Here is a 56,284-nt window from a genome sequence, read left to right as displayed (position 1 = left end):
ACGAGGTCGTCGGTGACGAGGCGCGGGGCGCGCGCCCCCGCGACGAGCACGGCCCCGACGACGAGGTCGGCCTCCAGCACCTCCCGCTCGATCGCGTACGCGCTCGACACGACCGTGCGCACGTGGCCGGAGAACTCCTGGTCGACGGCGCGCAGGACGGGCAGCGACAGGTCGACCACGCTCACCTCGGCGCGCATGCCCACCGCGACCTCGGCCGCGTTGCGGCCCGCGGTCCCGCCCCCGAGCACGACGACCCGCCCGGACCGCGTGCCGGGCACGCCGCCGAGCAGGACGCCGCGGCCTCCCGCGGGTCGTTGCAGGAGCCAGGCGCCGACCTGGGTCGCCATGCGCCCGGCCACCTCGCTCATGGGGGCCAGCAGCGGGAGTGTCCCGTCGGGGGCCTGCGCCGTCTCGTACGCGACGGACGTCGTGCCCGCGTCGAGCAGGGCACGCGTGCAGGCCGCGTCCGCGGCGAGGTGCAGGTAGGCGAAGAGCAGGAGGTCGTCGCGCAGCAGCGGGTACTCGCTCGCGACAGGTTCCTTGACCTTGCACACGAGCTCGGCCTCGCCCCAGACCTCCTCGGCGCTCGGCACGATCCGCGCACCGGCGTCGGCGAACTCCGCGTCGGGCAGGTGGGAGCCGACCCCGGCCCCGGACTGGACGAGCACGTCGTGCCCGGCCCGCACGAGGTGGTGCGCGCCGGCGGGGGTGAGCGCGACGCGGTCCTCGTGGTTCTTGACCTCGGTGGGTATGCCGATCCTCATGGTCCAGTGTGGTCGCACCGTCCCGCTCCGCGCAGGGTGGCAGGATCTTGTCGGAGAGTGACCTTCCTGCCGCTCGTTCCGGGACCGGCCCGCTGCCAGGGTGGGCGCGTGGACACGACGACTCCCCTCGCGACGCCGCGCGTCGCACCCCGCCCCGCGCCGACGGCGAGCGAGCACGCGCCGGCGGGCACCCTGGGGCTCGCGCGCGGCAGCGCCCTGTACGTGGCGAGCGTGCTCGGCACGGGAGTGCTCGCCCTGCCCGGGCTCGCCACGCGGGTCGCCGGCCCCGCCTCCGTGCTCGCCGTCGCCCTGGTGCTCGTGGCGAGCGTCCCCCTCGCGGGAACCTTCGCGGCGCTGGCGGCGCGGCACCCGGACCGGGGCGGCGTCGCGAGCGCGGTGCGCGTCGCGCTCGGCCCGACGGCGGCCCGCGCCACGGGCTACTGGTTCTACCTGGGCGTGTGCGTGGGCGTGCCCGTCGTGGCGGTGCTGGGGGCGGAGTACGTGGTCGCGGTGGTGGGCGCCGACCGCGGGGCAGTCCCGGTCGTGGCCGTCGCGCTCGTCGTCGTGCCGGCGGTCGCCGTGGGGCTCGGCGTCCGTGTGGCGGGCGCCGTCCAGCTCGCGCTCACGTCGCTGCTGCTCGCCGCCGTCGTCGTGGTCGTCGCCGTGGCGGCGCCCGAGGCGAGCGCCGAGCGGTTCACCCCGTTCCTCAGCGAGGGGTGGTCCGGCGTCGGCTCCGCGGTGAGCCTGTTCGTGTGGGCGTTCGCGGGCTGGGAGGTCGGCACGCACGTCTCGGCGGACTTCCGCGACCCGCGCCGCACCGTCCCCGCCGCGACCGGGATCGCGCTGGTCGTCGTCGGCGTCGCCTACCTCGCCCTGCAGGTCACCACGGTCGGCGTCCTCGGCGCCGAGGCCGGCTCCGGCACCGTCGCCCTGCTCGACCTCGCGCGCACGGGCGCACCCGCCGCGGGGCCCGTGGTCGTCGGCGTCGTCGCGGCGATCGTCACCTCGGGCGTGCTCACCGCCTATCTCGCGGCGTTCGCCAACCTCGGCCAGGCGCTCGCGCGCGACGGCGACCTGCCGCGCCCGCTCGCCGCTCTCTCCGGTCGCGCCGGGGTACCCCGGCGGGCGCTCGCAGTCACGCTCGTGCTGAGCGCGGCGTACCTCGCCGTGCTCGTCGCCACCGGCCTCGACCTCGAGCCGTTCGTGCGCGTCCACACGAGCTGCATGGTGGCGGTCTACGCGCTCGGCATGGTCGCCGCCCTGCGCCTGCTCCCCCGCGGCACGGTCGGCTGGTGGCTCGCGGCCGTCGCGACCGTCCTCACCGGCGTGCTGCTCGTCCTCGCCGGGGCGTCGCTCGTGGCCCCCACGCTCCTCGCCCTGGCCGCCGTCGCGGTCGCGCTGGCCCGCCGCCGTCGCCCGCCGCGCTGAGCGGCCCGCCGGCCGGAGAGGTTCGCCCTCCTGGCCCGTTCCCCGCAGCGGCGGTGTCCGCTACGGTCGACGGCATGCCCACGTGGACGGACCCGGGCCCCGTCGAGTTCGACGCCGTCGTGATCGCCGCCGGGACGCGCTCGGGAGCGTTCGTCGCTCTCCCGTACGACGCCGTCGACCTCTTCGGCACGCGCGGTCGCGTCCCCGTGGTCGCGGAGGTCGACGACGTGCGGTACCACGCCTCCCTCGTCGCCTACGGCGGTCCGCACCTCCTCGCCGTCCTGCGCTCCGTGCGCGCCGCGACCGGCAAGGGCGTCGGGGACACCGTGCACGTCGCGGTCCGGCTCGCCGCGGAGGTCTCGGCCGTCCCGCGGTGAGGCGCCGGCCGCCCGCGCCCCGGCGGTCGCGCGTCAGCCGGCCGCGTCGGCCGCCGTGCGGTCCGACGACCCGGGCACGGCGTCGCCGAGCGCGATCTCCTTCGCCGTCGGCAGGTCCTCCTCCATGGGTGGGTCCTTGTGCCGCAGGTGCGAGAACACCGACCACGCGACGGCGACGAGCGGCACGGACACGACCGCGCCGAGGATCCCCGCGAGCAGCGTCCCCGCCGTCACCGCGATCGCCACGACGACCGGGTGCAGCGAGACCTGCTTGCCCATGACGAGCGGCTGCAGGATGTGACCCTCGAACTGCCCGATGAGCGCGATGCCGATCGTCACGACGAGCGCGATGACGATGCCCTTGGCCGCGAGCGCGACGATGGCCGCGATGATCATCGCGAGGGGCGCGCCGATGATGGGGATGAACGCCCCGATGAAGACGAGCACCGCGAGCGGCGCCGCGAGCGGCACGCCCAGGGCTCCCAGGAAGATGCCCGCGAGGATGCCGTCGACGAGAGCGATGATCACGGTGCCCCGGGCGTAGCCGGAGAACGTGTACCAGCCCGCGCCGCCCGCGACCTTCCAGCTGTCGCGCGAGCGGGCCGGGAGCTGGTTGAGGAACCACGTCCACATGTCCTTGCCGCGGGCGAGGAAGAACACCGTGCAGAAGATCGCGAGGGCGATCGCCGCGAACGCCTCGAACACCGAGCCGGCGCTCGCGGCGGCCTGGCTCGCGATGTCGCCGCCGTGCTCCGTGAGCCACTGCCGGCCGTTGTCGATCCACCCGTTGACGTCGTCCGCCGTGATCGTGACCGGCAGCGGGCCGTTCTCGAGGAAGTCGAAGATCTGCTCGATGCCCTGGTCGAACTGCTCCGCGAGGCTCTGCCACTGCCCCGCGACCGAGGTGATGACGTACGTCAGCAGACCGGCGATGAACAGCAGGGCGGAGAGGATCGCGAGCCCCGTGGCCAGACCCCGCGGCATGATCCGCGCGTAGAAGTCCGTGACGGGCCGCAGGACCGACGTGATGACGAGCGCCAGGAAGACGGCCACGAACACGAGCTGCACCTGCGCCGTCGCGAAGAAGATGAGCGCGACGGCCGCGACGATCATGAGCAGGCGCCACGACCAGCCCGCGGTCGTGCGCAGCCACGCGGGCACCGACTCGTCGTACCCGACCACCGACGGGTTGCGTCGCGCCCCGGCCACCTTGCGTGCCGCGCTCGACGCCCCCGCGAGGTGCTTCACCGACGCCGCCGCGCGGTCCGAGCCGGAGCCGGGCCTCGGGGTCGGCGCTGCTGCCACCGGCCGCTGCTCGTCCGTCACACGTGCCTCCGCCCGGTCGTGGCCACCATCCGCCCAGTCTGCCCCAGGTCGTCCCCCCACGCCGGGTACCGCGGTCGGCCCGTCGTCCCACGTCGGCCCGGCACCGACCGGCGACCGCGATGTGAGGACCACGCCCGAACCGTGCTATGTTTTTCCCCGCACCGGAACGGCGGAAACGCCGGGAAGGTCCACTCGTCCGGGTGGCGGAATGGCAGACGCGCTAGCTTGAGGTGCTAGTGCCCTTTATCGGGCGTGGGGGTTCAAGTCCCCCTCCGGACACCGCGTGGCACACCTCGTGCCACGGAGGCCGGGTCAGGAGATTCTTCCTGACCCGGCCTTCTGCGTATCCCGCCGCCTCGGTCCGGCAGGCCTCGCCTCAGCCGCCCGTGTCGGTCCAGGACGCGACGTCGACGCCGCGGTCGTCGGGCGACGCGAGCGACCACCACGTCGAGGCGCGTCAGTCGTCGGACAACGCGAGCGCTCGTCGAACTGGCAGAACACTCCCCCTCGACGCCGCCGGGGCTGACTCCGGCGCGCCCGGCCCGCTGAATCTCCTCGTCGCGAATCGCCGTCCGCGCGCCACGAGATGCGGGGTCGGACGTCCCGCTTTACGGTGACGTGTCCTTTCTGATGCTTTTGAGGCGGTATGCAATGCTCGACGTCCATCACGTCACCTACGGTGCCGTGACCCCGCTCATCTCCTACGTGGCCGCGGTCTCCGGGTCTGCCTGCGGCCTGTCCGCGGTCTCCCGCTCCCGTGTCGACGCGCCGTGGCCCGTGCGCTCGGCGTGGCTGTGGCTGGGGGCCGCGGCCATCGGGGGCACGGGCATCTGGGTGATGCACTTCGTGGCGATGCTCGGGTTCACGGTCACCGGCATGCCGATCCACTACGACGTGCCGCTCACGATCGTCTCCGCGCTGGTCGCCGTGGTGGTCGTGTCGGTCGGCCTGCACCTGGTCATGATGTTCGGCTACCGGCCCCTGCTGCTGGCCGTGGGAGGCGCCGTGGCCGGGCTCGGCGTCGCCGGGATGCACTACCTGGGCATGGCGGCGATGCGCATGCACGGGACGATGCACTACAGCGCGGTCTCCGTCGTCCTGGCGGTGCTCGTCGCGGTCGCCGCCGCGACGGCGGCGCTCTGGCTCTGCGTGCACGCGCGGGGCGGGCTGTCCATGACCGTGTCGGCCCTCGTCATGGGGGTCGCTGTCGCGGGGATGCACTACACCGGCATGTGGGGCGTCTCGGTGACGGGTCAGCCGGGCGCACCGGACGGCGGCGTCCCGATGCTGGACCTGCTCGGTGCCCTCCTCGTCGGGGGCGGCGGCTCCGTCCTACTGCTGGTGTTCGTCGTCGTCGGCTCCCGGACGGAGAGCGAGCGGCAGCGGCACGAGGCATTCCGGGACCGCATGGCGCAGGAGACCGTCTCGGTCGGCAAGTAGCGGCACGCGGGTGCGCCGTCTCTCACGGCCGGCGCGCGCGTGCCCGGTCCTCCGTCTCGAGCACCCGGCGCAGGCCCGTGAAGTCACGCAGGAGGATCCGCGCCAGGACCGCGGTCGGGAGCAGCGCCACCAGCCGGAGCGCCGACGCCACGTCGCCGTGGTAGTCGGCGCGCACGCGCGTCCCGCTGCCGTCGGGCGACGTGACGTACTCGACGCGAGAGTTCCAGGGCGCGGTGGAGTGCCACACGACCCGCAGGTCGGGCTCGACGACCTCGAGCACGTCGGTGAACCGCACCCGGAACGGACCGACGCGGTCGACGGCGGCCCAGCGGCTCCCCACCCGCAGCGGCCCGTCGTCGACCGGGCGGCGGGAGACGACCGCGGGCGCGAACTCCGGCCACCGGCCCGGGTCGGCGAGGTACGGGAAGACGCGCGCCGGCGGGTGGTCGAGGTGGACGTCGAGCGTCACGCGTCGCCACACGGTCCGGTCTCCTTCCGCCGCCCGGCGTCAGACCATCGCCGGCACGGGACGGTCCGGGTAGAGCTCGCGCATCGCGTGGTCGTACCGACGCTTCAGGAGCAGGAGGTACAGCACCCGGACGGGCGCGGGCACGTTCGCGCGGAACCACTCCTCCCGCTCGGCCTCGGGGACGCTCGCGAGCAGCAGGCCGAGCTGCAGCGCCACGAGGTCCTTGCCGAGCTCCTTGCGGTGCTTCACGAGGGTGGCGCGCGTGTGCTCCTCCATGGAGTCCCACTCCTGCTGCGACATCACGTCCCCGGCCACGGGGAGGATCTCCACCTCCTCCTGCCCGAGGTGCGCCGACAGGAGGTCCCGCAGCCCCTCGACGTCGGTCGCGAAGGCGTCGCGGAGCCGCGGGTCGGCCGTGGCCACCCACGGCTCGAGCTGCGGCTCGACCCGCGCGAGGCGCACCGCGACCTCGGCGTGCTGCGCCCGCATCTGGCCGACGTGCAGCGCGCACGCGGGCTCGCGCGCCTCGAGGCGGTCCCAGAGCACCCGGTCCTCGGTCTCGTGGTGCAGGTGCAGCGCGAAGAAGTCGAGGTGGGCGTAGCGGCCCACGACGGCCGAGCGCCCGGTGTCCCCGGGCCGGACCTCGCGGACCAGCACGGGGAGCTCGCGGTAGAGCCAGCGGAAGATCCGGTGGACGAGGAACATGCCCGACGTGTCGCACCCGGGGTGCTGCCCCGCGGGCAGCGGCCCGGGGAGAGGGAGCCTGTCGGTCATCTCGTCCTCCGCCCGTCGGACGACGTCGGTGTCGTCGTGGCGCTCTCCGACGCTACGCCCGCCCGCGGCGTGGCCACAATGCCCGGTCCGCAGGTTCACCCGGGCAGCGAGAAGCCCCGCCGTGTGGAGCGGCGGGGCTTCTCGATCCGCTGTCTCATTCGGATCCCGCCGGCGCTCTCACGCCGGAAGCATGCGTCCAGTCTAGGGCGTCGCGACGGCCGCCTCCGACCCCGGCACGACCGCCTCCTCCCCGAGGAGGAGGTCGCGCCCCCGACGATCTCGGCCGACGGCGGGAGCCGGCGTCCCCGCGCCCGTCCGTAGCGTCGACGACGGCGGTGCCCGAGGACCGGGCGCCCGCGACGACGGGAGGACGCATGATCCAGGTGGAGGCGCTCACCAAGCGCTACGGGCCGACGACGGCGGTGGACGGGCTGACGTTCACGGCACGCCCGGGCACCGTGACGGGATTCCTCGGCCCGAACGGGGCGGGGAAGTCGACGACGATGCGGGTCGTGGTCGGGCTGGAGCGGCCCACGTCCGGCACGGCGACCGTCGACGGACGCCGGTACGCCGACCTCCCGGCGCCGCTCCACGCCGTCGGCTGCATGCTCGACGCGCGGTCCGTGCACCCGGGGCGCACGGCGTTCCGGCACCTGCGGGCCCTCGCGCGGACCCACGGGATCGGCCGCGCCCGCGTGGACGAGGTCATCGGGATGACCGGGCTCGAGAGCGTCGCCGGACGGCGCGCCGGGACCTTCTCCCTGGGGATGGGCCAGCGGCTCGGCATCGCGGGAGCGCTGCTCGGCGACCCCGGGACGCTCCTCCTCGACGAGCCCGTCAACGGCCTCGACCCCGACGGCGTCCTGTGGGTGCGGGGGCTCGTCCGCGGCCTCGCGGCCGAGGGACGGACCGTGCTCCTCTCGTCGCACCTCATGCACGAGCTCGCGCTCTGCGCCGAGCGGGTCGTCGTCATCGGCCGGGGCCGGCTCCTCGCGGACGCACCGGTCCAGGAGCTCGCCGCCGACGCGGGATCCCTCGAGGAGGCGTACCTGCGGCTCACCGCGGGGGCGGTCCAGTACCAGGGCCGCGCCTCCGGCGGGTCCGACCGCGCCGCGGCGGGCGGTGCCCGATGACCGCCGCGACCCCCGCCCCGGTGCGCACTCCCCCGGCCCTGGCGCCGGCCACGCCCCCGGGCCCGACGCTCGCGCGCGTCGTCGGCTCCGAGTGGACCAAGCTCACGAGCCTCCGGTCCTCCTGGTGGGCGGCCGCGCTCACGGTCGCGGTCTCGGCCGCGCTGACCCACCTCTCTGCCCAGGCGTCCTCCGTGGACCCCGGGTTCGACCCGCTGGGATCCCTCACGTCGGGCGTGCTGCTCGCCCAGGTGCCCCCGCTCGTCCTGGGCGTGCTCGTCGGGACGGGCGAGCACAGCACGGGCACGTTCCGCACGACGTTCCTCGCCGTCCCGAGGCGCTGGCCCGTGCTCGCCGCGCAGACCGTCGTCACCGCCGCGTTCGCGCTGCTCACGGCCGTGCTCGCGGTCGGCGCCGCCGTGCTCGCCCTGCTCCCCTCGGCCCGGGCACGCGGCATCGCCCTCGATCTCGCGAGCGACGGCACGCCCCGGATGCTCGGCGGGATGGTGCTCCTGCTCGTCGCGACGGCCCTGCTCGGCCTCGCGCTCGGCGCGCTGCTCCGGCGGCCGGTGCCCGCCCTGACGGTCGCGGTCCTCGTCGTCCTCGTCCTGCCCGTCGCGCTCGTGCTCGCGGCCGACCTGGCGGGCGACCCGCTCGCCGCGTCCGCGGGCGTGCCGCCCGCCCAGGCCGCCGTCAACACCGCCGTGACGTTCCTCCCCGCCGGCGCGGGGTCCCTGCTGACCACCGAGGGCGCCGTCGAGGGTGCGCCCGACCTCGGCGCGTGGGGCGGCGGGCTCGTCCTGGCGGCGTGGGTCGCCGTCCCCCTGACCCTGGCCGGTATCCGCCTCCGCGCGCGGGACGTGGTGTGACGTGGCCGCGACGACGCAGACGCCCGCCGCCCCGCCCGCGAGCCGCTCACCGGTGACCCTCCGCCGGGTGCTCGCGGCCGAGTGGGACAAGCTCACGAGCCTGCGCGCGACGGGCTGGCTCGCCCTCGCGACGGTCGCGGCGTCGGCCGCGAGCGCCTGGGCGCTCGGCCTGTTCGCCCGGCCCGACGACGGCGCGTCCGGCGCGCCCGTGGCCGTCGCCGGGTACGTGCTCACCCAGCTCGGGTTCCTCGTGCTGGGCGCGACGACCGGCGCGGGCGAGTTCCGCACCGGCACGGCGCGCGTCACCTTCGTCGCGGTGCCCCGGCGGGTCCCGGTGCTCGTGGCCCAGGCGCTCGTCACGACGACGGTCGCGGCCCTCACGGCCGCGGTCGCGCTCGGCGCGGCGCTCGCGGCGACCGCCGGGCAGCGCGCGGCGACCGGGCTGGTGCTGGACGTCGCGGACCCGGAGACGGCGAGGCTCCTGGTCGGGTTCGTGCTCTACCAGACCGGGGTCGCGCTCGTCGGGCTCGGGCTGGGGGCGCTGCTGCGCCGACCCGACGCCGCGCTCGTCGCCGGGGTCGTCCTGGTCGTCGTGCTCGACCACCTCCTCGCCACGAACCCCGGCCGGGTCGCCGACACGGCGCGCGCCCTCCTCCCGGGCGCCGGGGCGCGGCTCCTCCAGGCCGACGAGCGGCTCGCCGCGCTCGACGCGACGACTCTGGGCCCGCACGTCGGCCCGTGGGCGGCCGGCCTCGTGCTCGCCGCGTGGGCCGCCGCGCTCCTCGTCGCGGCGGGGTACCGCCTGCGGCGCCATGACGTCACCTGACGTGGACCGGCAGGGATGGGAGAGTGGGCCCATGCCCCTGCCGTCCCCCGCCACGTCCGCGCGCGGGACGACCGACGGCGGCGCGCTCACCGAGACCGACGTCCAGCGGCGCGGGCCGCTCGGCCGGCTGGTCGAGGAGCACCCCCGGGCCGCGGACGCCGCGCTCGTCGCCGGCGTCGTGGCGCTCGGGCTCGTCACCGCGGTCCTCGGGCTCGCGACGGTCGAGGGGTCGACCGGGCTCGGCCTCTTCCGGCCCGACGAGCCCGTCGCCCAGGTGGTCGTCACGGCGTGGCTCGCCGGGGCCGTCCTCGGGGCGACGCTCCTGCTCGCCCGCCGCGCGCGACCGCTCGTCGTCGCGGCCGCGCTCACGGCGCTGGCCGTCGCCTCGCTCGCGACCGCGGGCGTGCTGGGGGTGCTCGGGGTGTGCCTCGCGTGCGCGGTCCACGCCGTGGCGGCCTCCCGCCCGCCGCGCACCGCGTGGCTGACGTGCGCGGCGGTGCTCGCCGTCGTCACGGTGGCGATCTGGTGGTGGCAGGACATCGGCCTCGCCGAGATCCTGCTCTGGAGCGACCCGGTCGTGTCACCGGACGGCGATCCCGTGCGGGGCCTCGCCGAGCCACCCTTCTCCCCCGGCCGCCGGTCCGCGTCCGTCTCCCTCCTGCTCGCGCTCCTGCTCCTCGGCATGGCCACGGGTTCCGGCGCGCGCGCCCGTCGGCTCCACGCCGAGGACCTCACGGAGCGCTACCGGGCCATGGCGCGGGACCGCGACCAGAGCGCCGCGCTCGCCCGCGCGGCCGAGCGCACCCGCATCGCCCGCGAGATGCACGACGTCGTCGCCCACAGCGTCTCGGTGATGGTCGCGCTGTCCGACGGCGCGGGCGCAGCGCTCGACCGTGCACCCGACCGCTCGCGCGAGGCCCTGCGGGAGCTCTCCCGGACGGGGCGCGAGGCGCTGACCGACATGCAGCGCGTGCTCGGTGCGCTCGACCCCGGCGACGAGGAGCCCGTGGCGCCGGACGGGCGGCCCGAGCCGACCGGGACGGACCTCGCGGCCGTCGTCGCACGGTTCCGCGCCGCGGGCGTCCCGGTGACCGCGACCGGCCTCGACGTCCCGCTCCCGGACGACACCTCGCTCCGGCTCGCGGTCGTGCGGGTCGTGCAGGAAGGGCTGACGAACGTCCTGCGGCACGCGCCCGGTGCTCCGACGGCCGAGGTCGAGGTCCGGCGCGGCGCGGACGTCGTCGAGGTCGAGGTCCGCGATTCCGGCGGCACGCGGCCCGGCACGGGCGGCGGGACCGGTCGCGGCATCGTCGGGATGCGCGAGCGCGCGGCCCTGCTCGGCGGCAGCGTCGAGGCCGGCCCGCGACCCGAGGGTGGGTGGGTCGTGCGGGTCGTCCTCCCGTGGTCCGGGCGGGACGCGCCGTGGGACCGGCCGCACGACCGGCCGTACGACGAGGACGACGGAGGGCTCCCGTGACGACCGTGCTGCTCGTGGACGACCAGGCGCTCCTGCGGATGGGCTTCCGGCTCGTGATCGAGTCGGAGCCCGACCTCGAGGTGGTCGGCGAGGCGTCCGACGGCCGGGTGGCGCTCGACCAGGTCGCGGCGCTCGCCCCGGACGTCGTCGTCATGGACGTCCGGATGCCCGGCATGGACGGCATCGAGGCGACGCGACGCGTCGTCGCGGAGCACCCCGCGACGCGCGTGCTCGTGCTGACGACGTTCGACGTCGACGAGTACGCGTTCGCCGCGCTGCGCGCGGGCGCGAGCGGGTTCCTGCTGAAGAACGCCCGCCCGGACGACCTCGTCGAGGCGATCCGTACCGTCGCGGCAGGGAGCTCGGTCGTCGCGCCCCGGGTGCTGCGCCGCATGCTCGACCTCTTCGCCCCGCACCTGCCCGTCGGGGACCGGCCGGCGGACGACGGCGTCGACCCGCGTCTGCGGTCGCTCACGCCCCGCGAGCTCGACGTGCTGCGGTGCGTGGCCGACGGCCTGTCCAACGCCGAGATCGCCGAGCGCCTCGTGCTGTCGTCGACGACGGTCAAGACGCACGTGGGCAACCTCCTCGCCAAGCTCGGGGTCCGGGACCGCGTCCAGGCCGTGATCGTCGCCTACGAGAGCGGCCTGGTCGGCTCCCGCCGCTGAGCGGCACCGCTCTGCGTCGCTGCCGCGTTCACCCCCGACGGGTGAGGCTCCGCCCCGGGTCCGCTGCGACCGTGGTGCCGAGCGCCGGAGAGGAGCCCACGATGACGGCTGCGCAGATCCCCCGACAGCAGGTCCCTGCCGCCACGGGCCCGTGGCACACCGCGTCGACGCAGGCCGTGTGCGCGGCGCTGGACGTCGACCCGGCGGTCGGGCTGACGACGGCGCAGGTCGCCGAGCGGCGCGCCCGGTACGGGCCGAACGCGCTCGCGGAGGAGCGCAGGGAGAAGCCGTGGCAGGCGTTCCTGCGCCAGTACCGGGACCTCATGCAGCTCGTCCTCGTCGGGGCGGCGGTCGTGAGCATCATCGCGCTCGGCGACGTCACGACGGGCGTCGTCGTGCTGGGCCTCACCGTGCTCAACGCCCTCATGGGCCTGCACCAGGAGGGCAAGGCCGCCGAGAGCGTCGCGGCGCTGCAGCAGATGCTCGTCATGACGGCCACGGTGCGCCGCGACGGACGCCAGGAGCAGGTGCCCGCGGAGGAGCTCGTGCCGGGCGACGTCGTCGGCTTCGAGGCCGGGAGCAAGATCCCCGCGGACGGGCGGCTGCTCGTCGCGGCGTCGCTGGAGATCGAGGAGGCGGGGCTGACCGGCGAGAGCACCCCGGTCGCCAAGGGCGTCGAGACGGTCGTCGCCGAGGACGCGCCGCTCGGCGACCGCACCGACATGGCGTACATGAACTCGCAGGTGACGCGCGGGCGCGGCGAGATGGTCGTCACGGCGACGGGCATGACGACCGAGGTGGGCCGCATCTCCGGGATGCTCAGCGGCGTCGAGCAGGACAAGACGCCGCTCACGCGCCAGCTCGACCGCATCACCGTGATCATCACGGTCATGGCGGCGATCGCCCTCGTCGTCGTCGTGGTCCTGGGCCTCGTGCGCGGCGAGGACTTCGACAGCCTGTTCGTGGTCGGGATCAGCCTGGCCATCGCCGCGATCCCGACGGGTCTCCCGGCCGTGGTGACGATGCTGCTGTCGCTCGGCACGCGGCGGCTCGCCGAGGAGGGCGCGATCGTCAAGCGCCTCAAGTCGGTCGAGACGCTCGGGTCGACCTCCGCGATCTGCTCGGACAAGACCGGGACCCTCACGCTCAACCAGATGACCGCGCGCCGCCTCGTGCTCGCGGGACGCCGGTTCTCCGTCGACGGCGAGGGCTACTCCACGACCGGCCGCATCCTCGCGGCCGCCGGCTCGACAGACGTGCCGCTCGAGCCCGTCGCGCTGCCCCTCGCGCTCGCGAGCGACGCCGTCGTGCGCGACGGCGAGTGCATCGGCGACCCCACCGAGGGCGCCGTCGTCGTCCTGGCGGCGAAGGCGGGCCTCGACGTCGAGGAGACGCGCGCCGAGCACCCGCGCGTCGCGGAGGTCCCGTTCGACGCGGCGTACAAGTTCATGGCGACGTTCCACGAGATCGACGGCGCGTTGACGTGCTTCGTCAAGGGCGCCCCGGACGTGCTGCTCGCCCGGTCGAGCCGGTACCTCACCGCCGACGGCGGGTCGGCACCGCTCGACGACGACGCGCGGTCGCGCGTGGTGGCGGAGAACGACGCCCTCGCGGGCGAGGGCATGCGCGTGCTCGCGGTGGCGCGGCGTGCCGTGGGCCGCGACGAGCTCGCGGGCGAGCTCCTCGACGCGGTGCGCGACCTCGAGCTGGTCGCGCTCGTCGGGATCGTCGACCCGCCGCGCCGGGAGGCGCGCGACGCCATCGCGGAGTGCCGCGACGCCGGCATCCGCGTGCGGATGATCACGGGCGACCACGTCACCACCGCGGCGGCGATCGCCGGGCAGCTCGGCATCGAGGGCCGCGCGCTGACCGGGGCCGAGTTCGCCGCGATGTCCGACGCGCAGCTCGAGGCGGAGGTCGGCGAGATCGGGGTGGTCGCGCGGGTCGCGCCGGAGGACAAGGTGCGCCTCGTCGACGTGCTCAAGCGCACCGGCGACGTGGTCGCGATGACGGGCGACGGCGTCAACGACGCGCCCGCGCTCACCCGCGCGGACATCGGCGTGGCGATGGGCATCACCGGAACCGAGGTGACCAAGGACGCCGCGGAGATGATCCTCACCGACGACAACTTCGCGACCATCGTGGCCGCCGTGGAGGGTGGCCGCGGGCTCTACGACAACCTCATGAAGTACATCCGCTTCCAGATGGTCGTGCTCGTCGGCTTCATCCTCACGTTCGTGGGCGCGGGCGTCTTCACGGTCGCGGGCGGCACGCCGCTCACGCCGCTCCAGATCCTCTGGGTGAACTTCGCGATCGACGTGCTCCTCGCGATCGGCCTCGGCTTCGACGCCGCGACGCCCGGCCTCATGCGCCGCCGGCCACGGTCTCCCGCCGAGCCCGTCATCGGGCGTGGGCTCGGGGTCCGGCTCGCCGTCGGCGGCGTCCTCATCGCCGTCGGCTCGCTCGTCGCCGTCGCCTGGGGCGAGGCCGACGCCGACCTGGCGGTCGCGACGACGATGGGCCTCACCGCGATGTCGCTCCTGCACGTCGTGGCCGCGCTCGAGTGGCGCGACCCGCGGGCGAGCATCCTCTCGTTCGAGACCCTCGCGAACGGGCGGTTCGTCGTGCTGCTGCTCGCGTCGCTGGGGCTGACGTTCCTCGTCACGACCCTCGACGGCCTGCAGCGGATCTTCGGCACCGTCGACCTCGACGGGGGCCAGTGGGGCGTGTGCGGCCTCGTCGCGCTCGGGTTCCTCGTCCTGGCCGAGCTCGGCAAGCTCGTGCTCCGGCAGGTGGACCGGCACCGGGGCGCGCCCGCCGACTCCGGCGCCTCCGCCCAGGTCTCGCGCGCCCGGGTCTGAGGGCTCCGGGTCAGGGCACGACGCCGAGCTCGCGGCCCCTGCGGACCGCGTCGCGACGCGAGCTCACGCCGAGCTTGCGGTAGACCGACTTGAGGTGCGCCTTGACGGTGTTCACCGAGACGAAGAAGTCCTCGGCGATCTCGACGTTGCTGGCCATCGAGGGCAGCACGGCGAGGATCGCCAGCTCGCGCTCCGTGAGGGGCTCGACGAGCGGGGCGGGCTCCGGCGCCCGGTCCGCCGGGTCGAGGTGGGCGCGCAGCCGCCCGGCGAGCGCGTCGTCGCGTGCCGTGACCGCGCGGGCGAGCGCCGGACGCAGCTCGCGCACGACGAGGGTGAGGAACGGGCGCGCGACCTGCTCGACGGCGGCGAGGTCCAGGGCGCGGGCCAACGGGACCTCGACGCGGCGGGTGCCCGCCCGCGCCAGGGCGGACGCCTCGACGAGCGCCGCCTCGACCCGCACGACGTCGTCCACCTCGTCCTCCCCCGCGTCCACGAGCCCGGCGACCGCGCGCAGCGCGGCCCCGGTCCGCCCCGTGGCGAGCAGCTCGCGCGCGCCGCACACGGCCACGACGGCGGCCGTGCCCAGCCCCTCCCGCCGGACGCGCACCGGCAGCGCGGGCTGCGTCCCGTCGTCGAGCAGGCGGACCGCGGCGGTCGCCCGGACCCACAGGTCGGCGAGCACCGGCGGCGTCGCGACGGGCCCGAGCGCGTGGTCGGCCGCGACCAGCGCGTGCCGCGCGGCCCCGGCGTGCCCGCGGTCCGCCGCCGCGAGGGCCTGGAGGAGCCGGACGGCCGCCTCGGACGCCGGCTCGCGGCCCCCGGCGTCGGCCGCCAGCGCGTGCGCGAGCTCGCGGTCGAGAGCGGAGTCCGACGCACGCAGGTACCGCACCCACGCCCGGGCCGCATGCGCCGGGCGCGCGTGGGCGTACCCGTCCCAGCCCCGGGGCTCGGCCTCCGCGACCACCGAGCGCGCGGCCGCCTCCCCCTCGTCGAGCCGGCCCTCCGCGACCGCGAGGAGCGACGCCGCTGCCCGCGCCCCGAGGACGAAGAGCTGGGGTGCCCGCCAGTCGCGACCGGGAGGCGGTGCGAGCGGGAACGAGGCCGTCGCCGGCTCGGTGCCCACCGAGCACCACGCGAGGCCCGCGGCGCGGTGGGCCTGCGCGAGGCTGCGGTAGGTGTCGAGCGCCGGGAACGGATACGGCGCCGCGTCCGCGGTCGCGAGGGCGGCGCCGGCCGCCGTCGCGAGGGCGCGCACGTCGCCCGTCGCGCGCGCGATCGAGGCGTCGAGCAGCTCCAGGAGCACGGCCGCGGCCGGCTGCTCGACAGGGTCGAGGAGGTCACGCGCCGTCGCGACGTGCCGACGGGCGGCGTCGTACCGCTCGTCGACGTACGCCAGCGCGCCCGCGCACAGGTGCAGCCGCGCGTCGACGCCGATCGTCGCGTAGGGCACGCGCCGCAGGACGTCCGCGACGGTATCGCGGTGGGGGCCCGCGAGCTGGGCGGCCGTGCCCTCCACGAAGACCTCGCCCACGAGGGTCCAGTCCTCGGCGGCGGCCGCGTGCTCGAGGGCCTGCACCGCCTCGCCGTCGCGCGCGAACCAGCGGGCCGCCGCCCGGTGGGCGTCGCGGAGGCAGGCAGGGTCCTCGGCCCGGAGCTGGCTCAGGAGCATCTCGCGCAGGAGCGGGTGGTACCGGTACCAGGTGCGGCGCTCGCCCGCCGCCGTGACGAAGCCGTCGGCCGCGGCCAGGCCCGGGAGCAGCCGCTCTGCCGGCGCCCCCGGGTCGAGGGCCGACGCGAGGTCGGCGCACACGGCCGAGGCGACGCTCGTGCGGAGGAGGAAGCGCCGGACCGTCGGCTCCTGGCGGTCGAGGACCTCGGCCAGGAGGAACTCCGCCGCCGAGCGGTCGGCGCGCGCGCGGCTCGCGGCGTCGTCCGCCTCGACCCGTAGGCGGACGCCGACCGCCCAGCCGCCGGTCTCGTCGAGGACGCGGCCCACCGCGGCCGGGGACAGCGGTCGGCGGTGGGACGCCGCGAGCGTCGTGACGGACGTGGCGTCGAACGCGAGGTCCGCGGCACCGACCTCGGCGACCTCGCCCTGCGCGCGCAACCGCTGCAGCCGCACCAGCGGGTCGACGCGCGTGAGCACGACGAGATGCAGGGGCAGCGGGTAGCGCAGGAGGTCGTCGACGGTCGCCGCGACGTCGGGGCGCGCCGCGTGGTGGAAGTCGTCGAGCACGAGGACGACCGGCTCGGGCAGCTGCTCGACCGCGGAGAGGACGCGCCGCAGGAGCGCCGACGAGAGCCGGGGCGGGACGACGAGCGTCTCGAGCGGGTGCCCCGGGGGGACCGCGCCCGCGGCGCGGAGCGCGGAGAGGACGTCCGCCCAGAACGCCGCGGGCTTGTCGTCGAACGGCTCCAGGGTGAGCCACGCGACCCGCTGCCCGGTGCCGCCGCGCGCCCACCGCGCCACGGCGGTGGTCTTGCCCCAGCCCGGGCCGGCGGACACGAGCGTCAGGCGCCGCGCCACCGCGGCGCCGACGAGCGCCTCGACCCCGGGGCGAGGAAGCGTCGAGGCGGGGAGCGCCGGGACCGCGGTCCGGGCACGCAGCACCTCGAAGGCGTCGGACCGCGCGACGTCCTCGTGCTCGGCGCGTGGCTCGACCGAGGTCATGAGGGCAGGATATTCCCGGGTCCCGGGAGGCGCAGGGCGAGCGCGGGGCGGACGGCCGTCAGGCCGGCCCGGCCCCGGTCCCCGGGTCGACGGCTCCGCTCACGGACGAGCCCGTCGGCGCGGCGACCGCGGGTGGTCGGGCGAGGATCTCGACCACGACGAGCACGAGACCCGCGACGAGCGCGACACCGACCACGAGGCCCGGCGTGAGCGAGCCGGCGAGCAGGAGGACGAGCGCCGCGACGCCGATGACGACGACGCGCACGAACGTCTTGTGCCGCCCGAGCCAGTCGCCCACCGGACCCGCCGAGACCCCGCGACCCTCGCCCCAGCCGCGCACGGTGGCGCCCAGGCGCCCGAGCCCCGCACGCAGGCTGCGCGCGGACTCGCTCGGTCCGCCGAGGTACGCGGCGAGCGCGACGACGAGGCCGAGCACCCCCACGGTCCGCAGCGTGAGGCGCAGGTACCCGACCGCCTGGTCGAACACCACCTCGGCCGCGTCGAGCCGCAGCACCTGCCCGGAGAGCGCCCCGAGGTACAGGCCGCGCGCGACCGCGAGGCCGACGCCCAGGGCGACCATGGCCCCCGTCAGCACGAGCCCGGCGACGACGAGCGCACGCGACCGCCGGTTCGCCACGAGGACCCCGGCGGCGAGCAGCCCGAGCACGACCCACGGCAGCCACGTCGTGAGGGTGACGATCTGCGCGTACCGGTTCTGGAGCATGACGAGCTCGGCGGACTGGGCGATGGTGAACGTCGCGTCGACCGACGGGATGCGTGCGGCCACGTCCAGCCCGCGGTCGACGAGCCGCTCCTTGAGCAGGTCGATCAGGCCGGAGAGCTGGATGCTGAGGCGGCCGTCGTCGACCTGGAGGATGTCTCCGTCCTCGCCGCGCATGACCGAGACGAGCTGCTGGTGCGCCACGCGGTTCGCCTGGAGCCAGGCGCCCTCGAACGCGTCGCTCTCCACGAGCCGCGTCGCGGTCTCGTGCACGAGCGACTCGACGCCGCTCTGGAGCGGCGCCTCGAGCGCGGCGAGCGCCTGGGTCGCGCGCGGCGGGACGTCCCGCTCCTCCAGCCCTCCGACGAGGTCGTCGACGAGCGCCCCGACGTCGATGCGGGACATGACCTCCTCGGTGAGGCGTCCCGCGACGGCGGACTGCACGACCGGGTCCGCGGCGAGCGGACCGACGGTCGCGACGTACCGGTCGGTGTCGGTCAGCTCGCGCTGCGCCCACGCCGAGACCGCGCCCAGCGGCGCGAGGAGCGCCCCCAGGGTGATGAGCACGGCGCACGCCACGGCCCGCAGGCGGCGCCGGGGGTGGCGCGCGGCCGTCGGTGCCTCGGCGCCCGCGCCCTGGCCGGCCCCGCCACCCGGCGACGGCCGTTCCCCGAGCCGGCGCCGCAGCTCCGCGTTCTCGCGCTCCAGCGCGGCGAGGCGCGCCGCCACGTCGTCGGTCGCGGTCCCCGACCCGGTCCCCGGCGCGGGCTCGCTCTGGTCGGTCATCCCCGGCCCCTCAGGCGAGCGCCCGCGCCTTGAGGCGCGCGAACTCGTCCGCGTCGATCGTCCCGGCGTCGTAGAGCGCCTTCGCGTCCGCGATCTCGCTCGCGGGCGAGCGGCCCGTGCCCGCGGTCGCCCGGACGTAGTCGTCCATCACCTGACGTCGCGCGCGGTCCTCCTCGGCGTGCCGCTCGGCCATGCCACGCCCCCGGGCGATGACGTACACCAGCGCCGACACGTACGGGACGACGATCAGGGCGACGACCCACAGCGCCTTCCACCAGCCGCTGAGCGCCCTGTCGCGGAAAAGGTCGGCCACGATCTGGAACAGCACGACGAGGTAGGCGATGAAGAAGAACCACCACACCATGAGCCAGAACCAGTCCCAGAAGCCGTCCATCGGGCACCTCTCGTCTCAGGTCGCGAACGTTCGCGATGCTCCCACTGTGGGTCGCGGGGCGCCACCGGTGCTCACCCGCCGGGGGTAGTCGCCCGGCGCACCCACCCGGGTGCCACCCGCACCGGGTGATCCGCGTCGCCCGGTCCACGCGCATCCTGGGGCGACGTGGGCGAGCCGGGAGAGGCACATGGACGGCACGACGATGGTCGAGGTGACGGTGCTGGGCCCGGTGGCGCTCCCTGCTGCCGACCTGGCCGAGCTGGGGGTGCGGCGGACCGCGGAGTGCACGCTGCTCGAGGCGACCGTGCGCGACCAGGCCGCGCTCTACGGACTGCTCCAGCGTCTCGCCGCGCTCGGTCTCGAGCTCCTCGAGCTGCGCACCGCGGCGCCCGGGCAGCGGGCCGACGTGGAGGTCGTCGTCCGTGGCCCCGTGGGCGCGCTGGTCCAGGAGATGCTGCGCGACGTCGGCCGGGCCCTGCCGGGGTCCCTCACCTCCTACCGGCTCCGGGACACCGACCTGGCGGGCCTCCTCGCGGTCGTGGCGGACCTGGGTCCGCAGGCGGTCGACGACGAGTCGCCGGTCTCGGCGATGGACGCGAAGATCGCCCAGCTCCGCGAGCTCGCGGCGCTGCGCGACCAGGGCGTGCTCACGGACACCGAGCTCGCGGAGCAGAAGGCGCGCATCCTCGGGCGCTGACCCGTCGGCCGTCCGCGCCGCGGCCCTGCGACGTTGCGCGAGCGCGTATCCCTTGACACTCGGAAAGCGCCTTCCCTACGCTGCGAGGGTCGCGCGCACGGACGTGCAGCTCGAGCCGGACGGAGAGCAGGACGCGGCGGTCGAGGGGCCGCCACCGACCGCGCGCGCGACCCGTGCGGACCTCCGCCGCGACGATGCGGCCGCGGGACCCGACGGCGTGCAGGAAGCGACCCGGCGACGGACGGCCGGCGGGTCGGGAGACATGACAGCGCTCACCGGTGTGTCGTGCCAGCACCATCCGACGAAGTGGAGCAGACGATGACGTCTACGCATTCGAGCCGACGAGGGAGGACGGCGCTCGCCGTCGCCCTCGCGGCGGTCCTGGGAGGGACCCTCCTCGTGCCACCCGCGGCCGCAGAGGTCGCCGAGGACGAGTTCACCGAGATCCTCAGCTTCGAGGGCTACCAGCGCACCGCCCTCAACGGCCAGGACGGCTGGTCGGCCTCGGCCGCGGCCCGGGTCGTCGCGGACCCGCTCAACGGCAACAACCAGGTCCTCGAGATGGTCGGCGGCACCCAGCGCGCCCACCGCGCGGTCCCCGGGATCGCCGACGGCACGACCGGGACCGTGTTCTTCCGCTTCATGCGGACCGGCAGCGTCGACACGTCGTTCGGCATCACGGACAACGACGCGCCGTCCGACTACGCGCACAGCCGCGCGTACGTGAACAACCAGAACAACGACGTGATGCTCGTGCGGGACGGCGGCGCCTTCAAGCCCGCCGGCGTCTGGTCTCGGGACACGTGGCAGTGCGTGTGGATCGTCGCCGACAACGCGACGGACAAGGTCAGCGTCTACAGCCAGGGCGGCCCGTACGAGGAGATCACCCGGCTGCCCGAGGGCACGGAGCAGCAGTTCGGCTTCCGCCAGGGCGTCACCTCGGCGCTCGACCGGTTCTTCTGGATCAACGGCGCCAGCAGCGCGGGCCGCCTCATGCTCGACGACGTCGCGGTCGACACGGCGGGGCAGAACCTCGCGATCCCGACGGGCAACCCCGCCGACTGCGCCGCGGGCGGCACCACGCCGAACGAGCCGCTGCTCAACCCGCTGCCCGACCCGACGCCGTCGACCCTCGGCATCGAGGTGACGGAGCTGGCCCAGCTCCCGGCGTCGCAGACGACCCCGGCGACGCAGGACCCGCGCCTCGTGCGCCACAACCGCATCACGCACCTCGACGAGATCCCGGACGGCTCGGGCCGCCTCATGGTGCCGGACAACAACGCGGTCCTCTACACCGTGGACAAGGACACGGGCGCCTACGTGCCCTACCTCGACGTGCGCCAGCAGTTCCTCGACAACTTCCACAACAGCGCAGGCCTGGGCACCGGCCTCGGCTCCGCCGAGTTCCACCCCGACTTCGCCGAGAACGGGCTGTTCTACACGGTGCACACCGAGGGCGGCACGGCGCTGACGGAGGACACCCCGGACTACCCCGCGTACGGCAACACCCAGTTCCACAGCGTCGTCACCGAGTGGAAGGCGACCGACCCGTCCGCCCCGGTCTTCGCGGGCACGAGCCGCGAGGTCCTGCGCGTGCCGTTCGCCGGCCGCGTGCACACGGTGCAGCAGATCGCGTTCAACCCCACGGTCACCGAGGGGGACGCCGACTACGGCAACCTCTACGTCCTCGTGGGCGACGGCGGCAACGGCGTCGGCAACGGCAACCCGCAGAACCTCGCGACGCCGCAGGGCAAGGTCTTCCGCATCGACCCGCTCGGCACGAACGCCGCGAACGGCCGGTACGGCATCCCGGCGGACAACCCGTTCGTCGGCACGCCGGGCGCGCTGCCGGAGATCTACGCCGTCGGCCTGCGCGACCCGCACCGCATCAGCTGGGACCCCGAGGGCGACCACACGATGTACCTCGGGCACATCGGCGAGTGGCAGGTCGAGTCGGTGTACGCCGTCGAGCCGGGCGACAACTTCGGCTGGTCCGTGCGCGAGGGGTCGTTCCTCGCCGACAACCGGCAGATCTACCCGCTGCCCGCGAACGACGCCGAGAACGGCTTCACCTACCCCGTGGCCGCCTACGACCACAACCGCGACCCCGGTCAGACCGGCGACGCGGGCGTCGCGCTCAACGGCGGGTTCGTCTACCGCGGCGACATCCCCGAGCTGCGCGGACGCTACCTCTTCACGGACCTCGTGCGCGGCTGGGTGCTGGCCACCGAGGCGGACGAGATGGTCCGCAACGACGGCGACCTCGAGGACTTGGCCGAGATCGAGCACCTGCGCGTGTTCGCCGACGGCGCGGAGACGACCTTCCAGGAGCTCGTCGGCGACCAGCGCGTCGACCTGCGCTTCGGGTCCGACGCCGACGGCGAGCTCTACCTGATCTCGAAGGCCAACGGGAAGATCTGGCAGGTCACCGGCGCGCGGCGCGTCGGGGCGTCCTCGCCCGTCGTGCTCCCCGAGCTCGCCGGGAACGTCGCGGCGCACTACGACTTCGACCACCCGGTCGCGGGCTCGACGACGTGGGAGGCGGACCAGGGCTGGTCCGGCACGAACATCCAGCTCGTCAACGGCGGGGTGGAGATGCGCGTGGCCGACCGGGCCTACCCGGGCGCGGGCGAGGCGCTGCAGACGCAGCAGATGAGCCCGCTCACGGCGTCGAACGACGACTGGAAGGCCGGCGTCTACGACCCCGCGGGCGTGGACTCGCTCGGGGCGTTCGCGGACGCCGACGAGATCTCCGTCATGGGCTGGTTCAAGCCGACCGGCGAGCACCCCGCCCTCAACTCCGGCACGGCGAACCCCGACGACCGCTACAACGCGATCGGCCTCGCCGGGGTGCTGACCGGGGACTCCGACGGCCACGCCGTGCGCGCGCTGCTCGAGGTCATCACCGTCGGTGACGAGCTCAAGCTCGTGGCCCTGGGGCGTCGCGTCGACGGCGGCGGCTCGTGGACGTTCGCGGCCGACCTCCCGTGGGACCAGATCCTCGAGCGCAACCGCTGGGTCCACCTCGCGGCGACGTTCGACTTCGCGGGCGGCGAGATGAAGCTCTACATGAACGGCGAGGAGCTCGAGGGCCGGTACACGGCCTCGAACCCCTGGGGTGCCGGCTCCACCTCCCCGACCGACCCGCGGGGGATCAAGATCGGCGGCAGCTTCCCGCAGGACACGCGGGAAGCCAACCCGTTCCACGGCCGCATGGACGACCTCATGTTCCTCGACACCGTCCCGACGCCGGAGCAGGTCGCGGCGCAGTACGCCCGGTTCGGCGCGCAGCCGGTCGAGCCGCCGGCGCCGCCGTCGTGCGCACCGGCGGGCGAGCCGGTCACGGACGTCATGGCCGCCGAGAACTGGGCGCCCCGCACGCCGTCGAAGTGGCAGTTCCCCGGCGACGCGATCGTCCTCGCCCAGGCGGGCGACAACCCGAACGACGGCATCCGCCGGCCGTTCGAGTACGCCGTCCTCACCGAGGGCCCCGAGCTCGGCTCGTTCGCGCTCGACGCCGAGGTGAAGCTCGACGCCCCGGCGTCGGTGAACAACCGGGACGTGATCGTGGTGTTCGGCTGGCAGTCGGACACGCAGTACTACTACGCCCACCTGTCGCAGGACAACACGATCTACGCCCACAACGGCATCTTCAAGGTCGACGGCAAGGACCGGGAGCGGATCGACGACCAGTGGGACGGCGCGGTCGGGGCTCCCCCGGCGGTCACGGACGAGGAGTGGCACGACGTGCGCGTCGTGCGCTGCGCGGACAGCGGCGACATCGCCGTGTACCTCGACGGCCTCGACACCCCGCTCCTCACCGCGAACGACACGACGTTCACCGAGGGACGTGCCGGCTTCGGGTCGTTCGACAACACCGGCAGCCTGCGCGACCTCGTGGTCACGCCGGCCGCGGAACCGGCCGAGGTCGAGCTCGACGTGGCGGTCTCGCCGCGCTGCCTCGCCGGCAAGGCGTACCTCGCCGTCGCGGCGACGAACGCGTCCGACGTGCCGGCCGACGTGACCCTGACGACCGCCTTCGGGTCCCGCACGGTGGCTGACGTCCAGCCCGGCCAGGCCGCCTACCAGTCGTTCGCGTCGCGGGCGACCGCCCTCGACGCGGGGTCGGTCACGGTCTCCGCGACGGCCACGGTCGACGGCGAGGAGGTGTCGAGCGAGGTGGTCGTCGAGCACGCGGCGCACACCTGCGGGTGACGCCCGGCTCGTGGCCCGGGGGTCCTGACCCCCGGGCCTGACCGCACGAACCGCCCCGGCTCCGTCCAGGCTGCGTCCGACCAGCCCGCGGGACCGGGGCGGTCCGTGCGTGCGGACCGCGGCCGCCGGCGGTCACCCGGCCGCGAGCGCCGCCCCACCGCGCCGGAGCGCGAGGACGAGCGAGCCGGCGACGAAGTAGTCCTCGTCGACCTCGTGCCGCGCCTCCCGGACCGCCCGGCGCAGGTCCTCCGCGCGGGCCGCGAGGGTGCGCAGCGCCGCCTCGTCCGCGGGCACCGCGGAGACGGAGCGCAGCGCGGCGGCGTAGGCGTCGAGCGCACGGGCCGCGAGCGGCCGCAGCCGAGCCCCGAGGGCCAGGTCGTCGCGTCCCTCGCGCTCCCACTCGACCAGGAGCCGGACGAGCGACCCCACGACGTCGGCCGACACCTCCAGCTCCTGCGAGCGCCGCACCTGCGAGACCGCCCAGTCCCGGTGCCGGCGCAGGCGGAGGTTCGCCCGCGCGGCCTCGCGCGTGCGTGCGACGGCGTCGCGCGCACGGACGAGCGTCGGGTCCACCTCGCGGCGGCGTTCCTCCCACTCCTCCGCGGACGGCGGCCGGTCGCCGTCGAGCCCGTCCGCGAGCGCCTCGACCTGGTCCGCGAGCGTGTCGCGCAGCCCGTCGAGCGCGTCCTCCGTGGGGGTGAGCGGCAACGGGGGGACGAGGAGGTTGATCCCCACGCCGATGGCGGCGCCGACGACGACGAGACCGGCATAGGCACCGACGAACTCGACCTTGGCCGCGTTGCCGATGATGAGGACGAACAGCGCCGACGTCACCGCCCACGTGCCCATCTCGCCGAAGCGGCGCCACCCCGCGCACAGGAGCGCGAGCCCCACGACGAGCGCGACGGACAGCGCGCTCGGGGAGAGGACGAGGTCGACGCCACGCGCGATGGCCGCGCCGACGAGGATCGCGAGGATCGCCTGGGCGGACTCGCGGACCGAGCGGGCGAGGGTGCTCGTCGTCGCGACGACGGCGCCCAGCGGCGCGTAGTACGGGTAGTCGGAGAAGGGCTCGGGCGCGAGCACGCCGACGAACCAGGCGAGCGCGGCCGCGACGGCCCCCTTGACCGCGAGCGACCACCGGGGGTGCCGCACCCAGCGCCGGGCCGCGGCGGCGACCGCACGGCGCGCCCAGGTGGGCCCCTCCCCGTCGGGCCCGTGCGGGGCCGCCCGGTCGTCCGTCGTCACGAGCACGAGGATCGCCCCTCGTGCCGGCACCCGCACGTCGCCTCCCCACGGCGGCCCGGGGTGTGAGCGGGAGGGGCCGGTGCTTCACTGGCGGCGTCGGTGCAGAGTCCCGCCGACGCCGTCGGGCACGGTGGCGTCTCGGGCGTGCTGACGCCGCCGCGGTCGGCACGACGACCACGGAAGGACGACGACCCATGCGAGCACTGACCTGGCAGGGACGCGAGAGGGTGAGCGTCGAGGACGTGCCGGACCCGCGCATCGAGGAGCCGACGGACGCGGTCGTGCGCGTGACGTCGACCGCGATCTGCGGCTCCGACCTGCACCTGTACGGGGTGCTCGGGATGTTCCTCGACGCGGGCGACGTCCTCGGTCACGAGGCGATGGGCGTCGTCGAGGAGGTCGGCCCGGAGGCCGGGGGCCTGCAGGTCGGCGACCGCGTCGTGGTCCCGTTCACCATCGCGTGCGGGCGCTGCTGGATGTGCGAGCGCGGCCTGCAGACCCAGTGCGAGACGACGCAGGTGCGCTCCCAGGACAAGGGCGCCGCGCTCTTCGGGTACACCAAGCTCTACGGCCAGGTTCCCGGCGGGCAGGCGCAGTACCTGCGCGTGCCGCAGGCGCAGTACGGACCGATGGTCGTGCCCGACGACGGCTCCCCGGACGAGCGCTACCTCTACCTGTCGGACGTCCTGCCCACCGCGTGGCAGGCGGTCGAGTACGCCGACGTCCCGCCCGGCGGCACGGTCGTGGTCCTCGGCCTCGGCCCTATCGGGCAGATGTCGGCCCGGATCGCGCTCCTCCGCGGAGCGTCCCGCGTCGTGGGCGTCGACCTCGTCCCCGAGCGGCGCGCGATGGCCGAGCGGCACGGCGTCGAGACCCTCGACCCGTCCGCCGTCGACGACCTCGCCGTGGCGGTGCGCGACCTCACCTCGGGCCGCGGCGCCGACTCCGTCATCGACGCGGTCGGCATGGAGGCCCACGGCTCCCCTCTCGCCGAGGCCACGCAGAAGGTGGTGGGCCTGCTGCCGGACCTGCTGTCGGCGCCCCTCACCGAGCGCGCCGGGGGCGACCGCCTCGCCGCCCTCTACACGGCGTTCGACCTCGTCCGCCGCGGCGGCACGGTCTCGATCTCGGGCGTCTACGGCGGTGCCAAGGACCCGTTGCCGATGATGCAGCTCTTCGACAAGCAGCTGACGCTGCGCATGGGCCAGGCGAACGTGCGCCGGTGGACCGACGACGTCCTCCCCCTCGCGGCCGACGTCTCCGACCCGCTCGGCGTCCTGGACCTGCGCACGCACCGGCTCCCGCTCGAGTCCGCGCCCGAGGCGTACCGCACGTTCCAGCGCAAGGAAGACGGCTGCATCAAGGTCGTGCTCGACCCGTGGGCCTGACCACCGTCGAAGCCGTCGTCGTCGGCGCGGGGCCCAACGGTCTCGTCGCCGCGAACGCGCTCGCGGACGCGGGCTGGGACGTCCTCGTCCTGGAGGCGCAGGAGACGTACGGCGGCGCGGTCCGCTCCGCCCAGGTCGCCGCGCCGGGGTTCGAGACGGACCTCTTCAGCGCGTTCTACCCGCTCGCGGCCGGGTCGCCCGTCGTCCGGGGGCTCCACCTGGAGGACCACGGGCTGTCGTGGTCGCGCGCACCGGACGCCCTGGCCCACGTACTGGACGACGGTCGGGCCGCCGTCCTGCGCGAGCGGGCGGTGGACACCGCCGCAGGGCTGGAGGAGTTCGCGACCGGGGACGGCGACGCGTGGCTCGAGCTCGTCGCGGGCTGGGACCGCGTGCGCGACCCGCTCCTGGACGCGCTCTTCAGCCCCCTGCCCGCGGCGGGGCCGGTGCTGCGCGTGCTGCGCCGCCTCGGGGCTGCGGGGACGCTCGACCTCGCGCGCCTGGCCGTGCTGCCCGTGCGCCGCCTCGCCGACGAGACGTTCCGCGGCGAGGGCGGCGGCCTGCTCCTCACCGGCAACGCCATGCACGCCGACGTCCCGCCCGACGCCGCCGGCAGCGGCGTGTTCGGCTGGCTGCTCGCGATGCTGGGTCAGGACGTGGGCTTCCCCGTCCCGACGGGCGGCGCCGGGCGCCTCCCGGACGCGCTCGTCGCCCGGCTGCGCGCCCGCGGCGGGGACGTCGTCACCGGCGCGCGGGTCGACCGGGTGCACGTGGTGCGGGGCCGCGCGGTCGGCGTGAGCACGGCCGACGGTCGGCACGTGCGGGCGCGCCACGCGGTCCTCGCCGACGTCAGCGCGCCCGCGCTCTACCTCGACCTCGTGGGTGCCGACCGGCTGCCGCCGCGGCTCGTGCGCGACCTCGGCCGGTTCCAGTGGGACCACCCGACCCTCAAGGTGAGCTGGGCGCTCGACCGGCCCGTGCCCTGGACCGCGCCCGGCGCCCGGTCGGCCGGGACGGTGCACCTCGGGGTCGACCGGGCCGGGTTCGTGGACGTCTCGGCCGCGCTGTCCCGGGGCCGCGTCCCCGACCGGCCGTTCCTCGTGCTCGGGCAGATGACGACCTCCGACCCGTCGCGCTCCCCCGCCGGGACGGAGTCCGCCTGGGCCTACACGCACCTGCCCCACGGCCTGCGCTGGACGCGCGAGGCCGTCGCGGACGAGGTGCAGCGCGTCGAGGACACGGTCGAGGCCGCGGCGCCCGGGTTCGCCGACGCGGTCGTCGGACGCTTCGTGCAGTCTCCGGCCGACCTCGAGGCCGCCGACGCCAACCTGGCGGGCGGGGCCGTCAACGGCGGCACGTCCGCCGTGCACCAGGAGCTGTTCCTGCGGCCGACGCCCGGCCTGGGCCGGCCGGAGACGCCGGTCGCGTCGCTCTACCTCGCGAGCGCGTCCGCCCACCCCGGCGGCGGGGTGCACGGCGCGTGCGGGTGGAACGCGGCGCGCGCCGCGCTCGCCGCCGCGGGCGCCCGCGGGGCGCTCCGGCGCGCGCTCGTGCGGACCGCGTGGGCGCGGCTCCTGCGCGAGCCCTGACCGCACGCGGACCATCCGCCGGCCACCGGGCCGAGGACGTGCCGGGACGGATCGAGGGCACGTCGTCGGCAGGTCGGGTGCTACGGGTTCCGGCGCTCGGCGAGGAACGCGAGCCGACGCAGCGTCTCGACGTTCCGCGGGCCGATCACCGCGCTGCGCAGGGGCCGCGGGACGAGCGTCCCCGGCCCCTTCTCGGCGTCCTCGGCGATGCGCACGACGCACCCGTCGGCGGTGGGCGCCACCTCGATCCGCACCCGTGCCTCCCCCGCGGGCCAGCCCCGTGCCTGCAGGTCGATCCCGCGGCCCGGCTCCCAGGCACGTACGACGGTCTCGTCGTCGAGCAGCGCGGGCCAGAGCCCGACCGAGTGGAGGATCCGCGACCCCGGCGCGGGCCACGCGTCGTCGACGGCGCGCACGCGCGCCGTCCCGACCACCCACGTCGCGTACGACCAGCCGTCCGCGAGCACGCCGAGGACCGCGTCCGGGCGGCACCGTACGGCCCGTGCGACGGTCACCATGAGGCGACGCTAGTCCCGCGCCCGGCACTGGCAACCGCTCGCGGTCGGGGCGCTCGTGCGCGCGTGCGCGCGCCGCCGGACGTAGCGTGGGAGGCCCCCCGCGACGACGCGGGGACCACCCTCAGGAAGGGGCACGCGCCATGGGTATCGCCCGCTTTCCGCAGGAGTTCGCGGTGCGCGCCGCGACGATCCTCGACCACGGCCTCGAGGTCAGCGTGACGATGCGCCAGGCGGGGGTGAGCGTGCGGGCCGGGAGCAGCAGCGACGCGGCCGCCCGCTGCGACCAGGCCGAGGCGCTCGACGACGCCGGGCCGTGCGTGGACGCCATGGACGTCGGCTCCCGGCTCGTCGTCGCGGTCGCGGACGCGGCGCGGTGGGAGCGCTGGTCGCGCCAGGCGCGCCTGGAGGGCTTCGTCTCGACCGCGGCGGTCCCGGCGACGGTCGCGGACGACGTCGCCGTCGCCCTCAACCTCTACTCCCGCACCCCCGATCCCTGGACCCCGGAGCTGCTCGCCGCGGCCGACTCGTACGCTCAGCTCGTCGCCTCGGCGGTACGCCTGCGCCTCGAGCTCGCCGAGCTCGAGGACGCGACCGCCGGGTTCTACCGCGACATGTCGGACGCCGTCGCCACGGAGCGCGCCGTCGGCGCGATCATGCAGACGAACCAGTGCTCCGCCGAGGAGGCGCGGCGCATCATCGACTCGGCCTCGCGGCACCGGAACGTGAGCCCGCGCGAGGTCGCCGAGCAGCTCCTGCGGGCGCTCGTCGTGTCGGAGCCGTTCGAGCCGCCCGAGCCGTCCGAGCCGTCCGAGCCGTCCGAGGACGAGCCGGGCGCGTGAGCGCGCGCCTCACGTCCCGTCGTCGCCCGCGTCGAACACCTCGCGGTAGAGACGCCCCGCCTCGTCGACGACCTGCGGGTCGACCGACGCCGCGGGCACGACGCCCACGAGCAGGGGCTCGCAGTCGGGCCCGCGCCCCGCGACCTCGCCGGTGAGCAGCCAGGGGAAGCGCTCGGGCGTCAGGAGGTGCGCGTACTGGCAGAGCTGGCGCGCGACCCAGTGCTCGACGGGCCGGTCCCACCACGGCTCGGGGTTCATCGGGTTGACGCTGAGGCCCGGCAGCAGGCAGCCGCTCTCGTGGTCGCGGCTCACGGTCGCGCGGTCCTGCGCGGGCCCACCGCTGAACCGGACGTAGAGGGGGTCCACGACCGCGACGAGCTCGGCGACCTCCGCCAGGCTCCGCAGGCGCGGCAGGGCGTCGAGCGCGCTCGTCTCCTCGGGCACCGTGTCCTCCTGACGGACGTGGCTGCGTGCCGGTCGGCCCCTTCTCGACCGCGTCCTGACGACGTCCCCGCCCGGGTCCGCCGCCGACACGGCCAGGCTACGAGGGCCTCGCGTCGCAGGCACCCCGGGACCTGCGAGCGCCGCGGCGCCGTGCGACGGTGGCAGGACCGCGCCTTCCCGGCGCGGCACCGACCAGCCGGCACCCCACCAACCGGCACGCAGCAGCCAGCAACCAGCACCCAGCAGCCAGCCAGCACCCAGCAGCCAGCCAGCACCGACCGAGGAGGCCGACATGAGCGAGAACGACGAGCGCGGCTACGACCCCGCCGAGGACCCCGACGCCGACCCCCGGTCGCTCAACCCTCGCGAGGGGCGCCACGCGAGCGGCTCCGGCGCGGACGACGAGACGGACACCGACGCCGACCCCGGGAACGTCAACCCGCGCACCGGCGGCGCGGCGTCCGGCGACGGCTGAGGCGCGCGCGAGCGCTACCGCGACCCGCCTACGCGACCGCCGGGGCGGGCGTCGGCGTGGGCGCCACCGCCTCGCCCGGGGCCGTCTCCCCGCGGAGCCCGAACCGCAGGCCCAGGTGGTCCATCGTCGGCGGGAGCGGGTCCCGCGCGAGGTAGCGCCCCCGGCCGACGACGAGGTCGAGGCGGGCGACGCGCACGAGCGTGTGCGACGCCAGGAGGAGCACCACGTTGCGGCCCGGGCAGGACACCGGGCCGCCGCTGAACGGGACGAGCCCCCAGTCGGCGTCGGCCCGGCCGTCGAGCCACGCCTCCGGCGTGAACGCGTCGGCGAACGACAGGCGCCCGGGGTCCCGGTGGAAGTACGCGCTGAGCACGACGAACCCCGTCCCCGCCGGGAAGGTGCGCGCGCCCCAGCGCACCGGGGCCGTCGCGTCGCGCAGGATCGCGAGCGTCGTGGGCCACAGCCGGACCGACTCCAGCACGCACCCCCGCGCGTACGGCAGCACGGCGGGCCCGCGTCCGGTCGTGACCGGCTCCGCGAGGAGGCGCTCGCGGACGACCGGGCGAGCGGACGCCACGGCCAGCGCGCGGAACGTGGCGGCGCCCGCGGCGTCGAACGCGAAGAGCCAGTGGGGGATCTGGCGGCGCACGGCGTCCGCCCCGTCCCTGTCACGCCCGCGCGCGGCGAGGGTGCCCGGCTCGGCCACGGCGACGTGCTCGGCGATCCGGCGTTCCAGGGCCGCCCGCAGCCACGGGCGGCGCGGCCGGAACCAGGACCAGTTCCCGTCACGGCGCAGTGCGTCGAGGACGGCGACGAGCCGCTCGTCGTCCCGGGCCGCGCGCCCGAGGACGACGGTGCGGACCACACGCCACCACGAGGCCGCGAACGTGTCCCAGTCGAGCCGGCCCGACGCCTCGACCGTCGCGACGAGATCTCGCGCCTCCCGCTCGACCGCCGCGACCAGGGCGTCGCCGTCGTGGTGCACGGGCTCGGACGTGTCGAGCACCGCCTCGTTCTCGGGACGGCGCTCGCGTCGTGCCTCGGGCGGGGAGATCAGGACGCCGTCGGGCTGGAAGTGCCCGAGCGCCCCCCGCTTCTCCCACGACGCCGGGGTGAACGGCGCGGGCGACCCGACGAGGATCCGCTCGACGTGCTCGGGCCGGGTGGCCAGGACGAGCCGGCGCGCACCGAGCCGGACCACGAGCGGAGCCCCGTGGTACCGGGAGCGCAGGCGGTCCAGCAGCCGGCGGGCCGTGCGGTCCACCTGGCGACGCTCCGCCCACGCGGTCGCGCGGGGACGGCGCACGATCGCGCCCTGGGCGACGAGCGGACCGAGCACGTCCCGCAGGACGAGCCCGGTCTCGCGCGTCGTGAGGTCGACCGGCGTGTCGGTCATGCGCTCGTCCCGAGGACGGCGGCGGTCAGGGGCACCCCGCTCAGTCCTTGTGCAGGGCGTCCTTGACGGCGCCCTTGGCCTTGTCGAGCGTCGACGGCGTGCGCGTCGTGCCGTGGAACCGCTCGTCGGGGGTCGTGGGCGGCGGCATCGGCACGCCCGCCGGCGGCTCCGCGACGTAGGTGAACTCGCCCTTGCCGTCCGGGGTCGGGCCGCTCGCCCAGCGTCCCTCGGACGCGTGCTCGCCGTCGGAGAAGTTGATGTACTGGTACGCGACGTCGCGGTCCTCCTTCGAGAGCGGGAACGTGCTGGGGACGGGCAGCTCCTCGACGCCCTCGTCGCGCAGCTCCTGCGCCGCGGCGAGCCACTGGTTCTGGTGCATCGTGTCGCGCGCGAGCAGGAAGGCCAGGAGGTCCTTGACCCCCGCGTCGTCGGTCATGTGGTAGAGCCGGGCGACCTGCAGGCGGCCCTGCATCTCGGCGTTCGCGTTCGCCGTGAAGTCGGCGAGCAGGTTGCCGCTCGCGGTCACGTAGCCCGCCGACCACGGGTTCCCGTTCGAGTCGACCGGCCGGGCGCCCGCGCCCGCGACGATCGCCTGCTGCGGGTCGGTCCCGCCGACGATCGCGGCGACGGTCGGGTCGTCCTGCACCGCGCCCTCGACCAGGCCGACGGGCGCCTTCTCCAGGAGCTGCGCGATCATCGTCGCCAGCATCTCGACGTGACCGAACTCCTCGGCGCCGATGCCGTAGAGCAGGTCGCGGTACTTGCCCGGGAGGTGGGAGTTCCAGGACTGGAAGCCGTACTGCATCGCGACGGTGATCTCGCCGTACTGCCCGCCGAGCACCTCCTGGAGCTTGCGGGCGTAGACGGCGTCCGGCCGGTCGGGCGTGGCCTGGTGCTGGAGCTCTTGACGGTGGAAGAACATGGTCTCTCCCTCGAGGAGGTCGGCCCTCACCACGCGGCGTGCGCGGAGGACCACGGCACGCGCCCCGTTCTCGACGCGTCGAGCGTCCCACCAGCGTGGAGCCCTCCGGTCCCGGTCGCATCTGGGCGGGGCACGCCCGACGCGGCGTCGCCGGGCTCCTCGGCGACGTGCGTCCGAGGTCGCGCGCGCGAGCACGGCCGGACGTGCCTACGGTCGACCCAGGGCTTCGAGAACGGGAGCGCGACGACACGAGGAGCGCCCATGTCCGAGCCGCGCAGCAGCACCACCATCCCGGACGACGCCGGCACCCCCGTCCTCCTGCGCCTCGCGCGGCGGCTCGAGGACTCGACCGCGCTCGACGACCTCTCCAGCGCCGTCCGCGGCGTGGCGCTCGCCGTCGTCCCCTCCCACGGTCGGCTGCGCGAGGAGCTGCACGGCCGCTCGCTGGGCCACGCGCTCCACGCGACCCTCACCGACGTCCCCGTCGGCCTGTGGACCAGCGCCGCCGTGCTCGACCTCGTCGGGGGCGAGCGGAGCGCCCCGGCGGCGCAGCGGCTGGTCGGGCTGGGCGTGCTGGCCGTCGCGCCGACGGCACTGACCGGTCTCGCCGACTACCTCGACGTCGACCGGCGTGCCCGACGCGTCGGCGCGGTGCACGCGGCGCTCAACACCGGCGTCTCGCTGCTCTACGGGACGTCGTGGCTGCTGCGCCGCGGCGGGCGGCACCGGGCCGGGGTCGCGGTCTCGACGCTCGGCTACGCCGTCGCCGGGGCGAGCGCGTTCCTCGGCGGGCACCTCGCCCAGGCGCTGCGGGAGCCGCCCGCGGAGGTCGCGCTCGGCGACGACGACGCCCCGGACCTGCCGTGACCGCGGCACGACCCGCCCGGCGTGCGCTGCCGCCGGCGGACCGCGGCGCCGCCCTCGTGACCGGCGCGACGAGCGGGATCGGGCGCGCGCTCGCGGTCGAGCTCGCCCGCCGCGGGGACGACGTGCTCGTGGTCGCGGACCGCGACGTCGAGCCCGCCGTGCGCGACCTCGCCGCGCACGGCGGCGCGCACGAGGGACTGACGGTCGACCTGGCGACGCCCCGCGGGGTCGAGGCCACCGCCCGGCGCGCTCGCGACCTCGGCGTCTCGACCGTCGCCCTCAACGCGGGGGTCGGCGTGCACGGCGCGTTCGCGCGCACCCCGCTCGAGGACCAGCTGCGCCTCCTGGACCTCAACGTGCGCTCGGTGGCGCACCTGACGCACCTGCTCCTGCCGGACCTCCTGGCGGAGGGCCGCGGCCGGATCCTCGTCACGTCGTCCGTCGCCGGGGAGATGCCCGCCCCGCACTTCGCCGGGTACGCCGCCTCGAAGGCGTTCCTGCGCTCCTTCGCGTGGTCGCTGCGCGGCGAGCTCGCCGGGACGGGCGTCACGGTCACCGCGCTCCTGCCGGGCCCGACGCGCACGCCGTTCTTCCGGGAGGCGGGGATGGAGCGCACCCACGTGGGCCGCCTGCCCAAGCCGCGAGCGGCGACCGTGGCGCGGCGGGCGGTGGACGCGCTCCTCCGCGGGAACCCCGAGGTGGTCACGGGCGTCCAGGGCGGCGTGATGCTCGCCGCCGCGCGGGTGCTGCCCCAGCCGGCCCGCGCCGCGTTCCACGGCTGGTTCTACGCGCCCGTCCCGGCCTCGCTCGCCGTGGCGGGGCCGTCGTCGTCACCGCTGCGGTAGCCGTTGACCTTGTGCGTGCCGTCGCACCACGGCGGGATGGCCGTGCCGCCGCAGCGGCACAGCGCGACGGTCGCGCGGTGCCGCTCGATCTCGTGCCCCTCCTGGTCGACGAGGCGGGCGGGGCCGCGCACGAGCAGCGGGCCGTCGGGACAGGCCGTCACGACGACCTCCTCCGCGCGCCCGCGCGGTTCGCCCGTCACCGCGACCCCGCCCCGGTCGCGCGCCGCAGCGCGGCCACCGAGTGCGCGGCGCAGCGGATCCGCGTCCCGCGGTAGGGCACGCCTCCGCGGAGGCGCCACGCGAGCGCGACCCACACGCACACCGCGCGCTCCAGCAGCCACGCGGGCGCCCAGAGGGCCGCCGTCGGGGGCCACGCGGCGGCTCCCCCGGCGGTGCGCCGCCCGACCTCCGCGACGAGGACCGCGCTCCCGAGCACGACCAGGACCGCGGCCGTCCCCGCCGCGCGTCGTGCGCCGTCCGAGCGCGCCGCCCCGACGACGCACGCGGCCAGGAGCGGCGCCAGCGCGAGCTCGGCGACCAGGCGCGCGGGCTGGGCGAACGAGTCGTACGCCTGCCGCACGCGCTGCTCGAGGAACGCGCCGGCGCCAGGCGGCCGGCGGACGACGACGAGGTCCGGACGGTGCGCGACGCGCCCGCCCCGGGCCAGCACGGTGCGCTCGAGCTCGAGGTTCTCGAACAGCACCCGGGCGTCGTACCCCTGCGGCCCGAGCGCGTCACGGCGCAGCACGAGCGTCCCCGCCCAGTCGTGGCCGAGCGCACGGTTCACGAGCGAGCGCGCGGTGTCCCACCGCGCGTGCCACGGCGCCGGGTCGAACACGTTCTGCGGCACGACGACGTCCGCCTCGTCGAGGGCCGCGAGCGCCCGGTCGAGCGTCGCGACGTCCCACCGCACGTCGTCGTCGGCGACGACGACCGCCGGGCTGGTCACCGCGGCGAGGCCGGCGAGGACGCCGACGACCTTGCCGTTGCACCCCGGCGGCGGCGCGGCGACCGCTACCGTCCGGACGGCGTCGCCCCACGACGCCGCGTGGAGCGCGCGCACGGGGGCCGGCGACCCGTCGGCCACGACGACCTGCACGTGGCGCACGAGGTCCCCGAGGTACCGGGACAGCTCGGTCGTCGCACGCGCGTCGAACCGGTCGCGGCGCAGCGGGAGCACGTAGGTCGCGTCACGCACCGGGCGCGTCACCGCCCTCGGCGGCCCTGCTCGACGACCGGCTCGACGACGGGCTCGACGCCTGGTCCGGCAGGGGCGGGTCGAGCGGCGCGCGCAGCGCGGACTCGCCCGCCTGCCAGCGCTCGAGCACGTGCGCGGCGACGTCGCCCTCGACGGCGAGGCACGCGGCCGCGCCGAGCAGGACGTCGTCGCGCAGCGCGGGCTCCTGCTCCGCGAGGCCGCCGGCCAGGTCGCGCGCGGCGATCTGCTCGTGGACCGCGTCCGCCTCCACGTGCTCGTCGAAGTACCAGGTCGTGTTCGCGTCGTGGCCCAGGCGCCGGAACCCGTTGCCGTAGAGGCGGCTGGGCACCGACGACGTCATCTCGAACGCCGCGAGGTGCCCGACGACCGCGCCTCGCAGCCGGCGGTGCAGGCCGAACAGGGACATCGTGTTGACCGCCGCGAGGACCACCGCGGGCACGGCGTCGACGTAGCGCCCGTAGGTGTCGTCGAGCCCGACGCCGCGCATCGCCCGCGCGAAGAGCTCCGCGTGCATCCGGCCGGGTCGACCGCCGCCGTACTCGTCGGCCTGGATCTCCACGAGCGCGGCCTTGGGCGTCCCGGCGAGCCGCGGCACCGCCCACGTGTGCGGGTCGGCCTCCTTGAGCTGGTACAGCGACTTGAGCGCCAGGAGCTCGCGCACCTGCTCCGCGTCCGCGCGCTTGGCGACGTAGCGCGACAGGCTCGGGCCGCCGTCGGCGGCGGCGAGCTCGAAGAGCCGGCGCGCCACCCCCGCGGCGTCCGTCTCCGTGCACGCCGGCCGGCCCGCGCGCTCGCGCACGGCGGCCTCGAAAGGGACCTCCAGGCGCGCACGGACGGCCAGCAGCGCCGGAGCCCACTCCCACGCGTCGTCGACGCCGTCCACCCCGCGGTAGTGCAGCTCGTAGAGGACCGTGAGGGCGAGCTGCACGTCGTCGTCGCGCAGGACCCGCCCGGCGCCGGCGTCCAGGGCGACCGGGAGGGCGTCCCGGACGGGACGCAGCCGCTCGGCCGCGTCGTCCCCGGGCGGGCCGTCGACGAGAGCCCTCACGAGCGCCGCGGTCAGCGGACCGCGCGGTCGCGGCAGCGGCAGCCGACCCGTGCCCGGCGCCGCGAGGGCGTCGGGCACGGGCTCGGTCGCCGCACGTGCGGTCGCGGACGCCGGTGCGGCGGGCGCGGTCTGGGCGGGGACGGCGGTGGAGGTCATGCTGGGGGCTCCTCGCGCTCGCGCGGACGGCGCCCCTGCTCGACGCCACCGCCATGCTCCCCAGGGTCGGCCGCGCTCGCGAGCCGGGACGCGGCTCGTGCCTGCCCCGTCGCCGCCTCAGCCCTGCTGGGACCCCTGCGGTGACGTGGCGGACGTCCCGTGCCGCGTGAGCTCGGCGAGGAAGCGGTGGCACTGCTGGGCACGCTCGGAGTCCTCCGCCATGACCTTCTCGAAGAAGGCGGCGATCTCCTCCTTGCCCGCGTTGCGGGCGTCCCGCACGTACTGGCCGTAGTCGTGCCCGGCCTTGAGCGAGTGGTACTGCACCGAGATGAGGTCGAACGTGACGTCGTCGAACCCGGTCTCTCCTGTGGCCATGATCGTGGACCTCCTGCGCCCGAGGGCGCCGTACGGCCGGGCGGCGCCCGGCACTGTGGCGGCCGGCTGCTCGACCGCTCCCACCGTCGCAAGGCCGCGGGCGCTCGCAACCGGGGACCCGGGGGTGCGCCCCGGTTGTGTGCGGACGGCCCCGGCCTACCGTGAGAGGTGGTCCAGGAGGTGGCCGTACCGGCGGAGCGAGAGCCCGGCACGGCCTCTCTGCTCCGTCGCCAGTCACGCCGCACCAGCGCGGCGACGACGACGGGAGTCCGACCATGAGCGAGACGAACGTGCCGTACGGCTCGGGGCCCGGTTCGCCGGGTGCCGGGACGACGCAGGGAACCGGCGAGAGCGGCAGCGCCGCGACCGGGGTGAAGGAGCGCGCGAGCGAGGCCGCGTCCCACGTGGGCAGCGCGGGCCGCGACGTCGCGCAGGACGCGAAGGAGAAGGCGCGCGACGTCGCGCACGAGGCGACGGACCGCGCGCGCGGTCTGGTCGACCAGACGAGGACCGAGCTCAGCGCGCAGGCGCGCACGCAGCAGGAGCGCCTCGCGGGCGGGCTGCGGTCCCTCGGCGACGAGCTCCGCCAGATGGCGGACGGCACCGAGGACCCGGGCTACGCCACCGACCTGGTGCGGCGCGCCGGGGACGTCACCGGGCAGGTGGCGCAGTGGTTCGAGGACCGCGAGCCCTCGTCCGTGCTGCACGAGGTCGAGAGCTTCGCCCGGCGTCGTCCGGGCACGTTCCTCCTCCTCGCCGCCGGCGCGGGCCTCCTGGTCGGGCGGCTCGTGCGCGGCATGAAGGACGCGCCGGGCGCCGGCTCGGACCGCGGCGACGACGCGTCCGGCGCGGGCACGTCGGGGACGCGCGGCGCGCACGCCGCGCCGGTCGGCACGTCGACCGGCAGCACGGGGACGACCGGGACCGCGGGACTCGCCGGGACCACGGGATCGACCGGTACCACGGGCCTCGGTGGTACGGCCGGCACGAGCGAGACCGGCACCGCCGGGACGACGGGAGCGCGGGGCGAGCCCGACATCGGGACCGCCGGGGCGTACCCGGGCCTCGCGAACGACCGGCTCGACCAGGACCCGGACGTCGCGACCTCGGCGGAGGGGGACCCGACGCCGCCGACGTTCCCGCCGACGACGTCCGGCACGGGCGCCGGCCGACCGGGAGGTGGCCCCGATGTCGTCCGTCCCTGACCCGTTCGCCGCGGCGCACACCGCCCGGCACACGGCGGGCAGCGGGCCCGACCCGGGCGCCCCGCCCGCCCCGGCGACCGCCGCGGGCGCGGCCGGCCCGACGGGGACCGGCGAGCAGCAGAGCCTCGGCGAGCTCGTCGCCGAGGTGAGCCGTGACCTGTCGACCCTCATGCGCCAGGAGGTCGAGCTCGCCAAGGCCGAGGCCAAGCAGTCCGCGCAGCGCGCCGGGAAGGGCGCCGGCATGCTCGCCGGCGCCGGGGTGGCGGGCCACATGGTCCTGCTGTTCCTCTCCGTGGCGCTGTGGTGGGCGCTCGGCGCCGTCATGGGCCGCGGCTGGTCGGCCGTCGTCGTCGCGGTGCTGTGGGCGATCGTCGCCGCGGTCCTCGCGGCGCGCGGACGCACGGAGCTGCGCACGGTCGAGGGCATGCCCGAGACCACGGACACCCTCAAGAAGATCCCGAACGCCGTCCGAGGACACGAGGAGAAGAACTCATGAGCACCAGCGATCCGGAGGAGATCCGGGCCGACATCGAGCGCACGCGGACCGAGCTGAGCCGGGACGTCGACGCCCTCGGGGAGAAGGTCAAGCCCGGCAACGTGGCGCGACGCCAGGTGGACCGGGTGCGGTCCGGCGTGACGAGCGTCAAGGACCGGGTCATGGGCACGGCGCACGACACGGCGGACTCCGCCCGCGACGCGTCGCACGGCGTCGCCGAGCGTGGCCGCGAGGCGGCGTCGTCGGTCGCCGACTCGGCGCGCAGCACCGCGTCCTCGGTCGCCGAGACCGTGGGCTCCGCGCCGCGCGCGGTGCGCGAGCAGACGCAGGGCAACCCGCTCGCCGTCGGGCTCGTCGCGTTCGGCGTCGGCCTCGTCGTCGCGTCGCTCCTCCCGTCCAGCCGCGCCGAGCAGCGTGCCGCCGTCGGCGTCAAGGAGAAGGCGGCCCCGCTCGTCGAGGACGTGAAGTCCACCGCGCAGGAGGTCGTGCAGGACCTCAAGGAGCCCGCGAAGGAGGGTGCCGAGGCCGTCCGCGACGCCGCGAAGGACGCCGCGCAGTCCGTGGGCCAGCACGGCAAGGAGGCCGCGGCCGACGTCCGCGACCAGGTCCGGGAGGGCTGAGCCCGACGCACCGACGGCCCGGGAGACGAGACCTCGTCACCCCGGGCCGTCGTCGATCTTCCTCCACACCACGTCGTGAGCCGATGCACGGGGGCACGAGGTGCGGCGACCGGTCCGGCGGAGGCGCTCAGTCGACGCGGAGGCTGACGGTCGCACCGCGGACGACGGGGCGCAGCACGACCCCCGGGAGCTCCGGCGATCGCGCGAGGAAGTCGCGCAGCGGGCTGCGGAAGACCCCGTAGTCGTCGTAGTGGACCGGCACCACGAGCGGCACCCCGACCCGCCGCACCAGGTCGGCGCCCTGGACGTCGTCCATCGTCACCGTCCGGCCGAGGATCCGCGTCCCGCCGAGGTGCGCGACGACCGAGTCGAGGTGCGGGAAGGCGTGCGCGACGACGTCGACGTGGTCGCCGGTGAGCGTGTCGCCCGTGACGTAGACCTGGGTCTGTCGGTCGCCGTCCACGCGGTGGGTGTAGACGGTGCCCATGACCTCCGGCAGGAGCGAGCGCAGGACGCCGCGCGCGTGGATCGCCGGGACCGACTCCACGTCGAGCGTCTCCTTGCCCGAGCGGAACGTCTCGATCGTGCCGGTCGGCATGCCGACCGTCGCGAAGTGGTGCCGCGCCAGGCGCCGCGCCGCGGACGGCGTGGTGAGGAGCGGCACCTGCCTCGTCAGGCCGCGCCGCGCGACGCGGTCGAAGTGGTCGCCGTGCAGGTGGGACAGGACGATCGCGTCGAGCGGCGGGAGGCCCGCCGGGCCGATCGCGGGCTCGGTGCGCCGCCGCGACGCGAGGCCCTTGCCGAGGTAGGCCCACTGGCCGCGGTGCAGGAAGTTGGGGTCGGTGAGCACGGTGAAGCGTCCGAACCGCAGGAGCGCGGTCGCCGTCCCGCCGAACGTGAGCGTCGCGTTCGCGCGGCTCACGGCTCCCCCAGCGCTTCGAGGTGGACGGCCTTGCGGACGGTCATCTCGTCGAGCAGGTCCGGCCCGTATCCCGCCCCCCCGCCGCTGCCGCGGCGCGGGTCGGCCGACCCGCCCGGCGCGCCGCCGAACACCGCGTTGACCTTGACCGTGCCGACGTCGAGCACGTCGGCCGCGCGCAGCGCGTGCGCGAGCGACGGCGTGAGCACCGTCGCCGCGAGCCCGTAGGCCGACGCCGACGCCCGGCGCAGCGCCTCGTCGAAGTCCGCCACGCGCACGACCGGCGCGACGGGCCCGAACGTCTCGACGGTGAGCAGGTCGACGTCGTCCGGACACCGGTCGAGCACGGTCGGCGCGTAGTACGAACCGGGACGGTCGAGCCGGCGCGCACCGGTCACGGCGCGGGCGCCGGCCGCGAGCGCTCCCTGGACGTGCGCGTCGACGACCGCGAGCTGGTCCTCGTCCACGAGCGGGCCCATCGTCGTCGCGTCGTCGCCCGGGTCGCCCACCACGACCTCGTGCGCGAGGCGCGCGAGCTCGGCGACGACGGCGTCCGCGACCTCCTCGACGACGTAGGCGCGCTCGACCGCGGTGCAGAGCTGCCCGCCGTTGGTGAACGCGCCCGTCGCGATCTGGCGCGCGGCGACGACGGGGTCCACGCCCGCGTCGACGACGAGCGGGTCCTTGCCGCCGTTCTCGAGCAGCGCCTTCGCCCCGCGCGCCCCGGCGACCGCCGCGATCCGGCGCCCCGCGGCCGTCGAGCCGACGTGCGCGACGAGCGCGACGCCGTCGTGCCCGACGAGCGCCTCCCCGGTCGCCCCGTCCCCGCTGACGACGCGCAGCACGTCCGCGGGCAGGGCCGCGGCCACGAGCTCGGCCAGGCGGACCCCGGGGGCGTCGCTGCGCTCGGACGGCTTGTGCACGACCACGTTGCCCGTGACGAGCGCCGCGGCGATCAGCCCGGCGGCGGCCGGGTAGGGGTCGTTCCACGGCGTGATCACCGCGACGACGCCGCGCGGCTCGCGGCGCACGACGTCGAGCGCCGCGAGGTCGCCCGCGAGCACGCGGCCCGCCCGTCCGAGCCCCGCCACCGCGGCCTCGTCGAGCAGGTCCGCCGCGACCAGGGCCGACGCGCGCGCCTCGGCCTCGAGCCGACCCGTCGTCGCCCGCAGCAGCGCGCCCAGCTCGTCGGCGGCGTCGCGCACGGACCGCGCCGCGGCGCGCAGGGCGGCGGCACGGTCGGCCGGGGCCGTCGCGCGCCACGCGGGCCAGGCGTCCGCGGCGGCGCGCACGGCGGCGTCGACCTCGTCGGCCGTCGCGCACCGGACGGTGGCGGCGGGTCGCCCGGTCGCGGGGTCGGTCCGCTCGATACGGCGGTCCTCCGGGGCGCGTGCGGCGAGGTCGTCGCGCGAGGTAGTGGGGGCGGTGGACGTGGTCATGCGGGCCTCCCGGCGAGTGACACGAAGAGAACTACCCATAGGTGCGCCGTGGGCGTGCGAGAAGCGCTTCTCCGGGTGAGGGTGAAGTTCGGGGTTGCAGCAGAGCCGACCCGCACGCGTCAGGCGGTGCCCCACGTTCTCGAGGCGCACCACGAGCCTGACCCGATCCAGGGAGGCTCGCAGCCCCATGCGCGTCCTCGGTGTCAACGCCCTGTTCCACGACCCGTCCGCCGCCCTCGTCGTCGACGGGCGCGTCGTCGCCGCCGCGGAGGAGGAGCGCTTCTCGCGGCGCAAGCACGGCAAGCGACCGCTGCCGTTCGCGGCCTGGGAGCTGCCCGAGAAGGCGATGGCGTGGTGCCTCGAGGAGGGCGGGCTGCGCCCCCAGGACCTCGACGCCGTCGCGTACTCGTTCGACCCGGCGCTGGCCAAGCCCGCCGAGGAGATGGGCCTGCCGGACCCGTGGGACTGGCTGCGCGTGCAGTACGCCGAGCGCGCGCCGCAGTTCCTCGCCACCGCGCTGCCAGGCCTGTCGCCCTCGACGGTGCGGTTCGTGCCGCACGAGGTCGCGCACGCCGCGTCGGCCGCGCTCGCCTCCCCGTTCCCCGTCGCGAGCGTCCTGTCGCTCGACGGCCGCGGCGAGCGCGCGTCGCACCTCGCGGGCCGCTACGACCACGGCCGCCTGGAGGTGCTCGCGAGCCAGGAGCTGCCGCACTCCCTCGGGCTGGTCTACGAGTCGCTCACGGAGCACCTGGGCTTCCTGCGGTCGAGCGACGAGTACAAGGTGATGGCGCTCGCGTCCTACGGCGAGCCGCGGTTCCTCGACGACCTGCGCGAGGTCCTCTACGCGACCGGCGACGGCGGGTTCGTCGCCGAGGTGCCCGACTGGGAGCGATGGGCTCCCCCGCGCACCGACGACGGCACGTGGGGCACCGACCACGGCGGGTTGGCGGAGCACGCCGACCTGGCGGCCTCCGTGCAGGCACGGCTCGAGGAGGTCCTCGTCGACCTCGCCACGTGGCTCCACGGGCAGACGGGCGACCGCGTGCTGACCATGGCGGGCGGCACGGCGCTGAACTGCGTCGCGAACTCGCGGGTCTGGCGCGAGTCGCCGTTCGAGGAGGTCTGGGTCCAGCCCGCGGCGGGCGACTCCGGCACGGCGCTCGGCGCCGCGCTCCAGCTCGCCGCGGAGGCGGGCGACACCGTGGAGCCCATGGGCTCGGCCGCGCTCGGCCGGGCGTGGGGCGACGAGGCGCTCGCCCGGTGGCTCCGCACGGCGCACGTGCCGTTCACGACGCCCGACGACCTGCCCGCCGAGGTCGGACGGATCCTCGCCGACGACGGGATCGTCGCGTGGTTCGACGGCCGTGCCGAGCTCGGGCCGCGCGCGCTCGGGCACCGCTCGCTGCTCGCGCACCCCGGCCCGGTGGCGAACCTGGAACGGCTCAACGACGTGAAGGGCCGCGAGCAGTTCCGCCCGGTCGCCCCCATGGTCCTGCTGGAGGACGCCCCGGAGATCTTCTCCGGCGGCCCGGTCCCCAGCCCCTACATGCTCTTCGTGCACGACGTCGCGCCCGCGTGGCGCGAGCGCATCGCGGCCGTCGTGCACGTGGACGGCACCGCGCGCATCCAGACCGTCGACGACTCCACGCCCCGCCTCCAGGCGACGATCCGCGCGTTCAAGGACCTCACCGGGCTGCCGGTCGTCGTCAACACGAGCCTCAACACCGCGGGCCGGCCCATGGTCGACGATCCCCGCGACGCGCTCGAGCTCTTCGGCTCGGCGCCCGTGGACGCGCTCGTGCTGGGCCCGCACCTCGTGCGACGGCCGGGCGTGTTCGCCGCGCCGACGGAGGTGGAGGCATGAGCACGCCCGTCGCGCGCCCCGCCGGCGCGGTGCCGTACGCCGTCGTCGTGCCCTCGATCGGCCGCCCGTCGCTCGACCGGCTCCTGGAGACCCTCGTCGCCCAGGCCGACGGCCCGGACTCCCCGGGGCCGGCCGAGGTCGTCGTCGCGGACGACCGCCGGTTGCCGCCGCCCGGCGCGACCGCTCCGGTGCCCGACCCGCTCGACCTCGGGGGCGCCGGCCGTGCGCTCGGCGCGCGCGTCGTGCGCACCGGGGGCCGGGGCCCGGCCGCCGCGCGCAACGCCGGGTGGCGCTCGACGACCGCGCCGTGGGTCGTGCTCCTCGACGACGACGTCGAGCTCCCCGCCGGGTGGGCGCGCCACCTCGCGCACGACCTCGCGGCGGCGACGCCCCGCACCGGCGGCGTGCAGGGGCGCCTGCACGTGCCGCTGCCGACCGACCGCCGGCCGACCGACTGGGAGCGCGGGACCGCCGGCCTGGAGCGCGCGGCGTGGGCGACCGCCGACATGGCGTACCGGCGCGCGGCCCTCGAGCAGGTCGGCGGGTTCGACGAGCGCTTCCCCCGCGCCTACCGCGAGGACGCCGACCTCGCGCTGCGCGTCCGCGAGGCGGGCTGGGAGCTCGCGCGCGGCACGCGCACGACGACCCACCCCGTGCGCCCCGCGGACGACGCGGTGAGCCTGCGCGTGCAGGCCGGGACGCGCGACGACGCGACGTTCCGCGCCCTGCACGGACCCCGCTGGCGCGAGCGTGCCGAGACGGGCCGCGGCCGCCTCGCGTGGCACGTCGCGACCGTCGCCGCCGCCGCCGTCGGCGTCGGCGGGCTCCTGGCACGCCGCCCGCGCGTCGCCGCGCTCGGCGCCCTCGCCTGGGCCGGTCTCACCGCGCAGTTCCTGGGCCGCCGCCTCACGCCGGGGCCGCGTCCGGGCGACGACGCGTTCAGGCCCGAGCTGCGGCGCATGGCGTGGACGAGCGCCGCCATCCCGTTCGCCGCGGTGCGGCACCGCGTCGTCGGCACGCTCGCCGCCCGGCGCGGGCTCGAGCCCTGGCCGCCGCCGCTCGCCGCCGTGCTGCTCGACCGCGACGGCACGCTCGTGCACGACGTCCCGTACACCGGCGACCCCGCGGCGGTGCGTCCCGTGGACGGCGCCCGCGCGGTGCTCGACGACCTGCGGGCCCGCGGGGTCCGGCTCGGCGTGGTGTCCAACCAGTCGGGCATCGGGCGCGGGCTCCTCACGCGCGCGCAGGTCGCCGCCGTGAACGCGCGGGTCGAGGAGCTGCTCGGCCCGTTCGACACGTGGCAGGTGTGCCCGCACGCGCCCGACGACGGGTGCGCGTGCCGCAAGCCCGGCCCGGGCCTGGTGCTCGCCGCGGCGGCCGACCTCGGCGTCGAGCCGTGGCGGTGCGCGGTCGTCGGCGACATCGGCGCCGACGTGGGCGCGGCGCTCGCCGCGGGCGCGACGCCGGTCCTCGTGCCGACGCCTCTGGCCCGCCCCGAGGAGGTCGCCGCCGCGCCGGTCGTCGCGGCCGACCTCGCCGGGGCGGTCCGCGCGCTCGACGGCCGCCTGCCCGGCGCCGCCACCCCCACCGACGCTGACCCGGACGCGGCCGACACGCCGGACGCGTCCCGGACCGGGGAGCGTGCCGCATGAGCGCCGACGTCCTCGCCGTGCGCCTCGACAGCGACGGCGACGTCCTCCTCACCGGCCCGGCGGTCCGGGCCATGGCGCGCACGGTCGCGCCGCGCGGCGGGCGGGTCGACGTGCTGGCCTCCCCCGCCGGGCGCGCCGCGGCGGGGCTGCTCCCGGACGTGCGCGAGGTGCTCGTGTTCGACGCCCCGTGGTCCGGCTACCGACCTCCGCCCGTCGACCGCGCGCGCGTGCTCGACCTCGTCGCGACGCTCGCCGCGCGGCGCTACGCGTCGGCCGTGGTCTTCACGTCGTTCCACCAGAGCCCGCTGCCCGCGGCGATGCTCCTGCGGCTCGCCGGGGTCGAGCACGTCGCCGCGGTGAGCGAGGACTACCCCGGCTCGCTCCTCGACGTGCGCCACGCACGACCCGACGGCCTGCACGAGGTGGAGGCCGCGCTCGACCTCGTCCGCGCGGCGGGGTTCGGCGCGCCGCCCGACGGTGACCGGCTGCGCGTGCGTCGCCCCCTCCCGGACGTGAGCGACCTCGTCCCGGCCGGGCCGTACGTCGTCGTCCACCCCGGCGCGTCCGTGCCCGCGCGTGCCCCCGCGCCCGACCACGCGCGGGACGTCGTCGCGGCGCTCGCGGCGTCGGGCCGGGAGGTCGTGGTCAGCGGCGGGCCGGGCGAGACCGACCTCGCGGCGCACGTCGCCGCGGGGCGCGCGCGGGACCTGTCGGGGCGCACGGACCTCGCGCGTCTCGCGGCGGTGCTCGCCGGCGCCCGCTGCGTCGTCGTCGGCAACACGGGGCCCGCGCACCTGGCCGCCGCGGTCGGCACGCCCGTCGTGTCGCTCTTCGCCCCCGTGGTCCCCGCGGAGCGCTGGGCGCCGTGGGGCGTGCCGACCGTCCTGCTCGGCGACCAGGAGGCCGCGTGCCGCGGCACCCGCGCCCGGCTGTGCCCGGTGCCCGGGCACCCGTGCCTCGGCGTCGACCCCGCCGACGTCGTGGCGGCGGTCGACCGCCTCGCCGCACCGTACGACGTCGGGACGCCCGCGCCCCGCACGTCCCTGCCCCGGACCGTGGGGGTGACCCGATGAGGATCCTCGTGTGGCACGTGCACGGGTCGTGGGCGACGTCCTTCGTCGCCGGCGGCCACGAGTACCTGGTCCCGGTCGTCCCCGACCGCGGGCCGGACGGCCGCGGTCGCGCGCGCACCTGGGACTGGCCGCCGGGCGCGCGCGAGGTGGCGCCGGCGGAGCTCGCCGACCTCGCGGCGGACGGGTCGATCGACGTCGTGGTGCTCCAGCGCCCCGAGGAGGTCGAGCTGCTGCGCCGCTGGACCGGGCTCGTGCCCGGCCGCGACGTGCCCGCCGTCTACGTCGAGCACAACGCCCCGACCGGCCACGCGGCCGCGACCCGGCACCCCCTCGCCGAGCTCGACGTGGTCGAGGAGGGCCTCGTGCCGATCGTGCACGTCACGGCGTTCAACGCGCTCATGTGGGACACGGGCGACGCGCGCACGCTCGTCGTCGATCACGGCGTCCCCGACCCCGGCCCGCTGTACACCGGGGAGCGGGCGAGCGTCGGGGCCGTCGTCAACGAGCCCGTGCGGCGCTGGCGCGTCGCCGGGACCGACGTGCTCGTCGGGCTGGGCCGCCACGTGCCGGTCGACGTCTACGGCATGGGCGTCGGCAAGCTCGCCGAGCACCTCGCCGCGCCGCCCGGGGACCTCCCCCACCGGCTGCACGACGACGTCCCCCAGGCCGCGATGCACGCGCGCCTCGCGACGTCGCGCGTCTACCTGCACCCGTACCGCTGGACGAGCCTCGGGCTCTCCCTGCTGGAGGCGATGGCGCTCGGGATGCCGGTCCTCGCGCTGCCGACCACCGAGGCGCCCGTCGCGGTGCCCCCGGCCGCGGGGCTCCTCAGCGCCCGTCCCGACGAGCTCGCCGCGACCGCGCGGCGCTGGCTCGCCGACCCCGACGACGCCCGCGAGCACGGCCGGGCGGCACGCGCCCATGTGCTCCAGCACTACTCCCACGCCGCGTTCCTGCGGCGCTGGGACACGGTCCTGACGGAGGTGACCTCATGAAGATCGCGATGATCTCCGAGCACGCCAGCCCCCTCGCCGCGCTCGGCGGCGTCGACGCGGGCGGGCAGAACGTCCACGTCGCGTCGCTCGCCACCCGGCTCGGCGCCCAGGGCCACCGCGTCGAGGTGTTCACGCGCCGCGACGACGCGTCCCTCCCCGAGCGCGTGCCCCTCGCGCGCGGCGTGGACGTCGTCCACGTGGACGCAGGCCCGCCGGTGGCCGTGCCCAAGGACGACCTGCTCCCCCACATGGACGCGTTCGGCGCGGACCTGCTGCGGCGCTGGGTCGAGCCCGGGCCGCGCCCCGACGTCGTGCACGCCCACTTCTGGATGTCCGGGATCGCGGGCCTGCTGTCCGCGCCCGCGCTCGGGGTCCCCCTCGTGCAGACGTTCCACGCGCTCGGGTCCGTCAAACGCCGCCACCAGGGCGCGCACGACACGAGCCCGGCCGAGCGCGTGGCCCGCGAGCGCCTGCTGTGCCGCGCGGTCGACCGGATCGTCGCGACGTGCGCCGACGAGGTCGCCGAGCTCGTCGCGCTCGGCGCGGACCCCGACCGCATCGACGTGGTCCCCTGCGGGGTCGACCTCGGCCGCTTCCTGCCCGACGCCGACCGCTCGGACCACCTGCACCGCGAGCCCGGACGCCTGCGCCTGCTCTCGGTCGGCCGCCTCGTCGAGCGCAAGGGCGTGGACACCGTGATCGAGGCGCTCGCGGAGCTGCCGGGCGCCGAGCTTGTCGTGGCGGGCGGACCGGCCGCGGACGCCCTCGACCACGACCCCGAGGTGCTCCGGCTGCGCGCGGTCGCGGACGCGTCGGGGGTGCCGGACCGGGTGCGGTTCGTCGGCAGCGTGACCCAGGACGACGTACGTGACCTCATGCACGCCGCCGACGCCGTGGTGTGCGACCCCTGGTACGAGCCGTTCGGCATCGTCCCGCTCGAGGCCGCCGCGTGCGGACGCCCCGTCGTCGGTGCGGCCGTCGGCGGCCTGCTCGACTCGGTCGTCGACGGGCGCACCGGCCTGCTCGTCCCGCCGCGGGACCCCGGGGCGCTCGCGGCGGCCCTCCGGCGGCTCGCCGACGACCCGGCGTTCGCGGAGCGCCTGGGCTCGGCGGCGCGCGTCCGGGCCGAGCACCTGTACGGGTGGTCGACGGTCGCGGCCCGCACCGCCGAGTCGTACGAGCTCGTCGTGGCCGCGCGCCGCGCCGAGCCGGGGCGCGCACGGCCCGTCGTCGGTGCCCTCGCCGCGCTGCGGGCGGTGAGCGCACCGTGACGGCGCACCGGCCCGGGGGCAGCGCCGGCCCGCAGGACGCGGCGCGACGCTGGCTGCGCGAGCACGCCGCGGACCTGCACGACGGCCTCGACCTGCTCACGGCCGAGGCCGGGCGCCTCGACGCGTGGGGCGCGCGGCTCGCCGACACCGTGCTCGCGGGCGGGCGGCTGCTCGTCGCGGGCAACGGCGGCAGCGCCGCCGAGGCGCAGCACCTCACGGCCGAGCTCGTGGGGCGCTTCGACGGCGAGCGGACGCCCCTCTCCGCGATCAGCCTGCACGCCGAGACGTCGAGCCTCACCGCGATCGTCAACGACTACGGCGTCGGCGAGATGTACGCACGGCAGGTCGCCGCGCACGGGCGGCCGGGCGACGTCCTCGTGCTGCTGTCGACGTCGGGCGAGAGCGAGAACGTCGTCGCCGCGGCCCGCCGGGCGCGCGAGCTCGGCCTCACGACGTGGGCGCTCACCGGTCCGCGGGACTGCGCGCTGGCCGCCGCGTGCGACGACGTGCTCGCCCTGCGCGGGGCGTCGACGTCGTCGGTCCAGGAGCTCCACCTCGTCGTCGTGCACGCGCTGTGCGCGGCGCTCGACGCGCACGTGCGCCACCGGGAGGCGGCCGCCCAGGACGACGCGCCCGGTGCCCCGCCCGACGGTCTGCCCGGCGACGGGCCCGTGGACGGACGGGCCGCGCAGGATCCCGCCGCAGCGTCCGCCGCGGTCCCCCCGCCGTCGTCCACGGCAGCGCAGGGCCCGCGCGTCGTCGTGGTCGGCGACGTGCTGCTCGACCGCGACGTCGACGGCCAGGTGACGCGCTTCTCCCCCGACGGGCCCGTGCCCGTGGTCGACACGCTCGGCGTCCGGCGCAGCCCCGGTGGCGCGGGGCTGACGGCCCTGCTCGCCGCCGACGCGGCGCGCGTGCGGCTCGTCGCGCCGTTCGGCGACGACGAGGCGGGCGGCGAGCTGCGTGCGCTGCTGCGTCCGCACCTCGACGTCGTGGCGCTGCCCCAGGTGGGCACCACGCGGCGCAAGACCCGCGTGCGCTCGGGCGGGCAGACCGTCGTCCGGGTCGACGACGGCGGTCCGGCGGGTCCCGACGACGTGCCCGAGCGCTCCGTGCGGGCGGCGCTCGCGGGCGCCGACGTCGTCCTCGTCTCGGACTACGGGGCCGGCACGACGCACGCCGGCCCCGTGCGCGACGCGCTCCAGCACGCGGCCCGCGACCGGACGGTCGTGTGGGACCCGCACCCGCGCGGCGGGGCGCCCGTGCCCGGGACCGCGCTCGTCACGCCCAACCTCGCCGAGGCGCTCGACGCGGCGGAGGCCCTCGGGCTCGACGCGTGCGCCGACGACCCGGGCGGCCTGGCCCGGTCGCTCGCCGCCGCCTGGGGCGTGCGGGCGGTGTGCGTCACCGCGGGCGAGCACGGAGCGTTCGTCGCGCGCGCCGACGGGGAGCCCGCGTACGTGCCCGCGACCGTCGCGCACGGCGACCCCTGCGGCGCGGGCGACCGGTTCGCCTCGACGGTGGCGGTCGCGCTCGCCCGGGGTGCCGAGCTCGTCGAGGCGGTCGTCGCCGCGGTCGCCTCCGCCTCGGCCTGGGTCGCGGCCGGCGGCGCCGAGGGTTACCGGCGCCGCGCCGACGTCCCGGGTCGGCGCGCGCCCGACGCGGTGACGGACGAGGTGCCGGACCGCGCGCCCCGCGTCGTCGGGGCTGCCTCCGACGCGGCCTCGCCGCAGGACCCGGGCGGGCCCGAGGCGGTGGCCGCGCGGCTCCGCGCGGCGGGCGGCACCGTCGTCGCCACCGGCGGGTGCTTCGACATCCTGCACGCGGGCCACGTCGCGACGCTCGAGGCTGCGGCGCGCCTCGGCGACCACCTCGTGGTCCTCCTCAACGGCGACGCGTCCGTGCGGCGGCTCAAGGGGCCGCAGCGACCCGTCGTCGGGCAGGCCGACCGTGCCCGCGTCCTCGCCGCGCTCGACTGCGTGTCGGCCGTCGTCGTCTTCGACGAGGACGACCCGCGCTCCGCGCTCGACCGCCTGCGCCCGGACGTGTGGGCGAAGGGCGGCGACTACGCCGAGGACGCCCTGCCCGAGGCCGAGGTGGTCCGGCGCCACGGCGGGCGGGTCGTCGTCCTGCCCTACGTCGACGGCCGCTCCACGACCTCGATCCTCGAACGCTCCGGGCGGTTCGCGCCCGGGCTCCCGACCCTGACGGAGGAGACCACCGCATGACCTCGACCACCTCGACCACCCCGCAGCCCGGCCGGGCCCCGGCCCCGCGCGAGCTCGGCACCGTCTACGTCACGGGCGGCGCGAGCGGCCTGGGCGCCGCGCTCGTCGACGCCGTCACGGCGGCGGGCGGCAAGCCGGTCGTCCTCGACCGGGTCGCGCCCGCGGGCGGTGCGCCCCACGCCGTCGTCGACCTGTCCGACTCGGCCGCGGCGGCCGCGGCGGTCGAGCGCCTGGCCCTGGAGGTCGGCCCGCCCGACGCGGTCGTCACCGCCGCGGGCACCGACGCGTGCGGGCGGCTCGACGAGATCGACGTCGAGACGTGGGAGCGCGTCGTGCGCGTCAACCTCTTCGGGACGGTCGCCGTCGTGCGCGCCGCGCTGCCGTTCCTCGAGGAGCGGCGCGGGACGGTCGTCACCGTCGCGTCGACCCTCGGCCTCAAGGGCGTGTCCGACGCGACCGCGTACTGCGCGTCCAAGTTCGCCGTCCGCGGGTTCTCCCAGGCGCTCGCCGCCGAGCTCGCGGGACGCGTCGGCGTGACGTGCCTCGTGCCCGGCGGGATGCGCACCGCGTTCTTCGACGGCCGCACCGAGCAGTACAAGCCTGGCCCGGACGCCGACCTCAACGACCCGCGCGCGACCGCGGCGGCCGTCGTGACGGCGCTGCGCCAGTCGGTCGGCTGCGAGATCCGCGAGATGCTCGTCATGGCGTCCGGCGAGACGTCGTGGCCGTGACGACCGACGCCACCGGGCTCGCGCCCGACCTGCCGGGGCTCGGGGGCCAGGACGCGGGCACGGTCCTCGTGCTGCGCGCGCTCGGGCTCGGGGACGCGCTCACCGCGGTCCCGGCCCTGCGCGGCGTGCGGCGCGCCTGGCCCGGGCGCCGCGTCCTGCTCGCCGCGCCGGAGGAGGTGGGCGGCTGGCTCCGCGACCTCGGGCTCGTCGACGGCGTCGTGCCCGCGCAGGGCCTCGCACCCCTCGCGTGGGTCGAGGAGTCCGAGGCGGTGTCCGGCGCCCCGCCCTCCGGGCACGTCGCCGTGAACCTGCACGGCAGCGGGCCCCAGAGCCACCGCGTGCTCCTCGACACCGCGCCCGAGCACGTCGTCGCGTTCGCGTCGCGCGAGGCGGGCGTCGCCGGACCGGGCTGGGACCCCGACGAGCACGAGGTCGACCGCTGGTGCCGCCTGGTCACGGCCGCGGGCGGAGCGTGCTCGCGCGAGGACCTGCGGCTCGACCCGCCCGCGTCGCGCGGGCGGCACGTCGTCGTCCACCCGGGTGCGGCCTCGGGGTCCCGGCGCTGGCCCGCGGACCGCTTCGCCGCCGTCGCGCGCGACCTCGCCGTCGCGGGGCACGACCTCGTCGTCACGGGCGGCCCGGACGAGCGCGACCTCGGCGCGCGCGTCGTCGCGGACGCCACCGCGTCCCTCGCGGAGGCGACGGGCGCGACGGGCGCCGTGACCGACACCGCGGGCACGCTCGACCTGCCCGCGCTCGCCGACGTCGTCGCGAGCGCGCGCCTCGTGGTGTGCGGCGACACGGGCGTCGCGCACCTCGCGACGGCGTTCGGCACCCCGTCGGTCGTCCTGTTCGGGCCGACCCCGCCGTCGGCGTGGGGCCCGGCGATCGACCCGGAGCGCCACGTCGTGCTCTGGCACGGCGGCGACGGGGCGTCCGCGCGGCCTGGTGGGCAGCCGGACGGATACCGCGGCGACCCGCACGCCGTCACCCTCGACCCGGCGCTCGACCGGGTCACCGTCGACGAGGTCGTGGCCGCGGCCCGAGCGCTGCTCGCGGTGGCACCGCGGCGGGCCTGACCTCGTCGCCGCTGCTCACCGCCGGCTACGCCGTCGGGCTGCTCGACCGCGGCCGTCCCGCGCGGACGCCGGCGACGCCGAGCGAGCGGACGTCCCACCCCGCCGCGCGCCACCGGGCGCGGTCGACGGCGTTGCGCGCGTCGACGAGGCGAGGCGCGCGCACGACGCCGACGAGGTCGTCCGGGTCGAGGGCGCGGTACTCGTCCCACTCGGTCGCGAGGACGACGACGTCGGCCCCGGCGGCCGCCTCGCGCGCGTCGGCCGCGTACCCGAGCTCGGGGGCGGCGGCCTGCGCCAGAGCCAGCGCCTGGGGATCGGTGACGACGACGTCGGCGCCCTCGGCGGCGATCGCCCGCGCGAGCGCGAGCGCGGGAGAGCTGCGCACGTCGTCGCTGTCGGGCTTGAACGCGGCACCGAGCACCGCGACCCGCCGGGCCGCGAGCGAGCCGCCGCACGCCGCGCGGGCGAGCTCGACCGCCCGGTCCCGGCAGCGGTCGTTGATCGCGTCGACCTCGTCGAGGAAGGACACGGCCGGCCCGACGCCGAGCTCGCGCGCCCGGGCCGCGAACGCACGGATGTCCTTGGGCAGGCAGCCGCCGCCGAACCCGAGACCCACCCCCAGGTAGTCCCCGCCGATGCGGCGGTCCAGCGCCATCGTGCCGACGAGCGCGACGGCGTCGCCGCCCGCGGCCTCGCACACCTCCGCGACCGCGTTCGCGAACGAGATCTTCGTCGCGAGGAACGCGTTCGCCGCCACCTTGGCCAGCTCCGCCGTGGCGAGGTCGGTCACGAGGCGCGGGACGCCGTCGTCCAGGAGCCGCGCGTAGACCGCGTCGAGACGCGCCACGAGGGCGTCGCCGTCGTCGGGCACGCCGTAGACCAGCCGGTCGGGGTGCAGCGTGTCCACGACGGCGTGACCCTCGCGCAGGAACTCGGGGTTCCACGCGAGGCCAACGGCGTCGGGCAGGTCGCGGGCGAGCCGCTCCGCCGTCCCGACGGGCACCGTCGACTTGCCGACCACGACCGCGCCCGGCCGCAGGTGCGGGCGCAGCGCGGCGAGCGCCGCGTCGAGCTGCTGCAGGTCGGCCACCCCGCTCCCGGCCGACTGCGGCGTGCCGACGCACAGGAAGTGGACGTCCGAGCCCGCGGCGCGCGCGGCCTCGGTCGAGAACGTGAGGGAGCCGGGACCGTCGGAGCCGGCCAGCAGCGCCGTGAGCCCCGGCTCGAAGAACGGCGCCCGGCCCTCGGCGAGCGCGTCGACCCGGGCGCGGTCGACGTCCACCCCGACGACGTCGTGGCCGAGCCGTGCCATCGCCGCGGCGTGCACGGCCCCGAGGTAGCCGCACCCGTGCACCGAGAGCCTCATGCGTCCGCCCCTCCCGACCCCCCGGCGGCGCCGGTCGCGACCGCCACGGCGGGTCCGCGCCCTGCCTCCTCGCGGAACCACGCGACCGTGCGGGCCAGGCCCTCGGGCCAGGGCGTGCGCGCGCGCCAGCCGAGGACGCGCTCCGCGAGCGCGGTGTCGGGTCGACGGCGGCGGGGGTCGTCCTCGGGCAGGTCGACGTGGACGATCCCCGCGTCGCTGCCGGTCGCGGCGAGCACGTCCTCGGCCACGCGGGCCACGGTGAGCTCGGTGGGGTCGCCCAGGTTCACGGGCCCCGGGTGGTCCGAGCGGGCGAAGGCGAGGATCCCGTCCACGAGGTCGTCCACGTAGCAGACCGAGCGGGTCTGGGAGCCGTCGCCCGCCACGGTGAGCGGCTCGCCCGCGAGCGCCTGGCGGACGAACGTGGGCACCATGCGCCCGTCGTGGCCGCGCATGCGCGGCCCGTAGGTGTTGAAGATCCGCACGATGCCCGCGTCCACGCCGCGCGCGCGGCGGTACGCGGCCGTGGTCGCCTCGGCGAACCGCTTGGACTCGTCGTAGACGCTGCGCGGGCCGACCGGGTTCACGTGGCCCCAGTAGTCCTCGCGCTGCGGGTGCACGTCGGGGTCCCCGTAGACCTCCGACGTCGAGGCGAGCACGAACCGTGCCCCGGCCCGCCCGGCGAGCTCGAGCCCGTGGCGGGTCCCTGCCGAGCCCACGAGCAGGGTCTCGAGCGGGAGCCGCAGGTAGTCCACCGGCGAGGCGGGCGACGCGAGGTGCAGCACGAGGTCGACCCGGTCGGGGTCCGGGACGTCGATCCCCGCGCTGACGTCGGCCGCCACGAACCGAAAGCCGGGCTCGTCGCGCAGCGCGTCGAGGTTGCGGACCTCGCCCGTCGACAGGTCGTCCACGCACACGACCTCCGTGCCCCGGGCCACGAGCGCCTCGCACACGTGGCTGCCTACGAACCCGGCGCCGCCCAGGACCACGGCACGGCGCGCACGACGTCCCGTCGTGCCCGCGCCTCGCACCACCGACGTGTCGCCCATGCTCGTCTCCTCGCGACCGCGCGCGACGGGCCGACGACGCCTGGTCCCGGCCGGTCACGCTCGTGCGGACGGGCTCGCTGCTGGACCCGGGACCTCCACGCTCGCACGGGCCCACCTGGCTCGCACACGCTCCCGCCGGCCTGCCCGCGGGCCGTCGCCGCCCGGGCCGCGAGCGGGACGGGCCCGTGGCACGGTGGCCCGATGAGCGCACCCCCGGCACCCCAGGACCAGGCCGTCGACCCGCAGACCCGGCTGTCCCGGTCGGTCGGGGGCCGGCTCCTCTACCTGTTCATCCTCGGGGACGTGCTGGGCGCGGGCGTCTACGCGCTCGTGGGCGAGATGGCCGGCGAGGTCGGCGGCGCGGTGTGGCTGCCCCTGCTCGTGGCGCTGGGCCTCGCCCTGCTCACCGCCGGCTCGTACGCCGAGCTCGTCACCAAGTACCCGCGGGCCGGGGGCGCGGCGGTGTTCGCCGACCGGGCGTTCCGCAGCCCGCTCGTGTCGTTCCTCGTCGGGTTCTCCATGCTCGCCGCCGGGGTGACGAGCGCGGCGGGGCTCTCGCTCGCGTTCGCGGGCGACTACCTCGCGACCTTCGTCGACGCGCCCGACCGGCTCGTGGCCGTGCTCTTCCTCGCGCTCGTCGCCGCGCTCAACGCGCGCGGCATCAAGGAGTCGCTGCGCGCCAACGTCGCGATGACCGCGATCGAGCTGTCCGGCCTCGTCCTCGTGGTCGTGCTGGCCGCGGTCGTGCTGGGCCGCGGCGAGGGCTCCCCGGGGCGGGTCACGCAGTTCGCGGAGGGCACGACGCCGGCGCTCGCCGTCCTCGCGGCGGCGATCCTCGCGTACTACTCGTTCGTCGGGTTCGAGACCTCGGCGAACCTCGCGGAGGAGGTGCGCGACGTCCGGCGCACCTACCCGCGTGCGCTCTTCGGGGCGCTCGTCACCGCCGGGGTGGTCTACGTGGCGGTCGGCGTGGCCGCCGTCGCGGTCGTCGACCCGCAGACGCTCGCCGGGTCCACGGGCCCGCTGCTCGAGGTCGTCGACGCCGAGGGGTCCGTGCCTGCGTGGGTGTTCTCGCTCG

At 76.6% G+C, this 56,284-nt stretch carries 48 protein-coding genes, 1 tRNA gene and 1 pseudogene (2 of these 50 only partly in view); 30 read left to right on the top strand and 20 right to left on the bottom strand.

Annotated elements, in window-relative coordinates; all coding sequences use genetic code 11:
• Nucleotides 1-764: the 5' portion of an alanine dehydrogenase gene (gene ald, locus ABWU78_RS04045; RefSeq protein WP_439157619.1), read on the bottom strand. It extends 352 nt beyond the left edge of the window; only the first 764 of its 1,116 coding nucleotides appear in the window; it begins with the start codon at nt 762-764; its stop codon lies beyond the left edge, outside the window.
• 108 nt (nt 765-872) lie between these two features.
• Here ald and ABWU78_RS04040 point away from each other — a divergent pair, with 108 nt between their 5' ends.
• Nucleotides 873-2,192, top strand: a complete 1,320-nt coding sequence (locus ABWU78_RS04040; RefSeq protein WP_439157618.1) for an APC family permease — start codon at nt 873-875, stop codon at nt 2,190-2,192.
• 74 nt (nt 2,193-2,266) lie between these two features.
• A complete protein-coding gene (locus tag ABWU78_RS04035; protein WP_253049776.1) occupies nt 2,267-2,569 on the top strand; it encodes a DUF1905 domain-containing protein in 303 nt (100 codons plus the stop codon).
• Nucleotides 2,570-2,602: 33 nt separating this feature from the next.
• Here ABWU78_RS04035 and ABWU78_RS04030 read toward each other — a convergent pair whose 3' ends face one another.
• The gene (locus tag ABWU78_RS04030; RefSeq protein ID WP_439157617.1) at nt 2,603-3,874 is read right to left on the bottom strand and encodes an AI-2E family transporter; all 1,272 of its coding nucleotides are present in this window, start codon (nt 3,872-3,874) and stop codon (nt 2,603-2,605) included.
• Nucleotides 3,875-4,089: 215 nt separating this feature from the next.
• Between ABWU78_RS04030 and ABWU78_RS04025 the strand changes: the two genes are divergently transcribed.
• Both ABWU78_RS04025 and ABWU78_RS04020 read left to right on the top strand, forming a co-directional pair.
• Nucleotides 4,090-4,174: transfer RNA gene (locus tag ABWU78_RS04025), tRNA-Leu, on the top strand.
• Nucleotides 4,175-4,546: 372 nt separating this feature from the next.
• The gene (locus ABWU78_RS04020; protein ID WP_439157616.1) at nt 4,547-5,335 is read left to right on the top strand and encodes an MHYT domain-containing protein; all 789 of its coding nucleotides are present in this window, start codon (nt 4,547-4,549) and stop codon (nt 5,333-5,335) included.
• Between the two features lie 22 nt (nt 5,336-5,357).
• Here ABWU78_RS04020 and ABWU78_RS04015 read toward each other — a convergent pair whose 3' ends face one another.
• Both ABWU78_RS04015 and ABWU78_RS04010 read right to left on the bottom strand, forming a co-directional pair.
• Nucleotides 5,358-5,816, bottom strand: coding sequence for an SRPBCC family protein (locus tag ABWU78_RS04015; protein WP_353709167.1), 459 nt, complete (start codon nt 5,814-5,816; stop codon nt 5,358-5,360).
• 27 nt (nt 5,817-5,843) lie between these two features.
• Nucleotides 5,844-6,578 (bottom strand): hemerythrin domain-containing protein, encoded by a 735-nt coding sequence (locus ABWU78_RS04010; protein WP_253049784.1) that lies wholly within the window; start codon nt 6,576-6,578, stop codon nt 5,844-5,846.
• Nucleotides 6,579-6,952: 374 nt separating this feature from the next.
• Between ABWU78_RS04010 and ABWU78_RS04005 the strand changes: the two are divergent.
• The 6 genes and pseudogenes from ABWU78_RS04005 to ABWU78_RS03980 all read left to right on the top strand — a co-directional run.
• Nucleotides 6,953-7,606, top strand: a pseudogene (locus ABWU78_RS04005) (ABC transporter ATP-binding protein); the annotation flags it as partial.
• 101 nt (nt 7,607-7,707) lie between these two features.
• On the top strand, nt 7,708-8,577 hold the full coding sequence (locus tag ABWU78_RS04000) for a hypothetical protein (protein WP_353709165.1): 870 nt from the start codon (nt 7,708-7,710) through the stop codon (nt 8,575-8,577).
• Nucleotide 8,578: 1 nt separating this feature from the next.
• Nucleotides 8,579-9,403, top strand: coding sequence for a hypothetical protein (locus ABWU78_RS03995; RefSeq protein ID WP_439157615.1), 825 nt, complete (start codon nt 8,579-8,581; stop codon nt 9,401-9,403).
• 31 nt (nt 9,404-9,434) lie between these two features.
• The gene (locus ABWU78_RS03990) at nt 9,435-10,880 is read left to right on the top strand and encodes a sensor histidine kinase (protein WP_439157614.1); all 1,446 of its coding nucleotides are present in this window, start codon (nt 9,435-9,437) and stop codon (nt 10,878-10,880) included.
• Nucleotides 10,877-11,548 (top strand): response regulator transcription factor, encoded by a 672-nt coding sequence (locus ABWU78_RS03985; protein ID WP_353709162.1) that lies wholly within the window; start codon nt 10,877-10,879, stop codon nt 11,546-11,548. Before ABWU78_RS03990 ends, ABWU78_RS03985 begins: the two co-directional genes overlap by 4 nt.
• Before the next feature lie 101 nt (nt 11,549-11,649).
• Nucleotides 11,650-14,409: a cation-translocating P-type ATPase gene (locus ABWU78_RS03980; RefSeq protein ID WP_253049796.1), complete on the top strand. Its 2,760-nt coding sequence runs from the start codon at nt 11,650-11,652 to the stop codon at nt 14,407-14,409.
• A 10-nt stretch (nt 14,410-14,419) separates the two neighbouring features.
• Here ABWU78_RS03980 and ABWU78_RS03975 read toward each other — a convergent pair whose 3' ends face one another.
• The 3 genes from ABWU78_RS03975 to ABWU78_RS03965 are packed head-to-tail and all read right to left on the bottom strand — an operon-like array spanning nt 14,420 to nt 18,981.
• On the bottom strand, nt 14,420-17,080 hold the full coding sequence (locus tag ABWU78_RS03975; RefSeq protein WP_439157613.1) for a LuxR C-terminal-related transcriptional regulator: 2,661 nt from the start codon (nt 17,078-17,080) through the stop codon (nt 14,420-14,422).
• A gap of 58 nt (nt 17,081-17,138) precedes the next feature.
• Nucleotides 17,139-18,587 carry a hypothetical protein gene (locus ABWU78_RS03970; RefSeq protein WP_353709160.1) on the bottom strand — a complete coding sequence of 483 codons (1,449 nt, stop codon included), beginning with the start codon at nt 18,585-18,587 and terminating at the stop codon, nt 17,139-17,141.
• A gap of 10 nt (nt 18,588-18,597) precedes the next feature.
• Complete coding sequence (locus ABWU78_RS03965; RefSeq protein ID WP_253049801.1) at nt 18,598-18,981, bottom strand: SHOCT domain-containing protein; 384 nt, start codon at nt 18,979-18,981, stop codon at nt 18,598-18,600.
• A gap of 187 nt (nt 18,982-19,168) precedes the next feature.
• Here ABWU78_RS03965 and ABWU78_RS03960 point away from each other — a divergent pair, with 187 nt between their 5' ends.
• Together ABWU78_RS03960 and ABWU78_RS03955 are read left to right on the top strand one after the other, a co-directional pair.
• Nucleotides 19,169-19,678 (top strand): SHOCT domain-containing protein, encoded by a 510-nt coding sequence (locus tag ABWU78_RS03960; RefSeq protein WP_353709159.1) that lies wholly within the window; start codon nt 19,169-19,171, stop codon nt 19,676-19,678.
• Between the two features lie 318 nt (nt 19,679-19,996).
• Nucleotides 19,997-23,893 (top strand): PQQ-dependent sugar dehydrogenase, encoded by a 3,897-nt coding sequence (locus ABWU78_RS03955; protein ID WP_353709158.1) that lies wholly within the window; start codon nt 19,997-19,999, stop codon nt 23,891-23,893.
• A gap of 132 nt (nt 23,894-24,025) precedes the next feature.
• Here the strand turns inward: ABWU78_RS03955 and ABWU78_RS03950 are convergent, their stop codons facing one another.
• A complete protein-coding gene (locus tag ABWU78_RS03950; protein WP_439157612.1) occupies nt 24,026-25,141 on the bottom strand; it encodes an FUSC family protein in 1,116 nt (371 codons plus the stop codon).
• Between the two features lie 194 nt (nt 25,142-25,335).
• On the opposite strand from ABWU78_RS03950, the gene ABWU78_RS03945 reads away from it, so the two are divergent.
• Both ABWU78_RS03945 and ABWU78_RS03940 read left to right on the top strand, forming a co-directional pair.
• A complete protein-coding gene (locus ABWU78_RS03945; protein WP_353709156.1) occupies nt 25,336-26,529 on the top strand; it encodes a zinc-dependent alcohol dehydrogenase in 1,194 nt (397 codons plus the stop codon).
• Nucleotides 26,520-28,118 (top strand): phytoene desaturase family protein, encoded by a 1,599-nt coding sequence (locus ABWU78_RS03940; RefSeq protein ID WP_353709155.1) that lies wholly within the window; start codon nt 26,520-26,522, stop codon nt 28,116-28,118. The genes ABWU78_RS03945 and ABWU78_RS03940 overlap by 10 nt, the downstream gene beginning before the upstream one ends.
• A gap of 80 nt (nt 28,119-28,198) precedes the next feature.
• Here ABWU78_RS03940 and ABWU78_RS03935 read toward each other — a convergent pair whose 3' ends face one another.
• On the bottom strand, nt 28,199-28,636 hold the full coding sequence (locus ABWU78_RS03935; protein WP_353709154.1) for an SRPBCC family protein: 438 nt from the start codon (nt 28,634-28,636) through the stop codon (nt 28,199-28,201).
• 140 nt (nt 28,637-28,776) lie between these two features.
• On the opposite strand from ABWU78_RS03935, the gene ABWU78_RS03930 reads away from it, so the two are divergent.
• Nucleotides 28,777-29,475, top strand: a complete 699-nt coding sequence (locus ABWU78_RS03930; protein WP_439157611.1) for an ANTAR domain-containing protein — start codon at nt 28,777-28,779, stop codon at nt 29,473-29,475.
• A 9-nt stretch (nt 29,476-29,484) separates the two neighbouring features.
• Here ABWU78_RS03930 and ABWU78_RS03925 read toward each other — a convergent pair whose 3' ends face one another.
• Nucleotides 29,485-29,919: a DUF6098 family protein gene (locus tag ABWU78_RS03925; RefSeq protein WP_253049817.1), complete on the bottom strand. Its 435-nt coding sequence runs from the start codon at nt 29,917-29,919 to the stop codon at nt 29,485-29,487.
• 292 nt (nt 29,920-30,211) lie between these two features.
• On the opposite strand from ABWU78_RS03925, the gene ABWU78_RS03920 reads away from it, so the two are divergent.
• Complete coding sequence (locus tag ABWU78_RS03920) at nt 30,212-30,394, top strand: hypothetical protein (RefSeq protein WP_353709152.1); 183 nt, start codon at nt 30,212-30,214, stop codon at nt 30,392-30,394.
• Nucleotides 30,395-30,422: 28 nt separating this feature from the next.
• Here the strand turns inward: ABWU78_RS03920 and ABWU78_RS03915 are convergent, their stop codons facing one another.
• The gene (locus ABWU78_RS03915) at nt 30,423-31,790 is read right to left on the bottom strand and encodes a cytochrome P450 (RefSeq protein ID WP_439157610.1); all 1,368 of its coding nucleotides are present in this window, start codon (nt 31,788-31,790) and stop codon (nt 30,423-30,425) included.
• Nucleotides 31,791-31,830: 40 nt separating this feature from the next.
• Complete coding sequence (locus ABWU78_RS03910; protein ID WP_253049823.1) at nt 31,831-32,712, bottom strand: manganese catalase family protein; 882 nt, start codon at nt 32,710-32,712, stop codon at nt 31,831-31,833.
• A 261-nt stretch (nt 32,713-32,973) separates the two neighbouring features.
• Here ABWU78_RS03910 and ABWU78_RS03905 point away from each other — a divergent pair, with 261 nt between their 5' ends.
• Together ABWU78_RS03905 and ABWU78_RS03900 are read left to right on the top strand one after the other, a co-directional pair.
• Nucleotides 32,974-33,579 (top strand): DUF2231 domain-containing protein, encoded by a 606-nt coding sequence (locus tag ABWU78_RS03905; protein ID WP_353709149.1) that lies wholly within the window; start codon nt 32,974-32,976, stop codon nt 33,577-33,579.
• Nucleotides 33,576-34,424 carry an SDR family NAD(P)-dependent oxidoreductase gene (locus tag ABWU78_RS03900; protein WP_439157609.1) on the top strand — a complete coding sequence of 283 codons (849 nt, stop codon included), beginning with the start codon at nt 33,576-33,578 and terminating at the stop codon, nt 34,422-34,424. The genes ABWU78_RS03905 and ABWU78_RS03900 overlap by 4 nt, the downstream gene beginning before the upstream one ends.
• Here the strand turns inward: ABWU78_RS03900 and ABWU78_RS03895 are convergent.
• The 4 genes from ABWU78_RS03895 to ABWU78_RS03880 all read right to left on the bottom strand — a co-directional run bounded on the left by ABWU78_RS03895 (nt 34,364) and on the right by ABWU78_RS03880 (nt 37,222).
• Nucleotides 34,364-34,585 carry a CDGSH iron-sulfur domain-containing protein gene (locus ABWU78_RS03895; RefSeq protein ID WP_439157608.1) on the bottom strand — a complete coding sequence of 74 codons (222 nt, stop codon included), beginning with the start codon at nt 34,583-34,585 and terminating at the stop codon, nt 34,364-34,366. The two genes, ABWU78_RS03900 and ABWU78_RS03895, sit on opposite strands and share 61 nt — an antisense overlap.
• 35 nt (nt 34,586-34,620) lie before the next feature.
• Entirely contained in the window at nt 34,621-35,622 is a 1,002-nt protein-coding gene (locus tag ABWU78_RS03890; RefSeq protein WP_439157607.1) for a glycosyltransferase, read from the bottom strand.
• Complete coding sequence (locus ABWU78_RS03885) at nt 35,615-36,847, bottom strand: iron-containing redox enzyme family protein (RefSeq protein ID WP_439157606.1); 1,233 nt, start codon at nt 36,845-36,847, stop codon at nt 35,615-35,617. The genes ABWU78_RS03890 and ABWU78_RS03885 overlap by 8 nt, the downstream gene beginning before the upstream one ends.
• Before the next feature lie 117 nt (nt 36,848-36,964).
• Entirely contained in the window at nt 36,965-37,222 is a 258-nt protein-coding gene (locus ABWU78_RS03880) for an acyl carrier protein (protein WP_353709144.1), read from the bottom strand.
• A gap of 275 nt (nt 37,223-37,497) precedes the next feature.
• Here ABWU78_RS03880 and ABWU78_RS03875 point away from each other — a divergent pair, with 275 nt between their 5' ends.
• Genes ABWU78_RS03875 through ABWU78_RS03865 form a run of 3 tightly spaced genes read left to right on the top strand, consistent with a single transcriptional unit; the run spans nt 37,498 to nt 39,543 of the window.
• Entirely contained in the window at nt 37,498-38,427 is a 930-nt protein-coding gene (locus ABWU78_RS03875; RefSeq protein WP_439157605.1) for a hypothetical protein, read from the top strand.
• Nucleotides 38,411-38,923 carry a phage holin family protein gene (locus tag ABWU78_RS03870; RefSeq protein ID WP_253049839.1) on the top strand — a complete coding sequence of 171 codons (513 nt, stop codon included), beginning with the start codon at nt 38,411-38,413 and terminating at the stop codon, nt 38,921-38,923. Before ABWU78_RS03875 ends, ABWU78_RS03870 begins: the two co-directional genes overlap by 17 nt.
• Entirely contained in the window at nt 38,920-39,543 is a 624-nt protein-coding gene (locus tag ABWU78_RS03865) for a DUF3618 domain-containing protein (RefSeq protein ID WP_439157604.1), read from the top strand. Before ABWU78_RS03870 ends, ABWU78_RS03865 begins: the two co-directional genes overlap by 4 nt.
• Nucleotides 39,544-39,670: 127 nt before the next feature.
• Here ABWU78_RS03865 and ABWU78_RS03860 read toward each other — a convergent pair whose 3' ends face one another.
• Together ABWU78_RS03860 and ABWU78_RS03855 are read right to left on the bottom strand one after the other, a co-directional pair.
• Entirely contained in the window at nt 39,671-40,465 is a 795-nt protein-coding gene (locus tag ABWU78_RS03860) for an MBL fold metallo-hydrolase (protein WP_439157603.1), read from the bottom strand.
• On the bottom strand, nt 40,462-41,901 hold the full coding sequence (locus ABWU78_RS03855) for an aldehyde dehydrogenase family protein (RefSeq protein ID WP_439157602.1): 1,440 nt from the start codon (nt 41,899-41,901) through the stop codon (nt 40,462-40,464). Before ABWU78_RS03855 ends, ABWU78_RS03860 begins: the two co-directional genes overlap by 4 nt.
• A gap of 187 nt (nt 41,902-42,088) precedes the next feature.
• On the opposite strand from ABWU78_RS03855, the gene ABWU78_RS03850 reads away from it, so the two are divergent.
• From ABWU78_RS03850 to ABWU78_RS03815, 8 genes are read left to right on the top strand one after another with little or no spacing between them, the layout of a single operon-like run.
• Complete coding sequence (locus tag ABWU78_RS03850) at nt 42,089-43,765, top strand: carbamoyltransferase family protein (RefSeq protein ID WP_439157601.1); 1,677 nt, start codon at nt 42,089-42,091, stop codon at nt 43,763-43,765.
• On the top strand, nt 43,762-45,417 hold the full coding sequence (locus ABWU78_RS03845; protein WP_439157600.1) for an HAD-IIIA family hydrolase: 1,656 nt from the start codon (nt 43,762-43,764) through the stop codon (nt 45,415-45,417). Before ABWU78_RS03850 ends, ABWU78_RS03845 begins: the two co-directional genes overlap by 4 nt.
• Entirely contained in the window at nt 45,414-46,490 is a 1,077-nt protein-coding gene (locus tag ABWU78_RS03840; RefSeq protein ID WP_439157599.1) for a glycosyltransferase family 9 protein, read from the top strand. The genes ABWU78_RS03845 and ABWU78_RS03840 overlap by 4 nt, the downstream gene beginning before the upstream one ends.
• Nucleotides 46,487-47,485, top strand: a complete 999-nt coding sequence (locus ABWU78_RS03835; RefSeq protein WP_439157598.1) for a glycosyltransferase family 4 protein — start codon at nt 46,487-46,489, stop codon at nt 47,483-47,485. Before ABWU78_RS03840 ends, ABWU78_RS03835 begins: the two co-directional genes overlap by 4 nt.
• Nucleotides 47,482-48,756, top strand: a complete 1,275-nt coding sequence (locus ABWU78_RS03830; RefSeq protein ID WP_439157597.1) for a glycosyltransferase — start codon at nt 47,482-47,484, stop codon at nt 48,754-48,756. Before ABWU78_RS03835 ends, ABWU78_RS03830 begins: the two co-directional genes overlap by 4 nt.
• Entirely contained in the window at nt 48,753-50,984 is a 2,232-nt protein-coding gene (locus ABWU78_RS03825; RefSeq protein WP_439157596.1) for a PfkB family carbohydrate kinase, read from the top strand. Before ABWU78_RS03830 ends, ABWU78_RS03825 begins: the two co-directional genes overlap by 4 nt.
• The gene (locus ABWU78_RS03820) at nt 50,981-51,715 is read left to right on the top strand and encodes an SDR family oxidoreductase (protein WP_439157595.1); all 735 of its coding nucleotides are present in this window, start codon (nt 50,981-50,983) and stop codon (nt 51,713-51,715) included. The genes ABWU78_RS03825 and ABWU78_RS03820 overlap by 4 nt, the downstream gene beginning before the upstream one ends.
• Complete coding sequence (locus ABWU78_RS03815) at nt 51,712-52,794, top strand: glycosyltransferase family 9 protein (protein WP_439157594.1); 1,083 nt, start codon at nt 51,712-51,714, stop codon at nt 52,792-52,794. Before ABWU78_RS03820 ends, ABWU78_RS03815 begins: the two co-directional genes overlap by 4 nt.
• A 25-nt stretch (nt 52,795-52,819) precedes the next feature.
• On the opposite strand, the gene ABWU78_RS03810 is transcribed toward ABWU78_RS03815, so the two are convergent.
• Nucleotides 52,820-54,160, bottom strand: coding sequence for a UDP-glucose dehydrogenase family protein (locus ABWU78_RS03810; RefSeq protein ID WP_439157593.1), 1,341 nt, complete (start codon nt 54,158-54,160; stop codon nt 52,820-52,822).
• Nucleotides 54,157-55,206: an NAD-dependent epimerase/dehydratase family protein gene (locus tag ABWU78_RS03805; RefSeq protein WP_439157592.1), complete on the bottom strand. Its 1,050-nt coding sequence runs from the start codon at nt 55,204-55,206 to the stop codon at nt 54,157-54,159. Before ABWU78_RS03805 ends, ABWU78_RS03810 begins: the two co-directional genes overlap by 4 nt.
• A gap of 201 nt (nt 55,207-55,407) precedes the next feature.
• Here ABWU78_RS03805 and ABWU78_RS03800 point away from each other — a divergent pair, with 201 nt between their 5' ends.
• Nucleotides 55,408-56,284, top strand: the 5' portion of a protein-coding gene (locus ABWU78_RS03800) for an APC family permease (RefSeq protein WP_439157591.1). 464 nt of this gene lie beyond the right edge of the window; the window shows 877 of its 1,341 coding nt (coding positions 1-877); its start codon is at nt 55,408-55,410; its stop codon lies beyond the right edge, outside the window.

The organism is Cellulosimicrobium sp. CpK407 (assembly GCF_051844275.1).
Lineage (GTDB): Bacteria > Actinomycetota > Actinomycetes > Actinomycetales > Cellulomonadaceae > Cellulosimicrobium > Cellulosimicrobium cellulans_G.
Note: the sequence above shows the minus strand (reverse complement) of the source record. Positions and strands in the feature narration are given on the sequence as shown.

Coding starts and splice junctions, on each gene's coding strand:
- ABWU78_RS04035 (WP_253049776.1), top strand. CDS start 2,267: ATGCCCACGTGGACGGACCCGGGCCCCGTCGAGTTCGACGCCGTCGTG.
- ABWU78_RS04020 (WP_439157616.1), top strand. CDS start 4,547: ATGCTCGACGTCCATCACGTCACCTACGGTGCCGTGACCCCGCTCATC.
- ABWU78_RS04010 (WP_253049784.1), bottom strand. CDS start 6,578: ATGACCGACAGGCTCCCTCTCCCCGGGCCGCTGCCCGCGGGGCAGCAC.
- ABWU78_RS04000 (WP_353709165.1), top strand. CDS start 7,708: ATGACCGCCGCGACCCCCGCCCCGGTGCGCACTCCCCCGGCCCTGGCG.
- ABWU78_RS03990 (WP_439157614.1), top strand. CDS start 9,435: ATGCCCCTGCCGTCCCCCGCCACGTCCGCGCGCGGGACGACCGACGGC.
- ABWU78_RS03980 (WP_253049796.1), top strand. CDS start 11,650: ATGACGGCTGCGCAGATCCCCCGACAGCAGGTCCCTGCCGCCACGGGC.
- ABWU78_RS03975 (WP_439157613.1), bottom strand. CDS start 17,080: ATGACCTCGGTCGAGCCACGCGCCGAGCACGAGGACGTCGCGCGGTCC.
- ABWU78_RS03970 (WP_353709160.1), bottom strand. CDS start 18,587: ATGACCGACCAGAGCGAGCCCGCGCCGGGGACCGGGTCGGGGACCGCG.
- ABWU78_RS03965 (WP_253049801.1), bottom strand. CDS start 18,981: ATGGACGGCTTCTGGGACTGGTTCTGGCTCATGGTGTGGTGGTTCTTC.
- ABWU78_RS03960 (WP_353709159.1), top strand. CDS start 19,169: ATGGACGGCACGACGATGGTCGAGGTGACGGTGCTGGGCCCGGTGGCG.
- ABWU78_RS03955 (WP_353709158.1), top strand. CDS start 19,997: ATGACGTCTACGCATTCGAGCCGACGAGGGAGGACGGCGCTCGCCGTC.
- ABWU78_RS03945 (WP_353709156.1), top strand. CDS start 25,336: ATGCGAGCACTGACCTGGCAGGGACGCGAGAGGGTGAGCGTCGAGGAC.
- ABWU78_RS03935 (WP_353709154.1), bottom strand. CDS start 28,636: ATGGTGACCGTCGCACGGGCCGTACGGTGCCGCCCGGACGCGGTCCTC.
- ABWU78_RS03930 (WP_439157611.1), top strand. CDS start 28,777: ATGGGTATCGCCCGCTTTCCGCAGGAGTTCGCGGTGCGCGCCGCGACG.
- ABWU78_RS03920 (WP_353709152.1), top strand. CDS start 30,212: ATGAGCGAGAACGACGAGCGCGGCTACGACCCCGCCGAGGACCCCGAC.
- ABWU78_RS03915 (WP_439157610.1), bottom strand. CDS start 31,790: ATGACCGACACGCCGGTCGACCTCACGACGCGCGAGACCGGGCTCGTC.
- ABWU78_RS03910 (WP_253049823.1), bottom strand. CDS start 32,712: ATGTTCTTCCACCGTCAAGAGCTCCAGCACCAGGCCACGCCCGACCGG.
- ABWU78_RS03905 (WP_353709149.1), top strand. CDS start 32,974: ATGTCCGAGCCGCGCAGCAGCACCACCATCCCGGACGACGCCGGCACC.
- ABWU78_RS03885 (WP_439157606.1), bottom strand. CDS start 36,847: ATGACCTCCACCGCCGTCCCCGCCCAGACCGCGCCCGCCGCACCGGCG.
- ABWU78_RS03880 (WP_353709144.1), bottom strand. CDS start 37,222: ATGGCCACAGGAGAGACCGGGTTCGACGACGTCACGTTCGACCTCATC.
- ABWU78_RS03875 (WP_439157605.1), top strand. CDS start 37,498: ATGAGCGAGACGAACGTGCCGTACGGCTCGGGGCCCGGTTCGCCGGGT.
- ABWU78_RS03870 (WP_253049839.1), top strand. CDS start 38,411: ATGTCGTCCGTCCCTGACCCGTTCGCCGCGGCGCACACCGCCCGGCAC.
- ABWU78_RS03865 (WP_439157604.1), top strand. CDS start 38,920: ATGAGCACCAGCGATCCGGAGGAGATCCGGGCCGACATCGAGCGCACG.
- ABWU78_RS03855 (WP_439157602.1), bottom strand. CDS start 41,901: ATGACCACGTCCACCGCCCCCACTACCTCGCGCGACGACCTCGCCGCA.
- ABWU78_RS03850 (WP_439157601.1), top strand. CDS start 42,089: ATGCGCGTCCTCGGTGTCAACGCCCTGTTCCACGACCCGTCCGCCGCC.
- ABWU78_RS03845 (WP_439157600.1), top strand. CDS start 43,762: ATGAGCACGCCCGTCGCGCGCCCCGCCGGCGCGGTGCCGTACGCCGTC.
- ABWU78_RS03840 (WP_439157599.1), top strand. CDS start 45,414: ATGAGCGCCGACGTCCTCGCCGTGCGCCTCGACAGCGACGGCGACGTC.
- ABWU78_RS03835 (WP_439157598.1), top strand. CDS start 46,487: ATGAGGATCCTCGTGTGGCACGTGCACGGGTCGTGGGCGACGTCCTTC.
- ABWU78_RS03830 (WP_439157597.1), top strand. CDS start 47,482: ATGAAGATCGCGATGATCTCCGAGCACGCCAGCCCCCTCGCCGCGCTC.
- ABWU78_RS03820 (WP_439157595.1), top strand. CDS start 50,981: ATGACCTCGACCACCTCGACCACCCCGCAGCCCGGCCGGGCCCCGGCC.
- ABWU78_RS03810 (WP_439157593.1), bottom strand. CDS start 54,160: ATGAGGCTCTCGGTGCACGGGTGCGGCTACCTCGGGGCCGTGCACGCC.
- ABWU78_RS03805 (WP_439157592.1), bottom strand. CDS start 55,206: ATGGGCGACACGTCGGTGGTGCGAGGCGCGGGCACGACGGGACGTCGT.